The organism is Acidovorax sp., assembly GCF_046294525.1.
Classification (GTDB): Bacteria; Pseudomonadota; Gammaproteobacteria; order Burkholderiales; family Burkholderiaceae_C; genus Acidovorax.
This window is the reverse complement of record NZ_JBKBKQ010000009.1, coordinates 55,337-111,564: the sequence shown is the minus strand read 5'-3', so window position 1 is coordinate 111,564 and position 56,228 is coordinate 55,337. Positions and strand designations below refer to the sequence as shown.

50 protein-coding genes and 1 pseudogene (2 of these 51 running past the window's edge) are annotated in these 56,228 nt (G+C 66.0%); 31 read left to right on the top strand and 20 right to left on the bottom strand.

Going from position 1 to position 56,228, the window contains the following annotated elements:
- Positions 1–1,200: the 5' portion of a glycerate kinase gene (locus ACK4HJ_RS11010; RefSeq protein WP_409831103.1), read on the bottom strand. Its footprint begins 150 nt before the window's first position; the window shows 1,200 of its 1,350 coding nt (coding positions 1–1,200); the start codon lies at positions 1,198–1,200; its stop codon lies beyond the left edge, outside the window.
- A gap of 105 nt (positions 1,201–1,305) precedes the next feature.
- Here ACK4HJ_RS11010 and ACK4HJ_RS11005 point away from each other — a divergent pair, with 105 nt between their 5' ends.
- Complete coding sequence (locus tag ACK4HJ_RS11005) at positions 1,306–3,183, top strand: EAL domain-containing protein (protein ID WP_409831101.1); 1,878 nt, start codon at positions 1,306–1,308, stop codon at positions 3,181–3,183.
- 823 nt (positions 3,184–4,006) lie between these two features.
- Here the strand turns inward: ACK4HJ_RS11005 and ACK4HJ_RS11000 are convergent.
- Positions 4,007–5,248 carry a urate hydroxylase PuuD gene (locus tag ACK4HJ_RS11000; RefSeq protein ID WP_409831098.1) on the bottom strand — a complete coding sequence of 414 codons (1,242 nt, stop codon included), beginning with the start codon at positions 5,246–5,248 and terminating at the stop codon, positions 4,007–4,009.
- Between the two features lie 475 nt (positions 5,249–5,723).
- Positions 5,724–6,569: a xanthine dehydrogenase accessory protein XdhC gene (gene xdhC, locus ACK4HJ_RS10995; RefSeq protein ID WP_409831096.1), complete on the bottom strand. Its 846-nt coding sequence runs from the start codon at positions 6,567–6,569 to the stop codon at positions 5,724–5,726.
- Positions 6,570–6,714: 145 nt separating this feature from the next.
- Here xdhC and ACK4HJ_RS10990 point away from each other — a divergent pair, with 145 nt between their 5' ends.
- The gene (locus tag ACK4HJ_RS10990; protein WP_409831176.1) at positions 6,715–7,197 is read left to right on the top strand and encodes a hypothetical protein; all 483 of its coding nucleotides are present in this window, start codon (positions 6,715–6,717) and stop codon (positions 7,195–7,197) included.
- A gap of 159 nt (positions 7,198–7,356) precedes the next feature.
- Here ACK4HJ_RS10990 and uraH read toward each other — a convergent pair whose 3' ends face one another.
- Complete coding sequence (gene uraH, locus ACK4HJ_RS10985; RefSeq protein WP_409831093.1) at positions 7,357–7,707, bottom strand: hydroxyisourate hydrolase; 351 nt, start codon at positions 7,705–7,707, stop codon at positions 7,357–7,359.
- 107 nt (positions 7,708–7,814) lie between these two features.
- Between uraH and ACK4HJ_RS10980 the strand changes: the two genes are divergently transcribed.
- The 8 genes from ACK4HJ_RS10980 (at position 7,815) to ACK4HJ_RS10945 (ending at position 18,435) form a co-directional block, all read left to right on the top strand.
- Complete coding sequence (locus ACK4HJ_RS10980) at positions 7,815–8,483, top strand: GntR family transcriptional regulator (protein WP_409831090.1); 669 nt, start codon at positions 7,815–7,817, stop codon at positions 8,481–8,483.
- A gap of 13 nt (positions 8,484–8,496) precedes the next feature.
- Entirely contained in the window at positions 8,497–9,447 is a 951-nt protein-coding gene (puuE, locus tag ACK4HJ_RS10975; protein WP_409831088.1) for an allantoinase PuuE, read from the top strand.
- Between the two features lie 64 nt (positions 9,448–9,511).
- Positions 9,512–11,290 (top strand): 2-oxo-4-hydroxy-4-carboxy-5-ureidoimidazoline decarboxylase, encoded by a 1,779-nt coding sequence (gene uraD / locus ACK4HJ_RS10970; RefSeq protein WP_409831085.1) that lies wholly within the window; start codon positions 9,512–9,514, stop codon positions 11,288–11,290.
- Entirely contained in the window at positions 11,287–12,534 is a 1,248-nt protein-coding gene (locus tag ACK4HJ_RS10965) for a M20 family metallopeptidase (RefSeq protein WP_409831082.1), read from the top strand. Before uraD ends, ACK4HJ_RS10965 begins: the two co-directional genes overlap by 4 nt.
- A 357-nt stretch (positions 12,535–12,891) precedes the next feature.
- On the top strand, positions 12,892–15,207 hold the full coding sequence (locus ACK4HJ_RS10960) for an NADP-dependent malic enzyme (protein WP_409831080.1): 2,316 nt from the start codon (positions 12,892–12,894) through the stop codon (positions 15,205–15,207).
- Between the two features lie 462 nt (positions 15,208–15,669).
- Entirely contained in the window at positions 15,670–16,725 is a 1,056-nt protein-coding gene (locus ACK4HJ_RS10955; protein ID WP_409831077.1) for an ABC transporter substrate-binding protein, read from the top strand.
- A gap of 75 nt (positions 16,726–16,800) precedes the next feature.
- Complete coding sequence (locus tag ACK4HJ_RS10950; RefSeq protein WP_409831075.1) at positions 16,801–17,625, top strand: ABC transporter ATP-binding protein; 825 nt, start codon at positions 16,801–16,803, stop codon at positions 17,623–17,625.
- 42 nt (positions 17,626–17,667) lie between these two features.
- Positions 17,668–18,435 carry an ABC transporter permease gene (locus ACK4HJ_RS10945; RefSeq protein WP_409831072.1) on the top strand — a complete coding sequence of 256 codons (768 nt, stop codon included), beginning with the start codon at positions 17,668–17,670 and terminating at the stop codon, positions 18,433–18,435.
- 225 nt (positions 18,436–18,660) lie between these two features.
- Here the strand turns inward: ACK4HJ_RS10945 and ACK4HJ_RS10940 are convergent, their stop codons facing one another.
- The 3 genes from ACK4HJ_RS10940 to ACK4HJ_RS10930 all read right to left on the bottom strand — a co-directional run bounded on the left by ACK4HJ_RS10940 (position 18,661) and on the right by ACK4HJ_RS10930 (position 20,112).
- Positions 18,661–18,858 carry a hypothetical protein gene (locus ACK4HJ_RS10940; RefSeq protein ID WP_409831069.1) on the bottom strand — a complete coding sequence of 66 codons (198 nt, stop codon included), beginning with the start codon at positions 18,856–18,858 and terminating at the stop codon, positions 18,661–18,663.
- 115 nt (positions 18,859–18,973) lie between these two features.
- Positions 18,974–19,624: a hypothetical protein gene (locus tag ACK4HJ_RS10935; protein ID WP_409831067.1), complete on the bottom strand. Its 651-nt coding sequence runs from the start codon at positions 19,622–19,624 to the stop codon at positions 18,974–18,976.
- Positions 19,621–20,112 carry a hypothetical protein gene (locus tag ACK4HJ_RS10930; protein WP_409831065.1) on the bottom strand — a complete coding sequence of 164 codons (492 nt, stop codon included), beginning with the start codon at positions 20,110–20,112 and terminating at the stop codon, positions 19,621–19,623. The genes ACK4HJ_RS10935 and ACK4HJ_RS10930 overlap by 4 nt, the downstream gene beginning before the upstream one ends.
- A 246-nt stretch (positions 20,113–20,358) precedes the next feature.
- Here ACK4HJ_RS10930 and ACK4HJ_RS10925 point away from each other — a divergent pair, with 246 nt between their 5' ends.
- Together ACK4HJ_RS10925 and ACK4HJ_RS10920 are read left to right on the top strand one after the other, a co-directional pair.
- Positions 20,359–20,847 (top strand): nucleoside deaminase, encoded by a 489-nt coding sequence (locus ACK4HJ_RS10925; protein WP_409831062.1) that lies wholly within the window; start codon positions 20,359–20,361, stop codon positions 20,845–20,847.
- Between the two features lie 417 nt (positions 20,848–21,264).
- Complete coding sequence (locus ACK4HJ_RS10920; RefSeq protein ID WP_409831058.1) at positions 21,265–22,338, top strand: alpha/beta fold hydrolase; 1,074 nt, start codon at positions 21,265–21,267, stop codon at positions 22,336–22,338.
- Between the two features lie 66 nt (positions 22,339–22,404).
- On the opposite strand, the gene ACK4HJ_RS10915 is transcribed toward ACK4HJ_RS10920, so the two are convergent.
- Positions 22,405–23,349 carry an isopenicillin N synthase family dioxygenase gene (locus ACK4HJ_RS10915; RefSeq protein ID WP_409831173.1) on the bottom strand — a complete coding sequence of 315 codons (945 nt, stop codon included), beginning with the start codon at positions 23,347–23,349 and terminating at the stop codon, positions 22,405–22,407.
- A 739-nt stretch (positions 23,350–24,088) separates the two neighbouring features.
- Here ACK4HJ_RS10915 and ACK4HJ_RS10910 point away from each other — a divergent pair.
- The 15 genes from ACK4HJ_RS10910 to ACK4HJ_RS10840 all read left to right on the top strand — a co-directional run bounded on the left by ACK4HJ_RS10910 (position 24,089) and on the right by ACK4HJ_RS10840 (position 36,759).
- Positions 24,089–25,114 carry an ABC transporter substrate-binding protein gene (locus ACK4HJ_RS10910; RefSeq protein WP_409831172.1) on the top strand — a complete coding sequence of 342 codons (1,026 nt, stop codon included), beginning with the start codon at positions 24,089–24,091 and terminating at the stop codon, positions 25,112–25,114.
- Entirely contained in the window at positions 25,111–25,632 is a 522-nt protein-coding gene (locus ACK4HJ_RS10905; RefSeq protein ID WP_409831055.1) for a nucleoside deaminase, read from the top strand. Before ACK4HJ_RS10910 ends, ACK4HJ_RS10905 begins: the two co-directional genes overlap by 4 nt.
- A gap of 106 nt (positions 25,633–25,738) precedes the next feature.
- The gene (locus ACK4HJ_RS10900) at positions 25,739–26,269 is read left to right on the top strand and encodes a nucleoside deaminase (protein ID WP_409831052.1); all 531 of its coding nucleotides are present in this window, start codon (positions 25,739–25,741) and stop codon (positions 26,267–26,269) included.
- Between the two features lie 65 nt (positions 26,270–26,334).
- The gene (locus ACK4HJ_RS10895; RefSeq protein ID WP_409831050.1) at positions 26,335–26,991 is read left to right on the top strand and encodes a TetR family transcriptional regulator C-terminal domain-containing protein; all 657 of its coding nucleotides are present in this window, start codon (positions 26,335–26,337) and stop codon (positions 26,989–26,991) included.
- A 189-nt stretch (positions 26,992–27,180) separates the two neighbouring features.
- A complete protein-coding gene (locus tag ACK4HJ_RS10890; RefSeq protein WP_409831048.1) occupies positions 27,181–27,483 on the top strand; it encodes a 2Fe-2S iron-sulfur cluster-binding protein in 303 nt (100 codons plus the stop codon).
- A 36-nt stretch (positions 27,484–27,519) separates the two neighbouring features.
- On the top strand, positions 27,520–28,107 hold the full coding sequence (locus ACK4HJ_RS10885) for an NAD(P)H-dependent oxidoreductase (protein WP_044398955.1): 588 nt from the start codon (positions 27,520–27,522) through the stop codon (positions 28,105–28,107).
- 23 nt (positions 28,108–28,130) lie between these two features.
- On the top strand, positions 28,131–29,459 hold the full coding sequence (locus ACK4HJ_RS10880) for an amidohydrolase family protein (protein ID WP_409831045.1): 1,329 nt from the start codon (positions 28,131–28,133) through the stop codon (positions 29,457–29,459).
- Positions 29,456–29,932 carry a RidA family protein gene (locus ACK4HJ_RS10875; RefSeq protein ID WP_409831042.1) on the top strand — a complete coding sequence of 159 codons (477 nt, stop codon included), beginning with the start codon at positions 29,456–29,458 and terminating at the stop codon, positions 29,930–29,932. Before ACK4HJ_RS10880 ends, ACK4HJ_RS10875 begins: the two co-directional genes overlap by 4 nt.
- Before the next feature lie 31 nt (positions 29,933–29,963).
- Positions 29,964–30,827, top strand: coding sequence for a creatininase family protein (locus tag ACK4HJ_RS10870; RefSeq protein WP_409831041.1), 864 nt, complete (start codon positions 29,964–29,966; stop codon positions 30,825–30,827).
- A gap of 84 nt (positions 30,828–30,911) precedes the next feature.
- Positions 30,912–31,916, top strand: coding sequence for an ABC transporter substrate-binding protein (locus tag ACK4HJ_RS10865; protein WP_409831038.1), 1,005 nt, complete (start codon positions 30,912–30,914; stop codon positions 31,914–31,916).
- Between the two features lie 72 nt (positions 31,917–31,988).
- Positions 31,989–32,831, top strand: a complete 843-nt coding sequence (locus ACK4HJ_RS10860; protein WP_409831035.1) for an ABC transporter ATP-binding protein — start codon at positions 31,989–31,991, stop codon at positions 32,829–32,831.
- Positions 32,828–33,748 carry an ABC transporter permease gene (locus ACK4HJ_RS10855; RefSeq protein ID WP_409831033.1) on the top strand — a complete coding sequence of 307 codons (921 nt, stop codon included), beginning with the start codon at positions 32,828–32,830 and terminating at the stop codon, positions 33,746–33,748. The genes ACK4HJ_RS10860 and ACK4HJ_RS10855 overlap by 4 nt, the downstream gene beginning before the upstream one ends.
- A 224-nt stretch (positions 33,749–33,972) precedes the next feature.
- The gene (locus tag ACK4HJ_RS10850) at positions 33,973–35,370 is read left to right on the top strand and encodes an FAD-binding oxidoreductase (RefSeq protein ID WP_409831030.1); all 1,398 of its coding nucleotides are present in this window, start codon (positions 33,973–33,975) and stop codon (positions 35,368–35,370) included.
- 91 nt (positions 35,371–35,461) lie between these two features.
- Positions 35,462–36,298 carry an urease accessory protein UreD gene (locus ACK4HJ_RS10845; RefSeq protein ID WP_409831027.1) on the top strand — a complete coding sequence of 279 codons (837 nt, stop codon included), beginning with the start codon at positions 35,462–35,464 and terminating at the stop codon, positions 36,296–36,298.
- Between the two features lie 86 nt (positions 36,299–36,384).
- A complete protein-coding gene (locus ACK4HJ_RS10840) occupies positions 36,385–36,759 on the top strand; it encodes a YciI family protein (protein WP_409831026.1) in 375 nt (124 codons plus the stop codon).
- Between the two features lie 31 nt (positions 36,760–36,790).
- Here the strand turns inward: ACK4HJ_RS10840 and ACK4HJ_RS10835 are convergent, their stop codons facing one another.
- The 6 genes from ACK4HJ_RS10835 to ACK4HJ_RS10810 form a co-directional block, all read right to left on the bottom strand.
- Positions 36,791–37,309: a GAF domain-containing protein gene (locus tag ACK4HJ_RS10835; RefSeq protein ID WP_409831024.1), complete on the bottom strand. Its 519-nt coding sequence runs from the start codon at positions 37,307–37,309 to the stop codon at positions 36,791–36,793.
- Between the two features lie 140 nt (positions 37,310–37,449).
- Positions 37,450–39,627 carry an ATP-binding protein gene (locus tag ACK4HJ_RS10830; RefSeq protein WP_409831021.1) on the bottom strand — a complete coding sequence of 726 codons (2,178 nt, stop codon included), beginning with the start codon at positions 39,625–39,627 and terminating at the stop codon, positions 37,450–37,452.
- A gap of 151 nt (positions 39,628–39,778) precedes the next feature.
- On the bottom strand, positions 39,779–41,005 hold the full coding sequence (gene alaC, locus ACK4HJ_RS10825; protein ID WP_409831018.1) for an alanine transaminase: 1,227 nt from the start codon (positions 41,003–41,005) through the stop codon (positions 39,779–39,781).
- A 158-nt stretch (positions 41,006–41,163) separates the two neighbouring features.
- Positions 41,164–42,393, bottom strand: a complete 1,230-nt coding sequence (locus ACK4HJ_RS10820) for an MFS transporter (protein ID WP_409831170.1) — start codon at positions 42,391–42,393, stop codon at positions 41,164–41,166.
- Between the two features lie 254 nt (positions 42,394–42,647).
- Complete coding sequence (locus ACK4HJ_RS10815) at positions 42,648–43,730, bottom strand: adenylate/guanylate cyclase domain-containing protein (protein WP_409831015.1); 1,083 nt, start codon at positions 43,728–43,730, stop codon at positions 42,648–42,650.
- 309 nt (positions 43,731–44,039) lie between these two features.
- Positions 44,040–44,828 (bottom strand): metallophosphoesterase family protein, encoded by a 789-nt coding sequence (locus tag ACK4HJ_RS10810; protein ID WP_409831012.1) that lies wholly within the window; start codon positions 44,826–44,828, stop codon positions 44,040–44,042.
- A gap of 161 nt (positions 44,829–44,989) precedes the next feature.
- Here ACK4HJ_RS10810 and ACK4HJ_RS10805 point away from each other — a divergent pair, with 161 nt between their 5' ends.
- Positions 44,990–45,340, top strand: coding sequence for a DUF2694 family protein (locus tag ACK4HJ_RS10805; protein WP_409831169.1), 351 nt, complete (start codon positions 44,990–44,992; stop codon positions 45,338–45,340).
- A 212-nt stretch (positions 45,341–45,552) separates the two neighbouring features.
- Here ACK4HJ_RS10805 and ACK4HJ_RS10800 read toward each other — a convergent pair.
- Positions 45,553–45,963 (bottom strand): annotated as a pseudogene (locus ACK4HJ_RS10800) (diacylglycerol/lipid kinase family protein); the annotation flags it as partial.
- A gap of 352 nt (positions 45,964–46,315) precedes the next feature.
- Here ACK4HJ_RS10800 and ACK4HJ_RS10795 point away from each other — a divergent pair.
- Complete coding sequence (locus ACK4HJ_RS10795; RefSeq protein WP_409831009.1) at positions 46,316–47,188, top strand: phosphatase PAP2 family protein; 873 nt, start codon at positions 46,316–46,318, stop codon at positions 47,186–47,188.
- A gap of 5 nt (positions 47,189–47,193) precedes the next feature.
- Here the strand turns inward: ACK4HJ_RS10795 and urtE are convergent, their stop codons facing one another.
- From urtE to urtA, 5 genes are all read right to left on the bottom strand, one after another.
- Positions 47,194–47,886 (bottom strand): urea ABC transporter ATP-binding subunit UrtE, encoded by a 693-nt coding sequence (gene urtE / locus ACK4HJ_RS10790; protein WP_409831007.1) that lies wholly within the window; start codon positions 47,884–47,886, stop codon positions 47,194–47,196.
- Positions 47,887–48,350: 464 nt separating this feature from the next.
- Positions 48,351–49,226 carry an urea ABC transporter ATP-binding protein UrtD gene (gene urtD / locus ACK4HJ_RS10785; protein WP_409831004.1) on the bottom strand — a complete coding sequence of 292 codons (876 nt, stop codon included), beginning with the start codon at positions 49,224–49,226 and terminating at the stop codon, positions 48,351–48,353.
- Entirely contained in the window at positions 49,223–50,356 is a 1,134-nt protein-coding gene (urtC, locus tag ACK4HJ_RS10780; protein WP_409831002.1) for an urea ABC transporter permease subunit UrtC, read from the bottom strand. Before urtC ends, urtD begins: the two co-directional genes overlap by 4 nt.
- A gap of 17 nt (positions 50,357–50,373) precedes the next feature.
- Positions 50,374–51,954 carry an urea ABC transporter permease subunit UrtB gene (gene urtB, locus ACK4HJ_RS10775; RefSeq protein WP_409831000.1) on the bottom strand — a complete coding sequence of 527 codons (1,581 nt, stop codon included), beginning with the start codon at positions 51,952–51,954 and terminating at the stop codon, positions 50,374–50,376.
- A gap of 163 nt (positions 51,955–52,117) precedes the next feature.
- The gene (gene urtA / locus ACK4HJ_RS10770; RefSeq protein WP_409830998.1) at positions 52,118–53,389 is read right to left on the bottom strand and encodes an urea ABC transporter substrate-binding protein; all 1,272 of its coding nucleotides are present in this window, start codon (positions 53,387–53,389) and stop codon (positions 52,118–52,120) included.
- 349 nt (positions 53,390–53,738) lie between these two features.
- On the opposite strand from urtA, the gene ACK4HJ_RS10765 reads away from it, so the two are divergent.
- Both ACK4HJ_RS10765 and ACK4HJ_RS10760 read left to right on the top strand, forming a co-directional pair.
- Entirely contained in the window at positions 53,739–56,009 is a 2,271-nt protein-coding gene (locus ACK4HJ_RS10765; RefSeq protein WP_409830995.1) for a molybdopterin cofactor-binding domain-containing protein, read from the top strand.
- Positions 56,010–56,022: 13 nt separating this feature from the next.
- A protein-coding gene (locus ACK4HJ_RS10760) for a (2Fe-2S)-binding protein (protein ID WP_409830992.1) crosses the window boundary here: on the top strand, positions 56,023–56,228 show its 5' portion. Its footprint extends 247 nt past the window's final position; the window shows 206 of its 453 coding nt (coding positions 1–206); the start codon lies at positions 56,023–56,025; its stop codon lies beyond the right edge, outside the window.

Genomic DNA, 56,228 nt, shown 5'->3' with positions numbered 1-56,228 from the left:
CGTGTCGGGCGTGACGAAAGCGCCCGCGTTGTCCTCCACGCCGTCGATGCCGTCGGTGTCGGCCGCCAGCGCCCACACCTGCGCCTGGCCCTGCAGCGCCTGCGCCAGGCCCAGGCAAAACTCGCCCGCGCGGCCTCCGCGCCCGCGTGCGGCGCCCGGTGCGCGCGGGCGGACGGTGACGGTGGTCTCGCCACCCGACAGCACCATACACGGCCGTGCAAAAGGCTCGCCGCGCCGCGCCACCGCGCGGGCCAGCGCGGCGTGCACCTTGCCCACTTCGCGCGATTCGCCCTCGATCTCGTCGGACAGCACATGCACGGCCAGCCCCGCGCTGCGCGCTGCGTCGGCCGCAGCCTGCAGCGCCTGCCAGGGCGTGGCGATAAGGTGCACGGCATGGCCGGCAAACCGCGCATCACCGGGCTTGGGCGTCTCGGGCGTGCCCGCGGCCAGCGCGGCGCGCACGGCATCCGGCACCGCAATGCCATAACGGTCCAGAATCGCCAGCGCGTCGGCGCAGGTGGTGGCGTCGGGCACGGTGGGGCCGCTGGCGATGACCGAGGGGTCATCGCCCGGCACATCGCTGATGGTGAGCGTGACCACGCGGGCGGGCGCACACGCCGCCGCCAGCCGCCCGCCCTTGATGCGCGAGAGGTGCTTGCGCACGCAGTTCATCTCGCCGATGTGGGCGCCGCTTTCCAGCAGCGCGCGGTTGATCTGCTGCTTGTCTTCCAGTGTCAGCCCCTCGCCCGGCAGCGTGAGCAGCGACGACCCACCGCCCGAGATCAGGCACAGCACCAGGTCGTCAGGCGTGAGGCCCTGCGCCAGGTCCAGAATGCGCTGCGCGGCGGCCAGCCCGGCCGCGTCGGGCACCGGGTGTGCGGCCTCCACCACTTCGATGCGCTGGGGCAGGCCCGCAGGCCGCGGCGGCACATGCCCATAGCGCGTGACCACCAGACCCGACAAGGGCGCATCTGCCGGCCACAGCGCTTCCAGCGCCTGCGCCATGGCGCCGCCCGCCTTGCCCGCGCCCAGCACCAGCGTGCGGCCTGCGGGTGGCGACGGCAGCCACTGGCGCATGCCGTGCAGCGGCTGCGCGCTGCGCACGGCGGTGTCGAACAAGGCTTGTAGAAATTCGCGCGGCGCAGTGCGCGCATCGGGCAACGGGGCGGCGACCTGGGCTGTTGAAGGGTGTTGAGGCATGGCGCACATTGTGCCGCCGTGCCACGCACAGCAGCGCTGCGTGTAACCGGGCTGTCACACCTCGCCGCTATCTTTGGCGCCTTGCTCAGGGACCGACACCACGCCATGCACCACATCCAAGGGACCCGACGGGAGGCCATGCTGGCGCTGCTGTCGCCCGCCGTGCGCCATGGCACCGGCCCGCTGGCCCGGCTGATGCGCGAAGGCGGCCTGCACTGCGTGTTCCAGCCCCTGGCCGATTTGCGCGAAGGCAGCATCTACGCCCACGAGGCCCTGATCCGCGGGCCGCAGGGCAGCCCATATCACACCCCCGACGTGCTGCTGGACCTGGCCCGGCGCGAGCGCCTGCTGCTGGACTTTGAACTGCTGTGCGTATTTACCGCGCTGGAGCAATGGGGCCGCTGCGACGCTCCGGGCCGGTTGTTCGTCAACATCAGCGCCGACGCGCTGGTGCACGGCGTGGCCCTGCTGGGCACCCAGGCGCTGGGCCACACCGTGCGCGGCCTGGGGCTGAGCGCGCGCATGCTGGTGCTGGAGATCACCGAACACGAGCGTGTCACCGACATGCCCCAGCTGCGCGAGGCCATCAAGGCCGTGCACGCCTGCGGCGCGCGCCTGGCGCTCGACGACTTTGGGGATGGCCGGTCTAGCCTGCGGCTGTGGTCCGAGGTGAAGCCCGACTTCGTGAAGATCGACAAATACTTCATCCACGACATCAGCGACCACCCCGAGAACCTGCAGATGCTGCAGGCCATCAAGGGCATTGCCGACGTGTTCGGCACCACCTTGATCGCCGAAGGCATTGAAACCCGCGACGACCTGCGTGCCCTGCGCGACCTGGACATTCCCTTTGGCCAGGGCTGGCTGCTCGGCCGCCCCGCGCCGGCCCCGCGCGAACTGGTGGACGGCCCCGCGCTGGAGGTGATGCACGACCGCCGCGTGGCCGTGCTGCCCCACCTGGGGCAAACGGCGCGTCCCGGCATTCTGCGCAGCCTGCTGGTGGTGCAGGCGCCCACCGCATCGCCCGGCACCAGCAACGACGCCGTGGCCACGCTGTTCCACAAGAACCCCGGCCTGCACGCCCTGGCCGTGGTGGACGGCACGCGGCCTGTGGCGCTCATCAACCGCCAGCAGTTCATGAACCACTACGCCACGCTGTACTTCCGCGAGGTGCATGGCCGCAAGCCCTGCCTGGCGTTTGCCAACACGGCGCCCCGCGTGGTGGAGCTGGACTGCGATGTGGACCAGCTCGTGGGCATCCTCACCTCGCAGGACCAGCGGTATCTGAACGACGGCTACATCGTCACCGACAACGGCCGCTACCTGGGCCTGGGCACGGGCGACCAACTGGTGCGCGCCGTGACAGAAACCCGCATCGAAGCCGCACGCCACGCCAACCCGCTGACCTTTCTGCCCGGCAACATTCCCATCAGCCTGCACATGCAGCGCCTGCTGGACAACGGCAGCGAGTTTGTGGCCTGCTACGCCGACCTGAACAACTTCAAGCCCTTCAACGACCACTACGGCTACTGGCGCGGCGACCAGATGATCCGCCTGGTGGCCCGCCTGGCCACCGCACACTGCGACGCGCGGCGCGACTTTGTGGGCCATGTGGGTGGGGATGATTTCATGCTGATCTTTCAGAGCAGCAACTGGCTGCAGCGCTGCAAGAACATCGTGGATGAGTTTGCGCGCGAGGCGCTCATGCTGTTTGACGACGCAGCGCGCAAGGCCGGCGGTATTGAGGCCGAGGACCGGCATGGCGTGCGGCGGTTTTTTCCCTGCACCACACTGGCCGTTGGGGCTGTACGCATCGCGCCGGGGCGCTATCGACATGCGGAAGAGGTGGCAAACCTGGCGGCTGTGGCCAAGCACGAGGCCAAGCAGGCAGCGACCGGGGTGGTGCTGCATGGGGGGTTTACGGAATCGGGCCTGGGGGCGTTGGCGGCGGCGCGGGCGTTGCAGGATGTGTTGGCGGCGTAGGGTGGCGCGGAAGACGTAATTCCAGCTCGGTATTGGTGGGAAATGATTGATTCGGCGACAGGGTAGCTTTGGGCCCGGAGCCGATTGTGGCATCCATTACCATAAGCCGCCATTGGTCCAAGACCAGGAGGAAGCTGTGTTCATAACCGCGGAACCGGTACCAGCCGAAGCGCCAGTGTTTGACTCCCTGGAAAGAGCAGTCGTTTCCCCTGAGCTATACATTCTTCTGAGAGAAGATGTCCCCCGCAAAGCGTGGCTTGGAGAGGCCATAAAGGCTTGTGTCGATGCAGGGATTGACATGTCAATGGCCGAAATCCTTGACGAGGAATTGCGTAACGGGGATGGCGACTTATCAGCGGCAGTGCTGAAACTGTCGGGGCCACTTTCGAGCGAAGCGGTCTGCGCTTTACCTCAGGCCCTTCGGCGAAGACTTGGTGAAGGTATCAGTTTTCGGTTGGTGCGAGCTGCCCAGTGGTGCGAGGCCGCGATAACTACTGACGAGCTCGAACTCGAGTACTTCCTGTATGAGTTCTCCAGGCCAAGTTGCATGATTGCGAAAACGACGAGTTGCGTCAGACTGAGACACAGGCCCACAGGAATGCTCTGTCGAAGCACCGCGCACCAGAGACGAGCAATGAACTACCAGGAGGCTCTTCTTCTTCTGGCATCTCTTCTCAAAGGGGGCAAATAGGCCTAACCATTTGATCGAGGGGACAGCCGCCTGCTCCGCCTGTCGTATGCCTTTCATGTCAAGCATTGCCCGTCCCCTTTCAGCCCCATCCACCGGCTGCGCTTAGCACCCCGCCATTGCACCAGCCCACCCTTAAGGCCCCGTCCCCGCCCCCGCCTCAAACCACCGCTTCACCAACGCCCGCTCCGCATCCGTCATGCCCGTGGCGTTGTTCATGGGCATCAGCTTTTGCACCACCACCTGCTGGTAGATGGCTTGCGCATGCTGCTTCACCTGCTCAGGCGAGTCCACGCGCAGGTTTTTCATTTGCACCTGGGCGCCGTGGCACATGTAGCAGCGCTGCTCCAGCACGGGCTGCAGAGATTGGTAGTCATTTTGGCCCCCAGCGCTTGCTGGTAAAGCGCTGACAGCTCCTGTTTCAGGAGCAACCGCTGCTGCTGCCTGTGGCGCAGGGCGCATCCACACGATGGCGCCCAAGATGACTGCAATGCCCACCAGCGCATACGGCAGCGGATTGCCATTGCGGCCCAGCTTGTAGCCGTGGCGCATCACAAAGAACTGGCGGATGGCGGCGCCTGCAAACATCATCAGGATCAGCACCAGCCAGTTTTGCGGGTGGCTCCAGGTAAAGCTGTAGTGGTTGCTCAGCATGGCAAACAGCACGGGCAGCGTGAAATACGTGTTGTGCACGCTGCGCTGCTTGCCGCGTTTGCCGTGGATGGGGTCTACGGGCTGGCCCGCCTTGATCTGCGCGATGACGGTGCGCTGGCCGGGGATGATCCAGAAGAACACGTTGGCGCTCATGGCGGTGGCGATCATGGCGCCCACCAGCAAGAAGGCGGCGCGGCCCGCAAACCAGTGGCAAGCCAACCACGAGGCCACGCACACCAGCACAAAGACGAGGGCACCCACAATGGCGTCGCCGTTCTTTTTCTGGCCGAAGATGCGGCAGATGGCGTCGTACAGCAGCCAGAACACAACGAAGAACGCCAGCGCCACGATGATGGCGGTGGCGGGCGCCCAGTCCATCTTGGATTTGTCGATGAGGTAGGTGCTGGCGCTGTACAGGTACGACACGGTGAACAGCGCAAAGCCGCTGATCCAGGTGCTGTAGCTTTCCCAGAAGAACCAGTGCAGGTGTTTGGGCAACTGCGGGGGCGACACCGCGAACTTGACCGGGTGGTAGAACCCGCCGCCGTGCACGGCCCAGAGCTCGCCGCTGACGCCCTGCTTCTTTAAATCTTCGTCTTGCGGCGGCGTGAGGCTGCTGTCCAGAAAGACGAAGTAGAAGGACGAGCCGATCCAGGCGATGGCGGTGATGACGTGGACCCAGCGCAGCAGCAGGTTGGCCCAGTCGAGAAGGTAGCTTTCCATGAGTTCTCAACCTTGGCGGCGCGGGGCGCCGCAATTGAACGTGTTTGCGATCTGGCAGGGGTCGCGTTGGAGCGCAATCGGGACGAGTGGATGCTTCGGCTGCGCCGCATGGGCTCATGCCCATGCCAGCAGCCGGGGCGTTCAATCGCCCGATTTCGCTCCAACCCTTCGGGCAGTGGTCTTTGCGGGCGGTCTTTTGCGTGGCTGCGATATTGGATAGCTCTGCCATCCACTATCGCAGCGCCTAGCACTCCAACCCGCGAAGACCGCTGCGCGACCCCTGGGAGATCGCAAACACGTTCATACAACCTGCTCACCACTGCGGGCGCTCTGAGCAGAAATTTTGGTCGCGCACCTTGGCGGGACATGATCCGCCGGGCACCGCTGCGACCTGTGAAACCAAATTCAAACAGCGAAAAGTGTATGCAGGATTTGTTCCTGATTCCAGCCCAGGCTCTGCCGGAGCAGGCCGGATTTACCCGGAGCCCGGCGCCGCCGCCTCCAGCGTCATCAGCAGCTGCGCGGCCACGGCCACGGCGATCACTGCGGGCTCCTTGCCGGTGATGCCGGGCACGCCGATGGGGCAGGTGATGTGGTCCAGCTCAGCTTGTGCAAAACCCCGGCCGCGCAGCCGGCGCTGGAAGGTAGCCCACTTGGTGCGGCTGCCGATGAGACCGATGAAGGGCAGGTCGCCCTGCTCGCGCTGGCGGCGCAGGCAGGCCGCGACCACGTCCAAGTCCTCGGCGTGGCTGAAGCTCATGATCAGCACGCGGCTGCCAGGTGCCAGACCGGGCACGGCCTGCTGCACGGGATCGGAGTGCTCGCAGGCCACGCCGTCGGGTGCGGGCTGCGGGAACACCCCGTCGCGGCTGTCCAACCAAGTGAGCGCAAACGGCAGCGGCGCCAGCGCCCGCGCCAGCGCGTGCCCCACGTGCCCGCCGCCAAACAGCGCCACCGGGTGCTGGCGCGGCGCCAGGCGCTGGGCCAGGCCGGCGGCGGGGGCGCGGTCGGCTGCGGTAATGCATTCAAACCCCAGGTGCACCACGCCGCCGCAGCATTGTCCCAGCGTGGGGCCCAGGGCAAAGCGCAGCGACGCCTGGGGCCGCGCGGGGCCGGGCACGCCCGCTAGGCGGCGGCGCGCTTCGGCAATGGCCTGCAGCTCCAGGTGGCCGCCGCCGATGGTGCCCACGATGCGGCCGTCGGCCAACACGGCCATCCATGCGCCCGCTTCACGCGGGACCGAGCCTTCGGTAGACTCCACCCTCACGAGACAGGCGGGCGAGCGCTCCAGGGCGTCCCACAGTAAACGCAAATCAGTCACAAACTTTTTTCCATCCCATCGTTTGGCAGGCCCCGTGTGTAAGGAGGCCGCCAGAGCCCCTTCCTTCCTCCCAGCCATCATGTCGACTTCTGCCACCGAGCGCTCTTCCAGTACCCGCAGCCGCCACTGGCTGCTTGCAGGGCTCATGGCCGCGGTGGCGGCCCTGGTGGCAGCCTGCAAGTCCGCCCCCGAGCCCCCACCCCCCGTGCAGGACAGCCGCACCCCCAGCGCCGACCCAGCCGCAGGCGTGACCGGCCCGGTGCCCGCCAAGGTGGGCTCGGCCCGCACATCGGCCGCCAGCACCCCGCGCGCCTACCGCGAAGACGCCGCCACCCACCTGTATGGCCTGAACCGGGAGCGCGTCTTCAAGGGCAAGCTGCCGCCCATGCTATACGCGATCGGCGTGCTGGAGGTGGACATTGACCGCACAGGCAAGGTCACCCGCCTGCACTGGATGCGCGCCCCCAAGCATGCGCCCGAGGTGGTGGCCGAGATCGAACGCACGGTGCGCGCCGCAGCTCCCTTTCCGGTGCCGACCCGCATGGGCAAGGTCACCTACACCGATACGTGGCTGTGGGACAAGAGTGGGCAATTTCAACTGGATACGCTCACCGAAGGACAGCTGTAGGGGCTGGCACCGTGCACCCTCGCTGAATGTTCGGGTGCGCGCCAATCCATGCACTGGCGCTGCGCAGAGCCAGGGCCGCCGCGCAAGGGCCGCCCAGCCGCGCTGGCGGCGTCCCCCTTTGGGGGGAAGGCGCGAAAGCGACCCAAGGGGGGTTCACATCTATGACCCGCGATAAGTCGAGTAACTCCAGGGGCTCACCAGCAGCGGCACGTGGTAGTGCTGGTCGGCATGGGCAATGCCGAAGTCCAGGCTCACTTGGTTCAAAAAATTCGGCTCGGGCAGCTGCACGCCACGGGCTTTGAAGTAGCCGGCCACATCAAAGCGCAGGCGGTAGGTGCCGGTGCGCAGGCTGGCGTTGTCGAACAGCGGCTCGTCAGTGCGGCCGTCTCGGTTGAGCACCAGGCGCTTGATGAGGGTGGCGACGTCGCCGTGGGTGGAATATAGGGTGACTTCCATGCCCGCGGCGGGGCAGCCGTGCATGGTGTCCAGAACGTGGGTGCTGAGGCCCATGGCAATCTCCTGAAGGTGGGTGTGCGGCGCATCGGCAAGGATGCCCCGGCCGCATCGTGTAGACCAAAAGTGTATACACTTTTTGGCTTCCACCGTATGATGCCGCCATGGAATCCTCGTCCACCAGCGCGATTGTCGAAGCGCTGACCCGCGCCATCGTAGAACACCGCCTGCAGCCCGGCACCAAGCTGGCCGAGCAGAAGCTGGCGGACCACTTTGGCGTGTCGCGCACGCTGGTGCGGCAGGCGCTGTTCCAGCTGGCGCAAAACCGCCTCATCACGCTGGAGCCCGCGCGCGGCGCGTTTGTGGCCACGCCGTCGGCCGAAGAGGCCCGGCAGGTGTTCGCCGTGCGCCGCATGCTGGAAAGTGAAATGACCCGCGCCTTTGCGCGCCAGGTGACCCCCGCCAAAATCAAGGCCCTGCGGGCCCACGTGGCCGCCGAGAAAGCCGCCGTGGGCAGCCAGGACGCCAGCAGCCGCACCGAGCTGCTGGGCGACTTCCATGTGCGCATGGCCGAACTGATGGGCAACGAGGTGCTGGCGCAGATGCTGGGCGACCTGATCTCGCGCTGCGCCCTGATCACGCTGATGTACCAGTCCGCCAGCGCGGCCGAGCATTCGCACGAGGAGCACGCCGCCATCGTCGCCGCCCTGGCCGCGCGCGATGAGGTGCGCGCCGTGGCGCTGATGCAAAGCCACCTTGAACATGTGGAGGCCAGCCTGGCCTTTGACCGCAAGCGCCCCGCCAGCGACCTGGCGGCCGTGCTGGCCTCTTGAAACCAACGCCACCATGACCTACGACGCCACCGCCCCCTACCCCCGCGACCTGATCGGCTACGGCCCGAACCCGCCCCACGCGCAGTGGCCCGGCGGCGCCCGCATTGCCGTGCAGTTCGTGCTCAACTACGAGGAAGGCGGCGAAAACGCCGTGCTGCATGGTGATGCAGGCAGCGAGCAGTTCCTGTCGGAAATGTTCAACCCCGCCAGCTACCCCGAGCGGCATATGAGCATGGAGGGCATCTACGAATACGGCTCGCGCGCGGGCGTGTGGCGCATCCTGCGCGAGTTTGAAAAACGCAAGCTGCCGCTCACGGTGTTTGGCGTATCGACCGCGCTGCAGCGCCACCCCGAGCTGACCGCCGCCTTGGTGGAACTGGGTCACGAGATCGCCTGCCACGGGCTCAAGTGGATTCACTACCAGAACATTCCCGAGGACGTGGAGCGCGCCCACATGCGCGAGGCCATGGACATCATTGAACGCATGACCGGGCAGAGGGCGCTGGGCTGGTACACCGGCCGCGACAGCCCCAACACCCACCGCCTGGTGGCCGACTACGGCGGCTTTGCCTACGACAGCGACTACTACGGCGACGACCTGCCCTTCTGGATGAAGGTGAAGAAGACCGACGGCAGTGTGGTGCCCCAGCTCATCGTGCCTTACACGCTGGACTGCAATGACATGCGCTTTGCGCTGCCCCAGGGCTATTCGCACGCCGATCCGTTCTTCCAATACATGAAGGACACGTTTGATGCGCTGTATGCCGAAGGGGACCCCGCCGGAGACAACGCGCCCAAGATGATGAGCATCGGCATGCACTGCCGCCTGCTGGGGCGGCCCGGGCGCATCACGGCGATGCAGCGTTTTCTGGACCACATCGCGCAGCACGACAAGGTGTGGGTGGCGCGGCGCATCGACATCGCGCGCCACTGGGCGAAGCACCACCCAGCACCGGTTTTATAGATGAAATCGGCCTCTAGCGCTTATCCAATAAGCGCTGGCAGCTCACTTTTTTGAAGCAATCACCATGCCACTGACCCTGGAACAACTCAACGCCGCCAGCCCCGCCGATGCCCTGGCGCTGCTGGACGGGCTGTACGAACATTCCCCCTGGATTGCCGAGCAGGCCCTGGCGCAGCGGCCGTTCCGCTCTCTGGCCCACCTCAAGCACGCCTTGGCCCACGTGGTGCGCACGGCCGAGCTCGATGCCAAGCTCGCGCTGATCCGCGCCCACCCCGAGCTGGCGGGCAAGGCCATGGTGGCCAAGAGCCTCACGGCCGAATCCACCAACGAGCAGAGCAAGGCGGGCCTGACCCAATGCACGCCCGAGGAGTTCGACCGCATCCAGCAGCTCAACGCCGCGTACAACGAGCGCTTTGGCTTCCCCTTCATCCTGGCCGTGCGCGGGCCGCGTGGCACCGGCCTGTCCAAACGCGAGATCATCGATACCTTTGCCCGGCGGCTGGACAACCACCCCGAGTTCGAACTGGCCGAGGCGCTGCGCAACATCCACCGCATCGCCGAGATCCGCCTGGCCGACAAGTTTGCGGCCGAGCCCGTGCTGGGCAACGACGTGTGGGACTGGCACGAGAAGCTGGCCGAACACTCCGACCCCGGCTTCGCCGAAAAAGGCCAGCTCACCGTCACCTACCTCACCGACGCGCACCGCGCCTGCGCGCAGCGCATCAGCCACTGGATGCGCGACTGCGGCTTTGACAGCGTGGAGATCGACGCGGTGGGCAACGTGGTGGGGCGCTACCACGGCGCACAACCCACCGCCAAAACCCTGCTGACCGGCTCCCACTACGACACCGTGCGCAACGGCGGCAAGTACGACGGGCGCCTGGGCATCTTCGTGCCCATGGCCTGCGTGCGCAAGCTGCACCGTGCCGGCCGGCGCCTGCCGTTCGGCATCGAGGTGGTGGCTTTTGCCGAAGAAGAAGGCCAGCGCTACAAGGCCACCTTCCTGGGCTCCGGCGCGCTCATCGGCCACTTCAACCCCGCTTGGCTGGACCAAAAGGACGCCGACGGCGTGACCCTGCGCAAGGCCATGCAGCATGCAGGCCTGTGCATTGACGACATTGCCAAGCTGCAGCGCGACCCGGCGCAATATCTGGGCTTCATCGAGGTGCACATCGAGCAAGGCCCCGTGCTCAACGAACTGGACCTGCCCCTGGGCGTGGTCACCTCCATCAACGGCGGCGTGCGCTTTATCGCCGAGATGATTGGCACCGCCAGCCACGCCGGCACCACCCCCATGGACCGCCGCCGCGATGCGGCCGTGGCTGTGGCGGAGCTCGCGCTGTTCATCGAACAACGCGCGGCCAAGGACGGGGACTCGGTGGGCACCATCGGCCTGCTGAACGTGCCGGGCGGCTCCATCAACGTGGTGCCCGGCCGCTGCCAGTTCAGCCTGGATTTGCGCGCACCCACTGACGCGCAGCGCGACGCCCTGGTGCGCGATGTGCTGGACGAACTCGCCCGCATCGCCCAGCGGCGCGGCCTGCGCTACACGCTGGAAGAATCCATGCGCGCCGCCGCCGCTCCCAGCGCTCCCGCGCTGCAGCACCACTGGGAGCGCGCTGTCGACACGCTGGGTGTGCCCGTGTTCCGCATGCCCAGCGGCGCCGGGCACGACGCGATGAAGCTGCACGAAATCATGCCGCAGGCCATGCTGTTCACACGCGGCCAGAACTCCGGCATCAGCCACAACCCGCTGGAATCCACCACCAACCACGACATCCAGCTGACCATCGAGGCCTTCGCCCTGGTGCTGGAGCAGCTTGCCGAGGAACAACAGCCATGACCGCCCCCACACAGGTTTCTTCTTACGCCGCCCTGGACGCCTGGATCGACCAGCACTTTGATGAGGAAGTGCGCTTTCTGCAGGCCCTGGTGCGCGTGCCCACCGACACGCCCCCCGGCAATAACGCGCCCCATGCCGAGCGCACGGCCGAGCTGCTCAAAGACTTCGGCTACGAGGCCGAAAAGCACGCCGTGCCCGCTGCCGAGGTGCAGGCCTACGGCATGGAATCCATCACCAACCTCATCGTGCGCAGACCGTACGGCAACGGTGGCAGGACCATCGCCCTCAACGCCCATGGCGACGTGGTGCCACCCGGCGAAGGCTGGACGCACAACCCCTACGGCGCCGAGATCGTGGATGGAAAGATGTACGGCCGCGCCACGGCCGTGAGCAAGAGCGACTTTGCATCCTTCACCTTCGCCGTGCGCGCGCTCGAAGCCGTGGCCAAGCCCGCCCAGGGCGCGGTGGAACTGCACTTCACCTACGACGAAGAATTTGGCGGCGAGCTGGGCCCCGGCTGGCTGCTGAAGAACGGCCTGACCAAGCCCGACCTGATGATTGCGGCGGGCTTCAGCTACGAAGTGGTGACCGCCCACAACGGCTGCCTGCAGATGGAAGTGACCGTGCACGGCAAGATGGCCCACGCCGCCGTGCCCCACACGGGCGTGGATGCGCTACAGGGCGCGGTCCACATCCTGAACGCGCTGTACGCGCAGAACGATGAGTACAAGAAGGTCACGTCCAAGGTTGCGGGCATCAAGCACCCCTACCTGAACGTGGGCCGCATCGAAGGCGGCACCAACACCAACGTCGTGCCGGGCAAGGTGGTGTTCAAGCTCGACCGCCGCATGATCCCCGAGGAGAACCCGGCCGAAGTGGAAGCGTCCATCCGCCGCATCATTGAGCAGGCGGTGGGCGAGCGCGACGGAATCCGCGTGGAGATCAAGCGCCTGCTGCTGGCCAATGCGATGACGCCGCTGGCGGGCAATGCACCGCTGGTCGAAGCCATCCAGAAGCACGCCCAGGCCGTGATCGGCGAACCGGTGCCCGCGGTGGGAACGCCGCTGTACACCGACGTGCGCCTGTATGTGGAGCGCGGCATCCCCGGCGTGATCTACGGCGCGGGCCCGCGCACGGTGCTCGAATCCCACGCCAAGCGCGCGGACGAACGGCTGGAGTTGGAGGATTTGCGCCGGGCGACCAAGGTGGTGGCGCGCGCGCTGTGTGATCTGCTGAGCGCATAGACCACAGCCACCTCCGCAAACAGGCATCTCTTCGGATCGCACCGATACTCCCTCGCCCCTCTCGGGAGAGGGAGCCGCCCAACCGGCCGCTGCGGCAGACAAAAAGCGGCTATCCTCACCCCCCCACGCCACCGCGCAACCCTGGACCACCCGTCCCCCGGCGCCCCACCGCGACACCTTCGCGGCAGAGCGCGCCGCACGCGCGGCCCGCGCCCACCAGCGCCTTGGCCCGCTGCCCCACACCACCGATGGCTCCATGCGGGATAGGCATAAGTCAGCATGTGCGCTGGCCGTGCCATCGGGTACCCTTGTTTTGCATTCGCTCAGGATGGATGCGTTCCCCTTCAGGATTTCCGTATGACCCAGACCCTTTCCGCGGCCGAGCAGGCCCTGCGCGACGCTGCGCGCGAATACCACCGCAACCCTACGCGCGGCAAGATCGCCGTCACCCCGACCAAACCCCTTTCCAACCAGCGCGACCTGTCGCTGGCCTACTCGCCGGGCGTGGCCTACCCTTGCCTGGACATCCAGGCCGATCCGTCCAAGGCGTTCGACTACACCTCGCGCGGCAACCTGGTGGGCGTGATCACCAACGGCACGGCCGTGCTGGGCCTGGGCGACATTGGCCCACTGGCGGGCAAGCCGGTGATGGAAGGCAAGGGCTGCCTGTTCAAGAAATTTGCCGGTGTGGACGTGTTCGACATCGAGCTGGCCGAGCGCGACCCGGACAAGCTGGTCGAAATCATCGCTGCCATGGAGCCCACGCTGGGCGGCATCAACCTGGAAGACATCAAGGCGCCCGAGTGCTTCTACATCGAGCAGCAGCTGAGCGCGCGCATGAACATCCCCGTGTTCCATGACGACCAGCACGGCACGGCCATCATCTCCAGCGCCGCGCTGCTCAACGGCCTGGAGCTGGTGGGCAAGGACATCGGCGCGGTGAAGATCGCCGTCTCCGGCGCGGGCGCTGCGGCCATTGCCTGCGTGGACGTGATGGTGGGCCTGGGCGTGAAGCGCGAACACATCTACATGGTGGACTCCAAGGGCGTGATCTACGACGGCCGCCCCGGCGGGCTGGATGCCTCCAAGCAGCGCTACGCGCAAAAGACCGATGCGCGCACGCTGGCCGACGTGGTGAATGGCGCCGACGTGTTCCTGGGCTGCTCGGCCCCCGGTGTACTGACGGCCGATATGGTGAAGACCATGGCCGCCAAGCCCATCATCCTGGCGCTGGCCAACCCCGAGCCCGAGATCCGCCCCGAGCTGGCCAAGGCCATCCGCCCGGACTGCATCATCGCCACGGGCCGCTCGGACTACCCGAACCAGGTCAACAACGTCCTGTGCTTCCCCTACATCTTCCGCGGCGCCCTGGACTGCGGCGCGACCAAGATCACCGAGGCCATGAAGCTGGCCTGCGTGCGCCAGATTGCCGATCTGGCCAAGGCCGACATCAGCGAGGAAGTGGCCAGCGCCTATGCGGGCAAGGAGCTGACCTTCGGCCCCGACTACCTCATCCCCACACCGTTCGACTCGCGCTTGATCCTGAAGATCGCGCCTGCGGTGGCCAAGGCAGCGGCCGAATCGGGCGTGGCCACCCGCCCCATCACCGACATGGAGGCCTACAAGGAAACGCTGTCGCGCTTTGTGTACCAGACCGGCATGCTGATGCGCCCCGTGATCAACGCGGCCAAGACCCTGCCCGAAGGCAACAAGCGCGTGGCCTATGCCGATGGCGAGGACGAACGCGCTCTGCGCGCCGCGCAGATGGCAATTGACGACAAGATCGCCCACCCCATCCTCATCGGCCGCCCCGCCGTGATTGCGGCCCGCATCGAAAAAGCCGGCCTGCGCATGCGCCTGGACAAGGACGTGGAGGTGTGCAACCCCGAGGACGACCCGCGCTTTCGCCAGTACTGGGAGGCCTACCACCAGCTGATGATGCGCAATGGCGTGACGCCCGAGGTGGCCAAGGCCGCCGTGCGCCGCTCCAACACCCTCATTGCCTCGCTGATGGTGAAGCTGGGCGATGCCGACGCGATGATCTGCGGCCTGGTGGGCACGTATGAAACGCATCTGGAGCGCATTCACAACGTGCTGGGCCACGCACCAGGCGCCACCAACTACGCCGCCCTGAACGCGCTGATGACGGACCGCAACGGCACGCTGTTCATCGCCGACACCTACGTGAACGAAGACCCCACGGCCCAGCAGCTGGCCGACATCGCCTGGATGTCGGTGCAGGAGGTGCAACGTTTTGGCCTGCCGCCCAAGGTGGCGTTTCTGTCGCACTCCAGCTACGGTTCATCCAAGCGCGCATCGGCCCGCAAGATGCGCGAGGCGCGCGACCTGTTCGTGGCCGCCCACCCCGACATCGAGTGCGACGGCGAGCTGCACGGCGACGCGGCACTGGAGCCGGGCATCCGCAAGACCTACATGGCCGAGGCGGACGCTTCGCTCAGCGGGTCGGCCAACCTGCTGATCTGCCCCAACCTGGATGCTGCCAACATTCTGTATAACGTACTCAAGACCACCACCAGCGGCGGCGTGACGGTGGGCCCCGTGCTGATGGGCAGCGCCGCCACCGCCTACATCCTGACCCCTGCGGCCACCGTGCGCCGGGTGTTCAACATGACAGCGCTGGCGGTAGCCAGTGCCGCTGCACGCGCCTCTTGACCCACAGCGCTCGTATGAAGAAAGGCCCGGCAGGGCCTTTCTTTTTTATTCGGGCTCAGCGCACCGACACGTCCCCGCAGTCCCACCGTCGTTCAGGGTGGCGATCAGGCGATCCCTGCACGTTGGCACCTGTTGGGCGCGCCTGCGGCCTGAGCAGAACGGGAGGGCTGGACGCACCAGCCAGATGCAGAGCCGCCCCCGGGCCCACGGCGCCGCCCGCCCGCCCCTCCAGCTTTGCACCATTTCGGGAAAGCCTGTAGAACCGCATGCACCAAAGTGGCGAACAATAGGGCACACCCCCTCCCCGCCCCGGTGAAACCAGGCATCGTTTTTGCTGACTGGTCCACCAAGGCTTGGTGGCGAACCACGGGGCCGCTCTGGCGCTCCTGGGGTGCCGCCGCTCTTGCCTCGTTGTGCCACCGCTTTTTTTCTTCCTCGCCACCTTCTGACAGGAATCTATCCATGAACAAACGCACCCTCCTGCAAGCCGCCCTGGCGCTCGCTGCGGCCAGCACTTTCAGCACGGCCCAGGCCCAGGCCCAGGCCCAGGCCCAGGCCCAGGCCACCACGCCCATCAAGTTCCAGCTGGACTGGCGTTTCGAGGGCCCCTCCGCCCTGTTCCTGCAGCCCGTAGCCAAGGGCTACTTCAAGGCTGCCGGCCTGGACGTGACGGTGGACGCCGGCAACGGATCGGGCGGCGCCGTGCAGCGCGTGGCCTCGGGCACGTACGACATGGGGTTTGCCGACCTGGCTGCGGTGATGGAGTTTCACGCCAATAACCCCGACGCGCAGAACAAGCCCGTGGCGGTGATGATGGTCTACAACAACACGCCCGCCTCAGTCATGGCGCTCAAGAAGAGCGGCATCACCAAGCCCGCCGACCTGGCCGGCAGGAAGCTGGGCGCGCCGGTGTTTGACGCAGGCCGCCGCGCGTTCCCCATCTTCCAGAAAGCCAACAGCATTGGCGCCGTGACCTGGACGGCCATGGACCCGCCGCTGCGCGAAACCATGCTGGTGCGCGGTGACGTGGACGCCATCACCGGTTTCACCTTCACATCGCTGCTGAACCTGGAGGCCCGCGGTGCCAAGGCCGCCGACGTGGTGGTGCTGCCCTATGCCGACTTCGGCGTGAAGCTGTACGGCAACGTGATCATCGCCAGCCCCAAGATGATCAAGGAGAACCCGGCCGCCATCAAAGCCTTCCTGTCCGCCTTTGCCAAGGGCGCCAAGGAAGTCATGGCCAACCCCGCTGCTGCGATAGAACACGTCAAGGCCCGCGACGGCATCGTGAACGTGCCGCTGGAAACCCGCCGCCTGCAGCTGGCCATCGACACCGTCATCAACAGCCCCGACGCGCGCGCTGAAGGCTTTGGCAAGGCCGTGCCGGGTCGCCTGTCGCTGATGGCGTCGCAGGTGTCCGACGCCTTCAACACCAAGACGCGCGTGAACGCGGACGATGTATGGAACCCCAGCTTCTTGCCCAGCAATGCAGAGCTGAACGTTCTCCCGAAAAAGTAATTACTATAAAACTGATAGCTGCTAGCGCTTGACAGATAAGCGCTAGCAGCCTATTTCATCTAAAAATTGTCTTCCATGCAGGCTGCCGATTCCTATTTTGTGGACTTACGAGATGTCTGGCTCGCGTACAACGAAGAGCTGCTCGCCAAGAACCACTTCGCTGTCGAGGCCATCGACCTGCAGATCCGCCAAGGCGAGTTCATCGCCATAGTCGGCCCTTCGGGCTGCGGCAAGTCCACCTTCATGAAGCTGGCCACGGGCCTCAAGATGCCGTCCATGGGCAAGATCCTGATCGATGGGCAACCGGTGACCGGCCCGCTCAAGATCTCGGGCATGGCCTTCCAGGCGCCGTCGCTGCTGCCCTGGCGCACCACGGTGGACAACGTGCTGCTGCCACTGGAAATCGTGGAGCCCCACCGCAGCCAGTTCAAGGCCAGGCGCAAGGACTACGAAGCACGTGCCCGCGCCTTGCTGCAGAAGGTGGGCCTGGGCGGGTACGAGGACAAGTTCCCCTGGCAGCTGTCGGGCGGCATGCAGCAGCGCGCCAGCATCTGCCGCGCGCTCATCCACGAGCCCAAGATGCTGCTGCTGGACGAACCCTTCGGCGCGCTGGACGCCTTTACCCGCGAAGAGCTGTGGTGCATCCTGCGCGACCTGCAGGCCGAGCAGAAATTCAACGTCATCCTGGTCACGCACGACCTGCGCGAAAGCGTGTTTCTGGCCGACACCGTCTATGTGATGAGCAAGAGTCCCGGCCGCTTTGTGGTGAAGCGCGACATCGAGCTGCCCCGCCCGCGCGACCTGGAGATCACCTACACCAAGGAGTTCACCGACATCGTGCACGAGCTGCGCGGACACATCGGCGCCATGCGCAAGAGCGGCGCGCCCATCCAGCAGTAAGCAACCACGCAACCAAGCACGCAACACCTTCCCTCAGACACCATGCACAAGAAAACCGTGGAACGCTGGTCGCCCTGGATACTGCTGGCGGCCACCATCCTGCTGTGGCAGATCATCTGCTCGGCCTTCAACGTCTCGGAGTTCATCTTCCCCAGCCCCTGGGCCATCGGCACGCAACTGGTGGAGTTTGGCGGCGTCATCGCCGGCCACGCCTGGCGCACCTTCTGGGTGACCATGGCCGGATTTGGCATCGCCATCGTGGTGGGCGTGCTGCTGGGCTTCCTCATTGGCAGCTCGCGTCTGGCCTATGCGGCCGTGTATCCGCTGATGACCGCCTTCAACGCGCTGCCCAAGGCCGCCTTCGTGCCCATTCTGGTGGTGTGGTTCGGCATCGGCGTGGGCCCCGCCATCCTCACGGCCTTTCTCATCAGCTTCTTCCCGATCATGGTCAACATCGCCACCGGCCTGGCCACGCTGGAACCCGAGTTGGAAGACGTGCTGCGCGTGCTGGGCGCCAAGCGCTGGGACGTGCTGACCAAGGTGGGCCTGCCGCGCTCCATGCCGTACTTCTACGGCTCGCTCAAGGTGGCGATCACCCTGGCGTTTGTGGGCACCACGGTGTCAGAGATGACGGCTGCCAACGAAGGCATTGGCTACCTGTTGATCAGCGCCGGCTCGTCGATGCAGATGGGTCTGGCCTTTGCGGGACTGATGGTGGTGGGCGCCATGGCCATGGCCATGTACGAGCTGTTCAGTTGGGTGGAAAAGCGCACCACGGGGTGGGCGCACCGGGGGTCGCAAGGGGAATAGGAACAGGAGTGGGCCGATGACGCGATCCATGGTGCACCGCGTCTCGGCCTCCTCTTGAAGGAGCGCAAAACACCGTTGGTGCGCTCTGCTACCGCTGCGCGTATGCGGGACGGAGTGCGCTCACCGCCTTCTCGATTCCCTCCCTCGCTGCGGGCCGGTCAATGACTTCACCGCAACGCAACAGGGGAAGCGGCTTTCCTTTCTGAGGCTGTGACTCACCGCGAATCACGGCCATATCTCCGAGTGCGTTTCACGCTTGATCTGCGCCGCGATTCCTTTCAGCCGTTCCACGTCGCCACGCATGCGCTGCACGATCACCGATGCCCATGCATCGCCCTGGTCCTTCAAATGCGCATCCGACTGGCCCGAGAGGCAAGCTGCGATAGCGTAGCTTTCGATATCTCTCAGGACAGGGGTTCGCACCGTGTCACCGTCTCTCTTTGCGCCGCACAGCCGACGAGGATGACTACGGCAAAAGCAAGAAGCACCCGCACCCGCCACATCCAGATTTCGCCAAACGCTTTTTCTCAATGGGCGATCAACGATGCGGACGCGCACCCGTAGGAAAACGATTCGGCGAAGGAAACCCCCCATCCGACTCCCACAACCCAGCCTGCGATCGCACGTAAACGCTCCATTCCTGGCGCGCAGGCACATAGCGGCTAAAACGGGTGATGAAACGGCCATCCACCCAGTCGCTGCGGACCGCGAGGAGCTGGTCCCTGCCACCCACCCGCAATTTTTTCCACGCCGCCTTGCCCGTCAGTGGCAAAAGGATGGGCCCAGTCCGGCCATTGGCTGCCTTGGCCTGGACGGGCTGCAGGCGGTTGCCGCGCAGCGCAAAAGGCCGTGTCAGCGGCCCGTTGTAAGTGCCTGCCTCTGCAGTGAGGTCCACGGTGACAAGTACCGTGGGATGGGGGGCCCCTTGGAGCACCGCTGCATCCAGCCGTGCCAGCGGCGCTTCCAGGGGAACTGTCTCCAGCACCTCGCCGCCGCAGTCGCGCAACTGCAGTACCGCAGGCGCCGCAGCGATGGTTTCGCCAGTGGCCCACAGGCGGTCCCGTTCGGCGGGCGCCAGTTGCTCGTCCAGTACGAGCTGGATTTTTTTGCAGCCCACTGACACCTCGATCTGCGCACGTGCCACAGAGCAAGCCAGTGCGATGAGCGCCAGGCACCACCCGCGCGTCATGACCGCCGCACCTCAATGCCTGCGATGACGCCTTCGCTCACCGCTACGGCCGGCATCAAGACGTTGATCTGCGAGTTCACGTCCTTGTCCAGGTCCACGCCAGCCCGCTCCAGGTCGCGCAGGTAGCGTTCGGTGTCGTTCTCGCTCGGGGGCGTGAGTTTGGAGATCGCGTCGCGCACCTTCATGCTTCCGTATCGGTTGATGTAGAGCGCCCTCTGGGCTGCATGGCCGTCCTCCATGGTGGAGAACACGGCAAACACGCCTACGGCGCCCGTGACATTGCCGATTTTGAGGGACGAGTCGCGCAGGTTGCCAGGATTGTTGGCGCGCCATGCGAGCGAGCCGCCGACCTTGACTGTGGTGGCGTAAGCAATGAATCTGCGCCATTGCGCGGGCGTCCTTGCAGCTGCCTGATTGACGGCGGCAATGGTGCTTTGGCTCAGTTCACCGCCTGCGACGATGGTGCCGGGAATGACAGGTTTGACCATGGGACAGGAAAATGGGGCATGCGGCCCCGGGAAGGGAGGCCGCAGTGTAGGCAGCGTGAGAGACAGGCGTTTGAGACTTTGTGCAACAGTCGCGACAGCCGGTTGCGCGGTGTGCGGAATGGAGCTTGCTTTTGGTCGAGCGTCTGCTGGTTCAGCGCCGTGTGTTGACCGCTTAACTGCGACCCTCTCTGCGCCGATGCCGCACTGTCGGCCACTCCGCCAAATCGCCATATCGTTTGTCCACCTATGCCTGACGCCCCCGCCTTGTCCCCAGACCAGATTACCCTGCATTTGCGCCGCGCCAACACCGTGGCGCAACGGGCCAAACACATGGGCCGCCACCCGTTTGGCGCGCTGCTGGTGGCGCCCGATGGCGACACGGTGCTGGCCGAGCAGGGCAACATCGACACCGTGAACCATGCCGAGAGCACGCTTGCGCGCACGGCGGCAGCGAACTATCCCGGAGCCTATCTGGCGCAGTGCACGCTGGTCACAACCTTCGAGCCCTGCGCGATGTGTGCAGGCACCATCTACTGGGCGGGCATTGGCCGCGTGGTGTACGGCGCGGACGAAAAGGCCTTGCGCGCCTTGACCGGCAACCACCCCGAGAACCCGACGCTGGATCTGCCCTGCCGCACCGTGTTTACAGCCGGGCAGCGCACCACTGACGTGGTGGGCCCGGTGGCGGAGCTGGAAGAGGAGCTCACTGCCCCCCACCGGGGCTTTTGGCGCTGAGCCGGCCGGGCATGCCGCGGTGACACGCTGCGGCCCAGGCCTAGTCCACTGAATCCGAGAAATCGGCGGTGCGCCGGGGCCGCGCTATGCGCCTAGATTGCGGCCTTGCCAGACCCTCACGCACCGCCGACTTCTCGGATTCAGTGGACTGGATGCGCACGACGCTCTACAGCGCTTACCTCGACATCGGGCACCGGTGGAAACGCTGACATATTTTCCCAGAGGGTCGCACGCGCCCGAGCGGACCTGTGCGTGGCGAAGGCGCGGACACGCACGCGCCCGCTTTTCCCCGTCACACTTCCAGAGAATCACACTTCCACAGATCGAGAAATAGCGCCGAGGTGGGGGTGGCACTGGTTGCGGGGTGCACCACCGTGGCCGGGCGCGGCTGAAAGAACACACACAAGGAGACAACCCATGACCCTTTCTGCTTCGGGCAAAGCGTTCGACCCCGTGCTGCGGGGTGTGCTGCCCAAGGGCCCAGCCTCCCTCGCAGACTACCCAGCCCCCAAGCACGGCGAATGGGTTGTCAAAGACTTCCGCTTTCACACCGGCCAGGTGCTTCCTGAACTGAGGCTTGCCTACACCACGGTTGGTGATCCCACGGGGGTGCCGGTGCTGGTGCTGCATGGCACCAATGGTTCGGCCGAGAGCATGCTCACCCCCGGTTTTGCGGGCGCACTGTTCGGCCCCGGCCAGCCTCTGGACGCGCGCAGGCATTTCATCGTGCTGCCGGATGCGATTGGCACAGGGCGGTCCAGCAAGCCCTCGGATGGTCTGCGCACCGCCTTCCCCACCTACAACTACGACGACATGGTGGCTACGCAGTACAGGCTGCTTACCGAACACCTGGGGCTGCGCCACCTGCGCGCCATCATCGGCTACTCCATGGGCGGGATGCACGCATGGCTCTGGGCACAGCGCCACCCGGATTCCATGGACATCGCCGTGCCCATGGCTGCGCTGCCCGCACCGATGTCGGGCCGCAACTGGATGATGCGCCGCCTGCTGATCGAGGCGATCCGCCAAGACCCGGAATGGCAGGGTGGCAACTACACGCGCCAACCCCGCATCCTGCAGCTCGCTTCGGTGTTCTTTGGCACAGGCACGAACGGCGGCCACCAAGGTTTGCAAAAGTTGGCGCCCACGCGCGCGGCGGCCGACGCGCTGCTGGACCATCGATTGAACACCCCGTTCGAAGGCGATGCCAACGACCACATCTACCAGTGGGAGGCGTCGCGCGACTACGACCCTGAACCCGGGCTGGAACGCATCACTGCGCGCGTGCTAGCCATCAACTCGGCCGACGACGAACGCAACCCACCCGAGTTGGGTGTGCTGGAACGCGCACTGGCCCGCATCGCGCACGCACACGCACACGCGTACGTGATCCCGGCCAGCGCCGACACCACCGGCCACAGCACGGTGTGCCAGGCGCACTTCTACCAAGACCGGCTGGTCCAGCTGCTGTCCACCGCACCGCGCCGATGAAGCAACAATTGCTACACATTTGATAGCTACTAGCGCTTTATGGATAAGCGCCAGAGGCCATTTTCATCAATATTTATTGGAGAAGTTCGCACTGATGCGCTGGCGCAGGTATTCGGCGCCGGTGATGGGCGGGTACTTTTTGGCGGGGCCTTCGATAACCGCGTCTTCATTGGCCTGGCAAAAGAAGGCCAGGCTGTAGCGCGCGCCCTGGTATTCGTGCGGCAAGGGGTTGCGCACGCGGTGGAAGTTGCTGGGCAGCAGATCGTCGCTCCAGCGCATGAGCATGTCGCCGATGTTGCAGGTGATGACGCCTTCGGCCGGCTCCACGCTGGTCCATAGGCGGCCCTCAGCCTCCTTGCCCGGCAGCACCTGCAGGCCGCCCTGGCCAGGGCGCTGGAACAGCAGCGTCAGGCAGTCGAAGTCGGTGTGGGCACCGGCGCGCCACAGGCCCAATTCGTCCTTGAGCGCAGGGTCCACCGCAAAGTAATGCAGCATGCGCAGCGTGCTCTGGTAGGTGGGCAGCTCGGGGTTGTGGGCGCGGGTGAAGAAGTTCGCGTCAAAGCCCAGCTTGTAGGCAAAGCACGACAGCAGGCGCATGCCCATCTCCCAGCACTGGCGCTCAAAAGCCAGCGTGGCGGCCTGAAAACCCGGCAGCTCGGCCTCGGTAGGCCACAGGCCCGCCATGCGCGGGCGGGTGACCTGGTAGGACTCCTTCTGGTCTGGCGTGCGGGTGGAGGGGCGGATCTGCGCCTTGTGCTCCCAGCCCGCGTTGCGCGACAGGGGCCACTGGGCCTTGGTGTCTTTGGGTTGGTCGAAAAAGGCCTCGGCGCGCGCAAAGGCGGCACGGATGTCGTCGATGGGAATGCCGTGGTTCTTCACCTGGAAGAAGCCGATATCGACGGAGGCGCTCCACAACTGCTCGGCGATCTCGTGCTTGCGCGCTTCGAAGTTGGAGATGTCGATACAGCGCACTTCTCGCGTGGAGGTCTCGCCGTCCATCGCGCTGCCCATGCGCGATTCTTTTTCCAGCTCGCCCAGCACATCCGGGGCGACGGTGGGTTCATAGACGGGGGACGCCGTGGATGTGGCGGGGATAGCGATGCTCTGCATGGTGTGTTTTCCTTGAAGGATCAATGGCAAACAAGGCACACGGCAGGCCGCAAAGGGTAGCGAAGCAGCGGCACCACGCCATGTGGTCTTGAAGGGAACGATGGCAACGACCCGCAGACTGCGCAGGCCCTCCAAAGAAAGGCACACGCGCCGCACACAGGCCGCCACCGGCTTCAAGAGCAATGACCCGCCAGCTGTTTTGCGCAATGCATGGGGCTGGGCTGAACGCTTCTACTCTTGGCGAGGTAGCAAGCAAACGGCGGGCCAGCAGGCAATCACAGGGCCCGCGCGCGTTGCGGCCCACGACATCACCAAACCGGGGCACGGCCGCACCATGGCAGCGCAGCCGCGCCGCACTGCAGCGTGGGCCAGCCCGGTCAGCGGCCCTTGCACACTGGTCGGACTGCCGCCTTGCGCCAAGGCAACGCCAGCGCAACCAACGCCGCCTACGGCACGCGCCGCAGCGTTTTAGCCACGCCGGGCACGCATCCTGCATCAGCCCTTGCCGAGTAGAAGCGTTCAGCGCTGCCGCCCATGCGAGATGGTGGCGCCCGGAAATTGCTCAGTTCGACCCGGTCCTGCGGCGGCACACGCCTGCGGGCCCGGTGCTATCCACCGAATCTGGGCCTTCACCATGCTGATGCAACGCCGCCGCTTTCTCACCACCACCCTCGCCTCCGCCATCGCCGCCACGCTGGGCGCGCCTGCCGTGCACGCGCAGGGTGCGCTCATCCCGCTCAAGTTCACGCTGGACTTTCGCGTGACAAGCCAGACCTCGCCCTTCTTCCTGGCGCAGGCCAAGGGGTACTACAAGGACGAAGGCCTGGACGTGAGCATCGACGTGGGCGCAGGCTCGGTCGCATCGATCACGCGCGTGGCCAGCGGCGCGTATGACCTGGGCCTGGGCGACATCAGCTCGCTCGCTGAGTTCCACGCACAGAACGCCGACACGCCGGTGCAGGCCATCTACCAGTACTACAACCGCGCGCCGTTTGTCATCATCGGCCGCAGGGACCGGGGCATCACCACTGACTTCTCATCGCTCAAGGACAAAAAGGTGGCGGCGGCGGCGGTGGAATCCACCCGCCGCAGCTGGCCCATGGTGGCCCGTGCACTCAAGACAACGCCCGAGCTGTTCAGCTGGGTGACCACCGATTTCAGCGCACGCGACAACGTAGTAGTGCGCGGTGATGTCGATGCCGCTACCTACTTCCACGACTCGGCCGTGTCACTGTTTGCACGCGTTCCGCCCAAAGACTTGGCGGTACTCGAATACAGCAAAGCCGGCCTGCACCTGTACGGCAACGCCATCCTGGCCGGCAAGCTGCTGCAGGAAAAGCCCGAGGCGGCCAAGGCCTTCCTGCGCGCAAGCAACCGCGCGCTGCGCGAGACGCTGGCCAACCCCGAGTCAGCGTTTGCCGCCATCAAGGCACGTGAGGCCATTCTGAACATGGACGTGGAGCGCGAGCGCTGGAGCATTACGCGCCAGTACCTGCAAACAGCCGAATCGCAAGCCGTGGGATTGGGCGGCGTACAGCCTGCCGTGCTGGCGCACCAGATCGACGAGGTGCACACCGTGTTCAACCTGGCGCGCAAGCCCGCGCCGGAGCGCGTGTTCAACCCCGCCTTCCTGCCCGCGCTGGCCGACCGCAAGGTGGTGGCATGAACCGCACGGCATATCAGGACCTGCTGCCGCAAGAAGCCGCGCTGGGCGAACCCGACGGCAAGTACTTGCGCCAGGCCATTGCCCTGGCTGACAAGGCCCGCGCGCGCGGGAACCGGCCTTTTGGCGCCTTGATCGTTGGGGCCGACGGCAGCGTGCTGGCCGAGGCCTGGAACGCCACCGGCGAAAACGGCGACTGCACAGCACACGCCGAGACTTCGGCCGTTCGGTTGGCCAGCCCCGCGCACAGCCGCGAGACCCTGGCTGGCGCCACGCTGTACTCGTCGGCCGAACCCTGCGTGATGTGCGCGGGCGCCATTTACTGGTCCAACATCGGGCGCGTGGTCTACGGCATCGATGCGGTGCGCCTGCGCGTGTTCCGCGGCGAGCGGCTGGACCAGCGCGACGCCGAGCTGTCTTGCCGCGATGTGTTCAACAGCTCGCCCCACCGCATCGAGTGCTTGGGGCCCGCGCTGATCGAGGAGTCGTCCACCTCACACCAGGGGGCATGGAAAACATGAGGATGCGTGCATGCCGAAAGGCATGCATACATGTCACACATTGTTCATGGCATGCCAAATGCATAGCGGTGGCGACAGCAACCAATCACCTTGACGGAGACACTCCATGCATGCCCTGCTGGCCGCCGTGCCACATCACCCGTTCGACGAGCCAGCCGACCTCGACGACACCGATGGCACCTACCTGCGCAAGGCCATCGCCTGGTCGTGCACGGCACGTGCACGCGGCAACCGGCCCTTCGGCGCGGTCGTGGTCGGCGCCGATGGAGAGGTGCTGGCCGAGGCCTATTGCAATGCCACTGAAACGGGCGACTGCACTGGCCACGCCGAGACCAATGCGGTGCGCCAGCTCAGCCCGCGCGTGGGCCGCAATGCCCTGGCCAAGGCCACGCTGTATTCGTCGGCCGAGCCCTGCGTGATGTGTGCGGGCGCCATCTTCTGGTCGGGCATTGGGCGCGTGGTGTTCGGCATTGATGCCGAGCGCCTGCGCGTATTCCGGGGCGAGCGGGCCGAGCAGCGCGATGCCGAACTGTCGTGCCGCGACGTGTTTGCCGCCTCCCCCCACGCCATCGAGTGCATCGGCCCGGCGCTGGTCGAAGAAGCCAGCGCGCCCCATATCGGGTTCTGGAAAGTCTGATCCATTCCCGCGCGGGCAGAATCTGCAGCGCACACTCTGCACTCCCCGTGCCTCGCACCAAAGCCATGACCGAATTCGAAGCCGAAGCCGCCTCCGGCGCGCTGCTCAGCCGCGCCAAACAGGGGCGCGAACGCATCCTGGGCGCCATCCGTGAAGCGGCCATTGCCGAGTTCAGCCGCCATGGGTTCAAAGGGGCATCCACCAAGGCCATTGCCGAGCGAGCCGGCCTGACCAAGCCCCAGCTGCACTACTACATCAGCAGCAAGGAAGAGCTGTACGAAGAACTGCTGTACTCGGTGCTCAACGGCTGGTCGGGTGCTTTCATCTTTGATGCCAACAGCAACGACCCCAAGACGGTGCTGAGCAACTACGTGCGCAAGAAGCTCGACTACGCGCTGGACAACCCGGGGCTGTCGCGCATCTTCACCACCGAGGTGCTGGGCGGTGGGCGCAACCTGGGCAAATACTGGCCCGTGGCCGTCAAGTCCACCCAGCAGAAGGTGGACCTCATCAACCGCTGGATTGCCGAAGGCCGCATGCGCGCCGTCAACCCCACGCTGCTGCTCATGCAGATCTGGGGCATGACGCAGCACTACGCCGACTACGGCGTGCAGGTGCACATCATGCTGGGCCTGGCGCCCGACGAGCCCATCGACCGCGAGCCCATCGTGCGCGAACTCACCAGCTTTGTGCTGCTGGGCTGCGGCCTCGCACCAGCCTAAAGCCCCATGCCCATTTCTGGGCATGGTCTGCGCACCAAAGGGCCTGAGGGGCGCGATGCGCACCAGCACGCGGCGCAAATCCGTCGCGATAAGGCCGCGTTGATCCACCACAAAGACGTTTGACCGCTTTTTGTGGCTGGCACAGCCTTTGCAATAGTTTGACCAATCGATCAAATCACATGGTCAAAAATGCAGACAGCCCCTGACACCGCCAGCGCCACCCGCACAGAACACACGTTCGAGCTGATCCTGCAGCGCAGCCAGATGCGCTTGCCCGTTGGCCCCGGCGAGAGCATGGCCGACGTGTTGCAGCTCGCTGGCGTGCCGCTGGAAACCCTGTGCGAGCAGGGCGTGTGCGGCACCTGCGTGACCCGCTGGCTGGACGGCGAGCCCGACCACCGCGACAGCTGCCTGAGCGCCGCAGAGCAAGCCACCCACGTCGCCGTGTGCTGCGCACGCAGCCACAGCACCACGCTAACGCTGGATCTCTAGGCTCCGCCCATCCCTCCCACCCGAAGGACACCCGCCATGCGCATCCTCGTGATCTATTGCCACCCGGTAGAGACCAGCTACAACGCCGCCCTGCACACCGAGGTGGTGCAGCAATTGCGCGGTGCGGGCCATGAGGTGGACGACTGCGACCTGTACGCCGAGGGCTTTAACCCCGTGATGACCCGCGAGGAGCGCCTGGGCTACCACGAGGTACCCAGCAACCAGTTGCCCGTGCAGGGCTATGTGGACCGCTTGCTCTGGGCCGAGGCGGTGGTGTTCTGCTTTCCCACCTGGTGCTTTGGCATGCCGGCGATGCTCAAGGGATTTTTCGACCGCGTGCTCATGCCCGGCGTGGCCTTTGACATCAGCGACCCGCACAACGTCAAGCCGTCCCTCACACACATCAAGCGCATCTCTGCCGTGGTCACCTACGGCCGCCCCCGCTGGACGGCCCTGTTCATGGGCGACCCGCCACGCAAGTCCATCACCCGCTACATGCGCCTGCTCACCGGTGGCAAGGCGCGGGTGGACTACCACGCCTACTACCACATGAACGTGGCCACACCACCCCGGCTGGCGGCCTTCAAGGCCCGCGTGGGCCAGGCCATGGCGCGCTTTGCATAAAACCAATTTCTAAGGGCCACGGCATGCACGCATCCAGCACCCCCGACCACATCCTGCGCGCCCGGCTGCCGCGCTGGCTGCTGCCCGCCGCGTGGCCGCAGCAGGGCCACCAGCCCGCACTGGCCGATTTGCACCTGGCCCAGGGCCGCATCGTGCAGGTGCTGCCCCATGGCACCCAGCCAGCGCCCCACGGCACGGTGTGGGACGTGGCAGGCGCGCTGGTGCTGCCCGGCCTGGTGGATGCACACACCCACCTGGACAAGGCCTTCACCCTGCCCCGCATGGGCGTGGTCAAGCCCGGCCTGCTGGGCGCCATCGAGGCCATGATGGTGGACCGCCAGGGCTGGACCGAAGCCGACATCCACGCCCGCGCCAGCCGCGCTCTGCAATGGGCCTACGACGCGGGCACCGTGCACCTGCGCAGCCACTGCGACTGGTGGGAGCCCGACGCACAGCCACTGGCCTGGAACGTGTTGCGCGCACTGGCGCACGACTGGGCCGACCGCATCACGCTGGAGCGCGTAAGCCTGATCCCCTTGCACCTGTATACGGACCGCAGCGCCGCCCTGCGACTGGCCGCCACCGTGGCCGCCAGCGGCCCGGGCGCATTGCTGGGCGGGTTTGTGCATTCCACCAACTGGGACCCGCAGGCGCTGCGCCACCTGTTGGAAGCCGCACAACACCACGGGCTGAACGTGGACCTGCACGTGGACGAAGAACTGCACCCCGGCGCCCAAGGCTTGGCGACCACGGCCGCACTGCTCAAGGAGCTGCGCTTTGAAGGCCATGTGGTCTGCGGGCACACGTGCGCGCTGGCGGCACAGGACGAGGCCACCGCCCTCGCCACGCTCGACGCCGTCGCGCAAAGCCCCATCACCCTGGTCACGCTGCCCATCACCAACCTGCTGCTGCAGGACGCCACCACCGGCCGCACGCCGCGCCAGCGTGGCCTGACGCTGGTGAAGGAGGCCCGTGCACGCGGCATCCCGGTGCTGGTGGCCAGCGACAACGTGCAAGACCCGTTCTGCCCTGTGGGCAGCTTCGACCCGCTGGAGGCCTTGGCCACGGGCGTGCTGGCGGCGCAGCTGGAGGCACCCTTTGACCAATGGAGCGAATCCCTGTGCCGCACCGACTGGCTGCGCTCCGGCAGCACTGGCCCCACCGCGCTGCCGCTGCAGCCCGGTGCGGTGGCTGACCTGCTGGTCTTCACCCAGGCCGACCACTGGGGCTTTCCATCGCGCACACAAGGCGCGCAGGGCCGCGTGGTGCTGCGCCAGGGCCGCGTCGCCAGCGGCCACGCACCAGCCGCCTGGCATGTGCCCACCACCCAAACCGCAAGGAGCCTCGCATGAGCCCCGCATCCGCAATCGCACCGGCGCCCGGCATCGCCCAGCCCCTGGCCCGCTACGCCGCATGGCGCCGCGCAGGCGACTTCATCTACCTGAGCGGGATCATCGCCGTGGACCCTGCAGCCAGCCGCATCGTGCGCGGCTATGCCGACATCCCCGACGAGGCCGCCACGCTGATTGGCCGCACCGGCGAATTCAGCAGCGACATCAAGGAGGGCCCCATCCTCGCGCAGAGCTGGTATGTGCTCGACCGCATCCGCCAGACCATCGAGGCCACAGGCGGCCAGATGTCCGACGTGTTCAAGCTGGTGCAGTACTTCAAGAACCTGGACCACTTCCCACAGTACAGCCGCGTGCGCAAGCTGTTCTTCCCCGGCGAGCCCCCCGCATCCACCGTAGTGGAAGTGAGCGGCATGTTGCCCACGCCCGACATCCTGATCGAGGTCGAAGCCACGGCCTATCTGTCACAGCGCTGATCCACCCCCGACACCTTCACGAAAGTCCTTCATGCTGCACGGCTACAACCCGCCCCACCGCTACCTGCCCTACCTGAGCTGGACCGAGATCGCCGACCTGCCAGACAAGGAAAACACCGTCATCGTGCTGCCCACCGGCGCCACCGAGCAGCATGGCCCGCACCTGCCCTGTGCGGTGGACACGGTGATCAGCGCGGGCGTGGTGGGCCACGCGCTGGCGCGCCTGCCGGCCGAGGTGCCTGCGTTCGCGATGGCGCCGATCACCTACGGCAAGTCCGAAGAACACCTGCACTTCCCCGGCACTGTCACGCTGAGCGGCGAGACCCTGCTGGCCACCATGAACGAGGTGGGCGAGTCGGTATACCGCGCGGGGTTTCGTAAGCTGCTGTTCGTCAACGGCCACGGCGGACAGCCACAGGTGATGGAGATGTGCGCCCGCGAGCAGCGCCTGCGCCATGGCGACTTCATTGTGGTGCCCAGCTTCACCTGGCGTGTGCCACATGTGGCGGGCAAGTACCTGTCCGACACCGAAAAGAAACTGGCCATGCACGCAGGCCACGCCGAGACCGCACTGATGCTGGCCCTGGCCCCCGACACCGTGCACATGGAGCGCGCGGTGGTCAACTACCCGCCCGTATTTGATTCGCCCCTGCTCTCGCCCGACGGCCGCCCCGCCTGCGCCTGGAGTGCCCGCGACTTCGGCCCCAGCGGAATCATTGGCGACCCGCTGCCCGCCACGGCCGAGCAGGGCCACGCCATCCTCGAATCGCTGGCCGTGAGCTGGGCCGCTGCCATCACCGAACTGCACAAGCTGCAGTGGGCACCGCGCGTTGAGCCCACCTGGGGCCGCGCCCAACACACCGGCCACATCGAGCACCCGTCCGCGCTGGCCTGAAACCTGCGAACGCCACCACCAATCCTTTTCGCGTTCCCTTCGTTGTCCCTTCGTTCCACCTCCACCCCCTACCGGAGTACCACCATGATGAAGATCGCCTCCCGCCTTTCCAAAATTGGTGCAGCCGCGCTGCTCGCTGTTGGTGCCGTCGGCACCATGTCGAGCACTGCCCACGCGCAAGAGAAGTTCACCTACATGACCAACTGGTACGCGCAGGCCGAGCATGGCGGCTTCTACCAGGCGGTGGCCACGGGCCTGTACAAAAAATACGGGCTGGACGTGACCATCAAGATGGGCGGACCGCAGGTCAACATCGTGCAGATGATGGCCGCTGGCCAGGCCGAATGCGTGATGGGATCGAGCGACCTGCAGATGATCCAGATGCGTGAAGGCGGCGTGCCCGTGGTCAACGTGGCCGCGGTGTTCCAGAAGGACCCGCAGGTGCTCATCGCGCACGAGGACGTGAAGAAGTTCGAAGACCTCAAGGGCAAGACCATCCTGATCGCATCGTCTGCCCAGCGCGGTTACTGGCCCTGGCTCAAGGCCAAGTACGGCTTCACCGATTCGCAGACCCGCCCCTACACCTTCAACATCCAGCCCTTCGTCGCCGACAAGAACAGCGCCCAGCAGGGCTACCTGACCTCCGAGCCGTTTGCGATTGCGAAGGCGGGTGTCAAGGCCAACACGCTGATGTTCAGCGACCAGGGCTACCCCGCCTACGCCACCACCATCTCGTGCATGGAAAAGACGGTGAAGGACCGCAGCGCCGCCGTAGCCTCGTTCGTGAAGGCGTCGATGGAAGGCTGGAAGAGCTACCTGGCCGACCCGGCCCCCGCCAACGCGCTCATCAAGAAAGACAACCCCAACATGACCGACGAGCAGCTCGCCTACAGCGTGGCCAAGCTCAAGGAGATGGGCATGGCGACCGGGGGCGACGCAGCCACCATGGGCATCGGCATCATGACCGACGCGCGCGCCAAGGCCAGCTACGACTTCCTGGTGGACGCCAAGCTCATCGACCCCGCCAAGGTCAAGCTGACCGAGACCTACACCACCGCCTTCGTCAAAGACCTCAAGGTTCTGCCCTGAGCCCTGACAGCCCTGAAACAGCGGCCGGTGCGCAGCCCTCCCACGCCCGGCCGCATCCATCGAAAGGCGACCATGACATCCCCCGCTGAATCTCCACCGCTGGCACACGCCCAGGCACCGGTGCACCATTCCACGCCCGCCGTGGAGGTGCTCTCCGCCGAAAAAACCTACCCCAACGGCACGCAGGCCCTTCTGCCGGTGGACCTGACCATTGAGGAAGGCGAATTCGTCACCCTGCTCGGCCCCTCGGGCTGCGGCAAGAGCACGCTGCTGAAAATGGTGGCGGGCCTGCTGGAGCCCACCGACGGCCGCCTGCACCTGTGGCACAAGCCCGTGGCGCAGTTGGACGAAAGCGGCAAGAAGATGGCGTTTGTCTTTCAGTCACCCACGCTCATGCCCTGGGCCAGTGTGCAGACCAATGTGCGCCTGCCGCTGGACCTTGCGGGTGTGCCACGTGCCGAGGCCGATGCGCGCGTGACCGAAGCGCTGGCGCTGGTGGGTTTGTCCAAATTTGCCAACGCCCTGCCCCGCGCGCTGTCGGGCGGCATGCAGATGCGGGTATCGATTGCGCGTGGCCTGGTCACCCAGCCCGACCTGCTGCTGATGGACGAGCCCTTTGGCGCACTGGACGAGATCACGCGCCACAAGCTGGACGCCGACTTGCTGGATCTGTGGCGCAAGAAGAAGCTCACCGTGATCTTCGTGACGCACTCGATCCACGAGGCGGTGTTCCTTTCCAGCCGCGTGGTCATGATGGCCGCGCGCCCCGGCCGCGTGGTCGAAGAGTTCCGCATCGACGCGCCCTACCCCCGCACGGCCGACTTCATGGTGTCGCCCGAATTCAGCCGCTACGCCAAACTGCTGCAGGACAGCCTGCTGCGCGCCAGCGTGGACACCGAGGAGACCGTGGCATGAGCACCCCCTTCCCTTCCGCACCGATGGCGTCGCCCGTGGTCACCGCCCACCCCGCAGCCGCTCCACGCTCAGCGCCTGCACCCGTCGCTGCCAAACCTGCTGCCAAGGCCACACCCAAACGCCCGCCGCTCATGGCCCAACCCCGCGTGCAGCGCGTGGTCTACCCCGTGCTGGTCGGTCTGGTGCTGATTGCGCTGTGGCAGGGGCTGGTCACGGCCATGGAGCTGCCACCCTACCTGGTGCCATCGCCCATCCTGATGATGAAGACGCTGTTCACCGACTGGGCCGCCCTGGGCGGCTCGCTGTGGGTCACCGTCAAGATCACGGTGCTGGCCTTTGTGGTAGCCACCGTGGCGGGCGTGCTGATCTCGTTCCTGTTTGTGCAGAGCAAACGCATCGAGACCGCACTGTTCCCCTACGCCGTGCTGCTGCAGGTCACGCCCATCGTGGCCGTGGCGCCGCTCATCATCATCTGGGTGAAGGACCCGACGGCCTCGATGGTGATCTGCGCCGCACTGGTCGCCCTGTTCCCCATCATCAGCAACACCACGCTGGGCCTGCGCAGTGTGGAGCCTGATCTGCAAAGCTACTTCCAGCTCAACCGCGCCACGCGGCTGCAGACGCTGCTGCGCCTGCGCATACCGAGTGCGCTGCCCTACTTCTTTGGCGGGCTGCGCATCTCCAGCGGCCTGGCGCTCATCGGCGCTGTGGTGGCGGAGTTTGTGGCGGGCACCGGGGGCCAGGGTGCGGGGCTGGCGTACCAGATCCTGCAGGCGGGCTTTCAGCTCAACATCCCGCGCATGTTTGCTGCGCTGCTGCTGATCTCGCTCACCGGTGTCGCGCTCTTCGTGCTGATGGCGTGGCTGACGCGCATCGCTCTGGGTGGCTGGCACGCCAGCGAAAACAGCATGGACTAACCCCCTGAGCCGCTGCGCGTCTTCCCCCAGGGGGACGCCGCCCCTGCGGCGGGGCGGCCCTTGCACGGCGGCACTGGTAGGGACCGCGCATTCGACGCCTTGGGGTGGCGCGTGACGCTTTGAACCACCAAGCCATCCTTCCACGACTACCGCCCTGCTCGATCACGCGCGGCAAGGGCTTCCTTTTGCCCCAAACGGCCACCAACGGCCAAGGAGATACCGACATGACCACCACCGCCCAACAACTGCCCGACCTACTGCCCGACCTGGACTGGATTGCCGACCCGCTGCGCGTGGGCCGCCTCTCGCAGGACTTTGCCTGGTTCAGCCCCGTGCTCAAGCGCGACCTGACGGGCAAGCGCGGCGACATCGCCGTGCGCCCGCGCACCGAAGCAGAAATCCGCCAGGTGGTGGCCGCCTGCGCCAGCGCGGGCATCCCCATCACCGTGCGCGGCAGCGGCACCGGCAACTACGGCCAGAGCACACCGCTGCACGGCGGCGTGATCCTGGACCTGTCGGGCTACAACGCCTTTGGCTGGGTGCGCGGCGGTGTGGGCCGCGCGCAGTCGGGCATCCGGCTGGCGGACTTTGATGCGCAGGCCAAGCCCCACGGGCAAGAGCTGCGCTGGTTGCCCAGCACCTACCGCAGCGCCACGCTGGGCGGGCTGTTTGGCGGCGGCTTTGGCGGTGCGGGCTCCATCAACCACGGCCCGCTGGCCGCGCCCGGCAATGTGCTGGCCGTGCGCGCCATGACGGTGGAGCCCGAGCCGCAAGTCATCGAACTGCGCGGCCCCGAGGCCATGCTGCTGCACCACACCTACGGCACCAACGGCATCGTGCTGGAGCTGGAAGTGGCCCTGACCCCCGCCGTGGCATGGACCGAATGCATCGCCACCTTCGAGCAGTTTGACGCCGCACTGGAGTTTGCCGACCGCTTTGGCAGCGCACCCGGGCTGGAGAAAAAGGAGGTGTGTTTTGTAGCCGCCCCCATCCCGCAGTACTTCACCAGCCTGGCCGAGCACCTGCCCGCCGACCAGCACGCGGTGCTGCTGCTGGTGGCCCCGCACTCAGAAGCCGGCATGCGCGACATGGTGGCGCAGCACAGCGGCCAGGTCACCTACCGCAAGACGGCCGACGAAGTGGCCAGCAGCCACAAGACGCTGCTCGAATACACCTGGAACCACACCACCCTGCATGCCCTCAAGGTGGACAAGGGCCTGACCTACATCCAGAGCGGCTTCAACCCCATGCACCGCCTCAAGCAGGTGAAGGCGCTGGAGGCCGCGCTGAAAGGCGAGGTGATGATGCATCTGGAATTCTTGCGCACCAAGGAAGGCGCCTTCAACTGCAGCGGCCTGCAGATCATCCGCTACACCACCGAAGAGCGCCTGAACCAGATCATGCAGATCTACCGCGACCACGGCGTGCAGATCAACAACCCGCACGTGTACATCGTGGAAGACGGCAAGCAGAACAACCTGGACCCGGCCGTGGTGGGCATGAAGCGCCGCTTCGACCCGCAAGGGCTGCTCAACCCCGGCAAGCTGCGCAGCTGGTACACGGCAGAACCGACATCCCCCGTGGAGGCGCCTGCGCAGACACCCGTACGCCAAACAGCGTAGAGGAAACGGGTGGCGTGCACCCACCCGTAGGCCTCTAACGCTTGCCTGCAGGGCATAATCAGCTACTCATTTCGTAGCAGACCATCACCCCATGCCTTGGCACGCCCGCCTTCAGCTCGACTACACGGCAGAGCACAACGCCCGCACCGTCGCCCGCTACGAGCACAACGGGCCGCTGCGCATCCTGCAAAGCCTGTACCCCGAGGGCGACGCCATCTGCCACAACGTGCTGGTGCACCCGCCCGGCGGCCTGGTGGGCGGCGACACGCTGGACATCACCACCACCGTGGGCCCCGGCGCCCACGGCCTGGTCACCACGCCCGGCGCTACGCGCTTTTACCGCTCCACCGGCCCGCTGGCGCTGCAGCGCAGCCACCTCACCCTGGCTGAAGGCGCACGCCTGGAATGGCTGCCGCTGGAGGCCCTGTGCTACAGCGCCTGCCACGCTGAAAACCACCTCACGCTGAACCTCGCCCCCGGCGCCGAATGCATCGCCTGGGACGTGACGGCGCTGGGCCTGCCGCACGCGGGCCAGCCGTTTGAACAAGGCCGCTTCACCCAGCACCTGGAAGTGCCCGGCCTGTGGCTGGAGCGCGGCGTGATCGACGCCGCCGATGACCGCCTGCTGAGCAGCCCCTTGGGTTTAGCGGGCCACCGCTGCACGGCCAGCATGTTCTTTGCCGCAGGCGCGCCGCTAGACCGCACCCGCCGCGACGCGGCCCTGGACGCGGCCCGCGCAGTGATGGATCAGCACCCCCAGGTCAAAGCCACCGCAGGCGCCACCAGCCCCAACGACCGCATGGTGGTGGTGCGCGTGCTGGCGCCGCAGGTGGAGCCTGCGATGAAACTGCTCAAGGCGGTGCGGGTGGCTTGGCGGGCGGTGCTGTGGGATTTGCAGGGGGTGGCGCCCAGAATCTGGGCGATGTAGGCCGGACCTCTCAAAATATTGCGCGTCCATGTCGATCGGCAGCCCTCTGATTCGTCGTACATACATCCCAACCTGGAGCGCCGCGCATGAAATACCTGGGCCTCGCCTACTACAGCCCCGATCAATTTGCCGCCATGCCACCCGGCGATGTCCTGGCCCTGGTGAGCCAATGCCAGCCGCTGGACGAAAAGATGCGCGCCACCGGGAAGGTGAGGGTGTCTGCATCGTTGGGCGAGCAGCACAGCTGGGTCACGCTGCGCCCGCAAGGCGGCACGCCGCGCATCAGCGACGGGCCTTACACCGAGTCGAAGGAGGTGGTGGGTGGCCTGTTCATCATCGAGGCGGACACGCGCGAGGAAGCGATTCGCATCGCGTCCCTGCATCCGGCTGCTCAGCTAGGGGAAGAAGGCGGGTGGGCCGTGCAACTCATCCCCATGGACACTGTTTACACGGCGCTTTGAGAACGGTGCCGCATCGGGCAGCAGCGTTCACTCAAGCTCCCGGCACACCGTGGGGCGAGAGCTTTTCTGCCAGCAAATTCGCGGTGTAGCGCAGGCGCTCGATATCGGCATCCGCCTGCACGCCGCGACTGAAGCAGCACAAGGTGCCATAGACCCGCCCATTGGCCAAGCGCACCGGCGTGCTGAGGTGGGTGCCAATGGGGAAACCGGGATCGGGGGCTTTGCCGGAGGCGACATAGGGGGCCGCGTTGTCGATTTTTTCCGGGAGTCGGCCTTCCACCACACGCTGGCACCAACTCTCTTCGAGCGGATCGGACATTCCGGGCGCCAGCGGAGAGAAGTCTGCAGTGCTGTCCACCGCCTGGATCAAGCGGCGGCCGTCCACGAACTGCGAGACAAACGCTACGTCCATGCCCAGGCGCTTGCGCAGCAGCTGAAGCACGGCGGGCACCACAGGCGGCAGCGCGTCGTCCGAGGAGTCGCTGGCGGCCACCAGCAGCTCGGTGATGGTGAGATCGAGGTCGTCGGGGTTGTAGTCCAGGAGATGCATACCAACCAGTCTAAACCGTGACCCTACAGACGAGGGGCAACAGACATGTAGTTTCGGTATCGAATCGCACAGGCGCTGCACGGGCGCCGTCCGCGGCGCGGCGGCGCACCAACCCACCTCCGCAAAATCCCCCAACCCGCCTACTCGTTACCGTGACCGCTGCCCGCGACCTTCACCAGCGCTGAATACAGCATCTGCGGCGTGCAGGGCTTTGGCAGCACCTCAAACCCCAGGCGGGTTATGTTCTCCAGCTGCTCGGCGTAACCCGTCATCAGCAGCAACCGCTGGCTGGGCCATGCCTGGCGGACATGCTTTGCCAGCGCAACACCATCCATTGCACCGGGCATCACTACATCGGACAGGACCAGGTCGGGGCGCGCACCCTGGTCCAGCAGCTGCCGCGCCTTGTCAGCCCGGTCCGCCCGGGTGACACGGCAGCCCAGCGATTCGAGGATGGGCACCACGGAGGCGGCCACCTCGTCGTTGTCTTCAACCAGAAGCACACTCAGGTTCAGCGGCTCCAGCACGGGCGCGGGGCCGGGCTCGGCGGTCACGGGCAGGTGCTCCGCACGGGGGAAGTAGAGGCTGACGCAGGTACCCGCCCCCAAAGTGCTCGATATCCGGGCGTGCCCTCCCATCCGTTCACACATGCCATACACCTGACTCAGGCCCAGCCCTGTGCCTTCGCCCACAGCCTTTGTGGTGAAGAACGGCTCGAAGACCTTGCTCAGCAGCTCCGGCGCAATACCGGAGCCGGTGTCGCGTACCTCGATCACGACCATGTTCGTGGCGCCCTGCGGGCACTCGTCGTCCCTTGCGTTGCGTGCGCGGATCGCCAGAGTGCCCCCCGTAGGCATGGCATCGCGCGCATTGATGCTCAGGTTGAGCAGGGACAGTTCCAGCTCGGCCACATCCAGCACCACCGGCGCGGTGTCGGGGTCCACCTGCACGGTCAGCTGCACCTTGCTGCCCAGCACTGGCGTGACCAAGTCCTTCATGGGCGGTAGCTTGTCCTGAAGCGCCACGTGCTCCGCCACCAACGGCTGGCGCCGCGAGAAGGCCAGCAGCTGCCGCGTAAGGTTGGTGGCCGACTTCACCGCACGCGATATCGATTCGATCTGTTTAGTACCCAGGTCGGGCGCAGCGCGCTTGAGCAGGAACAGGTTGTTGGTAATCACCATCAGCGCGTTGTTGAAATCGTGCGCCACGCCGCCGGTCAGCCGCCCCAGAGCTTCCAGCTTCTGCGCCTGCAGCAGCGCCTCTTCGGCGCGGTGGCGGGTTTCCGTCTCTTTCTCCAGCCGCTCCATCGTCAGCAGCGCCGTGCGTGCGTTGCGCAGCGCGATCGTGGCGGTCAAAAACAGCGCGGCCACGGGCAGCGCAGCCATGGCGAAAAGAACGGCCAACTCCCGCAGCACCTCGTCGCGAAGTGCAGTAAGGCTCCAGCCGGCAGCAATGTAGAGCGGGTAGCTGCCCACCTTGCGGTAAGCGATGTAGCTGTCCTTGCCGGTAATGGCCGATATGCCATGCAACTGTGCCGAGTCGTCCCCATGTCGCAGTTGCTGCATCACCGCGCCATAGGGCAACAGCTGGTCGCCGCCTTCCGGCAGGTTGGGCCAGCGGGTGTAGATCTCTCCACCTTGCCCGAAAAGGCTGATGGTGAGCTCCGGGTCACCTGCCACGATGTCGCCGAAATAGTTGTTGAAGTACGAAGCCAGCAGGCTGACGTTGATCACACCGCCAAACTGGCCTTGGTGGTCCTCAAAATCGATGCTCAGGTTCATCACCCGTTCGTTCGACGTTCGGGTCACGATGGGCTTGGACAGATGTGTCGCACGGAGACCTTCGCGGTGCACGCGAAAGTATTCGCCATCCGACAAATCCACCACGGGAAACGGCAGCAGGCGGCTGCTGGCGACGGTTCTGCCATGCGCGTCCAGTATCAGGATGGACTGGATCTGCGGCTGGTCGATGGTGAGCGCACGCAGGGCTTCGTGCAATGTGCCCTCCATGTTGCGCAGATCGCGCGGATCTTTGCCGTTGACCAGGGGCAGCGCCTTGGCCTGCAAAGCCACCGAGGCTGCAATCACCTTGGTGGTGTGCTCATGGGCCACCCGTTGAGAACGGTTGACACGCGCTTCGATGTCATCCTGCGCCGAGAGATACCGCCCCACACCAAAGACCAGGTAGATGAACAGCGGGACCGCGATGCTGAGCAGCGCCAGCAGGCGCAGCCACCGCACCGACGCTTTGGCTTGGCGCGGGGAGTTGGGGTCTTCGCGCAGCGACAGCCGCTGAGGCAGCTGGCTAGGCACTGGCATGGGACGAGAGGACGTGGACTGCGCAGAGGAAGGGCATGACGTGCGAGTATGTCCGAACACTGCACCACCACGCATCAGCCTTGTCCCTACTTCACGGCAGGACCGGGCCTGGCCCGCCGCACGGCGCTGTCTCCCGGCGGCTTCATCCGACTCAGTCAGCCGCTGGCGCCACCGACTTCAGCAAGCCATCGGTCTTGAACATCGCGCGGATCCCCCGCACAGCCTGCCGAATCCGCGCCTCGTTCTCGATCAGTGCAAAGCGTACGTATTCATCTCCCTGGTCGCCAAACCCGATGCCCGGCGACACACACACCTTGGCCTTATCGAGCAACTGCCGTGCAAACTCCAGCGAACCCAGCGCGCGATACGGCTCGGGGATGCGGGCCCAGATGTACATGCTGGCCTTGGGGCAATCCACGGCCCAGCCGGCTTCCGTCAGGCCCTTGTAGAGCACGTCGCGGCGGCGTTGGTACTGGGCGGCGATGTCTTTCACGCACTGCTGGTCGCCCTCCAGCGCAGCGATGGCCGCGACCTGCAGGGGCGTGAAGGTGCCGTAGTCGTGGTAGCTTTTGATGCGGGCCAGCGCAGCCACCAGGTCGGGGTTGCCCACCATGAAGCCCACGCGCCAGCCGGCCATGTTGTAGCTTTTGCTCAGGGTGAAAAACTCCACAGCCACGTCCTTGGCGCCGGGCACTTCCATGATGCTGGGGGCGCGGTAGCCGTCGTACACGATGTCGGCGTAGGCCAGGTCGTGCACCACCAGGATGTCGTGCTTTTTGGCCAGGGCGATCACGCGCTCGAAGAAGCCCAGGTCCACGCACTGCGCCGTGGGGTTGCTGGGGAAGCCGAAGATCATCATCTTTGGCTTGGGGTAGCTGCCGCGGATGGCCTTTTCCAACTCGGCAAAAAAGTCCACATCGGGTGCCACGGGCACGCTGCGGATGTCGGCGCCGGCAATCACCGCGCCGTAGATGTGGATGGGGTAGCTCGGGTCGGGCACCAGCACGGTGTCGCCCCTATCCAGCGTGGCCAGCATGAGGTGGGCCAGGCCCTCCTTGGAGCCGATGGTGACGATGGCCTCGGTGTCGGGGTTGATGTCCACCGCGTAGCGGTCTTTGTACCAGTGGCTGATGGCGCGGCGCAGGCGGGGGATGCCCTTGCTGGCGCTGTAGCCGTGGGTGTCGGGCCGCTGGGCCACTTCGGTGAGCTTGGCGACGATGTGCGGCGGCGTGGCCCCGTCGGGGTTGCCCATGCTCATGTCGATGATGTCTTCGCCCCGGCGGCGGGCAGCGAGTTTGAGCTCGGCCGTGATGTTGAAGACGTAGGGAGGGAGGCGATCAATGCGCGCAAAACGGCGCTTGCCCTGAGATGCAGACATGCGGTGTGACTTTCACGTAAGCGCCCGGAACCGTCCGAGCGACGTGGCTGGCAGAAAGGCCGGCCCGCAGGCAATGTAACGCACAACATAGCGCCAGCTAGCCACATTACGCGCAGCTGTCGCACCGCCGCTACGCTGCGGCCGAGCCGCGGGCCTGGCTATGCCGCGACAGAGGCGCGTGCCGCCGTGCCCTTCTCGCTGCTCCACGACCACGCAAAAATGGCCACACCACCCAGGCCCAGCACCACACCCACCCAGCCGGTGGAGGTCCAGCCCATGCCTGCCGAAATCGCCACGCCGCCCAGCCACGCACCGAGCGCGTTGGCGGCATTGAAGGCCGAGTGGTTGAGGGCGGCAGCCAGGGTCTGCGCGTCGCCCGCCACGTCCATCAGGCGGATCTGCAGCGCGGGGCCAATGGCCACCACGGTGCCCAAGAGGAACGTCGCCAGCGCGGCGCTGGCGGGGTGGTGTGCGGCGGGCACAAACAGCGCCATGACCACGATGGACCACAGCAGCACCTTGCCGATGGCGGGCATGAGCGCCTTGTCGGCCATGCGCGAGCCCACCAGGTTGCCCGCCACCATGCCCAGGCCAAACAGCGACAGCACAAAGGGCATGAGCACGGGTGGCATGCCGGCCACCTCCAGCAAGGTGGGCTTGATGTAGCTGAACACCGCAAACATGCCGCCAAAGCCGATGGCACCGATGCCCAATGTGAACCACACCTGCTTGCGCGCCAGCGCGCCCAGTTCACGCAGCGGGCTCGCACCGTGCGATGCGGGCATGGCGGGCACCCACAGGCGCACCATGACGACGGCGGCCACGGCAATGAGCCCCACAAACACAAAGGCCGCACGCCAGCCAAACGCCTCGCCCAGCGCGGCGGCAATGGGCACACCCACCAGCGTGGCAGTGGTCAGCCCCAGCATGACCCAGCCCACGGCGCGTGCGCGGCGGCCGGGGGGCGCCAATGCAGCCGCCACCAGCGCGGCCACACCAAAGTAGGTGCCGTGCGGCAAGCCGGTGAACAGGCGCATGGCCGTGAGCAAGCCGTAGCCCGGCGCCAGTGCCGACGCGAAATTGCCCAGCGCGTACACGGCCATCAGCGCCATGAGCAGCGCGCGCCGCCCCCAGTGGGCGCACAGCACGGCAAGCACGGGCGCGCCCACCACCACACCCAACGCATAGGCGCTGATGACATGGCCCGCCTGCGGAATGCTCACACCGATGTCGCGCGCCACCTCGGGCAACAGGCCCATGATGACGAACTCGCCTGTGCCGATGGAGAAGCCGCCCACCCCCAGGGCCAGCACGGCGCGCACCAGGGTGCGGTCATCGGTGGGGGCGGTGGCGGATGGGGCGAGCGGAGAGGTGTGGGGCGCGGTCATGGCGGGGCGGCGACCACCGGTGCGTGCGACCCGCGGGTGGCGGCGCCGCCCGGCGTACAGGCTGGGGATGGCAGTATGAAACGGAGTTACGGGGGTAAACCCGAATTTGGTAACCATACCACGCACCTCCGCGCCCCGCAGGCGCGGGGGCTTCAGCGGTAATGCAAACGCGGGTGAGGCGGCCAGGGACTCGGTAAGGTAGCCGTGTGAACGGCTCCGAACCGGCGTCGCAAGCGGCAGCGGTCAGGCCCCGCTCAGTGCGCCACCAGCAGCTGCACGAACATCTGCACCTTGGCGTGGCATTCGGCGCTGATGGAGGTGAACTCCAGCCCGGCCACCCACTCGTCGCCTTCCTGCTTCAGGGTGATGACGCGTGCATACACATCAGCCACGCGGTAGTCCACCAGCGGCAGCTCAAACTCCAATTTGATCTCGCTGTGGGGTTCCAGCGGCTCGATCAGCTCCACCAGCAGGCCGTGGTAGCCGATGTCGCGGATGGCGCCGTGCACGATGTGGGGCACCACGATCTTGTGCTGCGTGCGCTGGCAAAGGCAAGGCAGGCGCGCGTCCACGCGGTGGCTGCGGCGGAACTCCTGGCGCGGCACCTTGAGTTTTTGCGAGGGGATGGCGATCAGCTCGCGCAGGCTGACGGGCTGCGTGCGGCCCTTGACGTAGACCTGCATCGGCGCGGACGCCGACACCAGGCCCCAGCAGCGCTGGTAGGTGGTGTCGCTGATGAGCACCTGGCCGCGCAGGCTCAGCGCCTCGATGCGCGATGCCAGGTTCACCGCTTCACCGATCACCGTGTATTCGGAATACACATCCGAGCCAAAGCGCCCCGCCATCACCGTGCCCGTGTTCACGCCGATGCCCAGAAAGACCTCGGGCAGGCGCTCGCTCAGGTGCGCCAGGTTCAGATCGCGCATGGCGATCTGCATCTCCACGGCGCAGAGCAGCGCACGATCCACATCGTCATCGCGCGCCACGGGCGCGCCGAAGAGCACCATGATCGAGTCGCCCATGAACTTGTCGATGGTGCCCTGGTACTTGAACACCACCTCCGACAATCGGGCCAGGCAGCGGTTGAGCGCCGCGATGACGACCGAAGCCGGCTGTGAGCCCGACAGTGCGGTGAAGCCGCGCAGGTCCGCCAGCAAAATGGTCACCTCGCGCGGCGCCACGTCCCGGGCCGTGTCGGCCGAGCCGTCGGGGCTCTCCATGCCATGCAGGATGTTGGCCATCTCGGCTTGCGCTGCCTCGGACAGGGGCGCACCGGTTTCGCGCTCGATCAACGCCTGCAGGCGGCGCACGGCATCGTGGTGAAATTCTTTGTGCATGGAGACAAGGGCGGTGGGGGCGGTAGGTTCTGTACCGCAGGCAGGGCCCGCAGGCTGACACCCAGAATAGGCGGCGCCCACCGGCCGGTCAACCGGTGAAAACCACCCCGGCGCGCCGCAGCCACACCCCCTGTGCCGAATGACCGGGGTCGCAGGTGAAGCACTTGCCTCACATCACTGCGCCCCCGAAGGGGCAGCCAAAAAATTTGAATGTTTTTGGCCTCTAGCGCTTATCCATAAATCGCAAGAAGCTATCAAAAATATAGCATCAAGATAGGCATATACGCTGGTGCGTTGCCCTCCCCTACGTCACCCGGTCACCACCCGGTGCACACACACAAACTCCCCCTGTACATCGTCAAAATCCCAGCGCGCCGCGTACCGGGCCTCGCCGCCCAGGGCCGCGCCCGATGCCTCGGTACCCAGCACCACCACGCTGTTGGGGCTGCCATGCCGCAGCCGGTGCGACACCGCCGTGCCCGCACTGCTGGCCCACAGGCCGGGCAGCGGCTGCAGCAGGCGGGGCTGGTGCACATGGCCGGACAGCAGCATCTGCGCACCGGCAATGCGCCAGCGCTCCACCGCTTCATCTGCACGGTGCGGGCGGTGCTCGCGGTCGTTTGCATCGCGCGCCACCAACGGGTGGTGACTGGCGACAATGCGCCATGCCGTGGGCGGCGCACGCGCCAGCAGCATGGCCACGTGCTCAATCTGGGCGGACGACAGGCTGCCGCGCTCATGCCGCCAGGCGCGCGTGGTGTTGACGCCCACCACATAGAACGCGCCCACGTGCCGCACGGGCTCCTGGTCCATGCCGAACTGTTCGGAGAAGCGCTCGTACGCGCGGCCCCAGCGCATCCACCACGCAAACAGCGGCAGGTCGTGGTTGCCCGCCAGCACCAGCGTGCTGCGCGCATGCAGGCCCTGCACAAAGCGCGCGGCCTGTTCAAACTGCTGGGCCGTGGCGCGCTGGGTCAGGTCGCCCGAGACCACCGCCATCGTCACGCCCAGCCGCTGCGCCAGCCGCTGCACGGCCGCGCAGACCACGGGTTCATGCGCGCCAAAGTGCAAGTCGGACAGGTGCATCAAGACGGTCATGGGGCGGTAGAGGCCTTTCGCGTTTGCGGCGGAGGGAGAGATAAATTTGACCGTACGGCTATGCCGGCAACAGCCCGCCGGCACGCACCGACGCGGGCGCGGCCTCCTCGACAGCCTCGGCAGCGGCTGCTGCCTGCGGCGCGTCGTCCCGCACCAGCTGGCTGGGCGCCACCAGCCACAGCGGGCGGTCGCTAAGGCGGAAATGCAGGGGCGGCGCCATCCACTCGCGCTCGCCGTCGAAGGCCACCTTGACCTGGGGCGGACGCCAGCTGGCCGGCGCCACGGTGAGTTCCGAACACGCAGCGCTCAGCACCGCGCTGTTCTTGGCCAGCTGCCCCGTGGCCGCATGCCACACGGTACGGGCCACGGCCCAGCGCCCCTGGGGCTTGAGCATGACCACCGCCAGTTGGCCGCCGTCGGCCACCGCATCGGCCTGGGGCAGGCCTACCCGGTCCAGCTGCAAGGGGTTGTTGCCCACAAACAAGGTGGTGACCTGGTGCTCTTCTTCATGAAGCACCTGTGCGCCGCGGTGGGTCTTCATCGTCACGCGCCAGCGGCGGCCTGCTGCGGGGCGCAGCAGGCTCCACACGGCTGACGCCACGGCCACCCAGCGCGACCTTCCAAACCGGCGCGAAGCCATCTCGCGCTCGGCCAGCAGCTTGGGGTACAGGCCCACACTGGCGTTGACCACAAACATGCGCCGGTTCACAAACCCCACCTGCACCGGCCGCATGTCGCCGTCGCGCAACGCTTGCAACAGGTCGAGCACCGCGGTCTCGGTGTCCAGCGCCAGGCCGTGTTCGCGGCTGAAATAGTTGAACGTGCCCATGGGCACAACACCCACCGGCACACCCGCCAGCAGCGCGGCCGAGGCGACCGCGTTGATGGTTCCGTCGCCCCCTGCCGCCACCACCAGCCCGCCATCATTCCGTGCAGCCTCTACCGCCGCGCGAGCCAGGTACACGATGTCGGTCCGCTGGTGGGGCACATGCCACACCACGTCGTGCTCCTGCAGGGCGGGGACGCCTTCCAGCTTGGCACGCAGCAGGTCCAGGTCAGCGCCGGGACGCTTGGGCACCACCAGGTGGATGGGTCCATGCGGACGGGGGGGCGGGGTGTGTTCTGCAGGGTTCATAGGCGAGGTGCGAGGACTGAATGGACGGCTGTGCCACAACTCCCAAGGGAGGGACCGCCTAGCCGACGGGTCACGCCCACAGGCACAAATAGACGCTACAAATATTACGCACCACGCGCGCCACCCCACAGCCAGCAGCGGCGCCCTGCGCCTGTGGGAGCAGGCCGACACAGTACGTACCACACCACCGCCATACACCCGCAAGGCGCAGGGTTGCGCGGAACTCCGCTACAACCGCAGGCTCCCTTTAGCGTTTATGCGTTCGCAGCGCGCACTTTGTCCGTGCTTCGTCATCGCAGCCCAACGTGCCAACAGGCGCGCATTTTTCACACGTAAGTTCCTTTTTCTTTCCATGACCGAACCCGCCGACACTCCGTTGAACCTGCAGCACCTGGGCGCCCAACTCGCGCACCACCCCATGGGTGTGTGGCTGGTGGGCCTGGTGGTCGCGGCACTGACCGGCGCGTTGGCGCTGGCCGGGCTGCGCGCGGTGCGGCGGCACAGCCCGCCGCTGCGCCAGTGGCTGCCGCAGGAGCATCTGCATTGGCTGGTGGTGGCTGCCATGGCCGCTAGCGCCTTCGCGCTGGTGCTGGCCGGCGCCACGCTGGCCGATCTGGCCGAAAGCGGCCGCCCCGGGGGCGGGTGGGGCGCGCTGGACGACGCCATGGCCCAGGGCCTGCGCGAACATGCGGGCATGGCCGTGCTGCAGTGGTTTGCGGCGCTCACGCACTTGGGAGATTCGTGGGCCCTGGCCGCCGTCACTGTGCTTGTGGCTGCGGGCCTGTGGCTGCGCCAGCACCGGCTGCTGGCGACCGCGTGGCTGGTGGCCATGGCGGGCAATGGCGCACTGACCAAGGTGTTGAAGAATGTGTTTGAGCGCGTACGTCCCGAACACGCCCACGGTATTGCCGAGGCCAGCGGCTACAGCTTTCCCAGCGGGCACAGCAGCGCATCGATGGTGGCGTACGCCATGCTGGCCTACCTGGCCACGCGGCTGCTGCCGCGCGCATGGCACCTACCCGCCGCTGTGCTGGCGGGTGCGCTGATCTTCACCACCGGTTGGAGCCGCGTGGTGCTGCACGTGCACTACGTGAGCGACGTGCTGGCCGGCTGGCTGCTGGGCGGCACCTGGATGGTGTGCACGGTGCTGATCATGGAGAGTGTTTCGCGCTGGCGGCGCCCGGCGCTAGCGACCTCTGTCAGCCCCGCTGCGCAGCAGCGGTAAAGCCGTCAGATCGCCACGAGGTTGCGAATGCCCTTGGCCTCCATCTCGCTGCCAGGGCCGCGCGCAATGACTTCGCCGCGCTCCATCACCAGGTACTCGTCCGCCAGCTCCTGTGCAAAGTCGTAGTACTGCTCGCACAACAGAATCGCCATCTCGCCCTTGTCGGCCAACATGCGGATCACGCGGCCGATGTCTTTGATGATGCTGGGCTGGATGCCTTCGGTGGGTTCGTCCAGGATCAGCAAACGCGGTCCGGGCGCCAGTGCACGTGCAATAGCAAGTTGCTGCTGCTGCCCGCCCGACAGGTCGCCGCCCCGGCGCTTGAGCATTTGCTTGAGCACGGGGAACAGGTCGTAAAGGTGCGGCGGCACTGGCGTGGAGCCACTTTTGTAGGCCAGGCCCATGCGCAGGTTTTCTTCCACGGTGAGGCGGCCGAAGATTTCGCGGCCCTGGGGGACGAAGCCGATGCCTGCTCTTGCCCGGTCGTAAGGGGTTGCCTTGTCGATGGGTTTGCCGTCAAAGCTGATGCTGCCGCTTTTGATGGGGACCAGGCCCATGAGGCTTTTGAGCAGCGTGGTTTTGCCGACGCCGTTGCGGCCTAGGAGGACGGTGACTTTGCCGGGTTGGGCGGTGAGGCTCACGTCGCGCAGGATGTGGGAGCCGCCGTAGTACTGATTGATGTTTTGGACGGTGAGCATGGTGGTTTTTTGATTGTTTTTGGCCTCTAGCGCTTATTCAGCAAGCGCTAGCAGCTATGTTTTTAGTAGTGATTGCACTGCTAGGCCGTTCGGTCTGGGCTTGTGGAAGCCATGGAATCGCTCCAAACCGTTCGGGTTGTCTTGAGCTTGTCGAGGGGTCGTAGCGGGGGCGCTTGGGCTCGGTCGCTGATTTGGACGGCGTGCCTTGTTTAACGGCGGAGGCCGGGGTGTGCGCCCGGCGGCGCAGTAACTTTCTTTTGCTTCGCCAAAAGAAAGTGAGTCGCCTGCCGGGGCGACAACCCGGCTCCCGACCTCAGCCCAAGCACGCTCTCCAAACCAGCACGCCCAAGCTTCGCCAGACTCAGCCCGAACGGCTCCAAAGTAGTGCCCAGGCTTCGACAAGCTCAGCCCGAACGGATGAATTTCAGCGGCAAGCTCACAGAGCAGAGAGCGAGCAACAAACATCACCGCCCCAAATAAACCTCAATCACCCGCTCATCCGCCTGCACCTGGTCCAGCGTGCCCTCAGCCAACACAGACCCATCACACAACACCGTGACCTTCTCCGAAATCGTGCGGATGAACCCCATGTCATGCTCGACCACCATCAGCGAATGCTTGCCCTTGAGCGTCAAAAACAACTCCGCAGTCCGCGCCGTCTCGTCATCCGTCATCCCCGCCACCGGCTCGTCCAGCAACAACAGCTTCGGGTCCTGCATCAGCAGCATGCCAATCTCCAGCCACTGCTTCTGCCCATGGCTCAGATTGCCCGCCTGCCGCGTCACCCCATCGGCCAGATGAATCGTGTGCAGCACCTCGGCCAAGCGGTCCGACTGCGCGGAATCGAGGCGAAAAAACATGCTCGACTTCACCCCCTTGTGGGTCTTGAGCGCCAGCTCCAGGTTTTCAAACACCGTGAGCTGCTCAAACACCGTGGGCTTCTGGAACTTGCGGCCGATGCCCAGGCTGGCAATCTCGGGCTCGTTGTGGCGCAGCAGGTCAATCGTGGAGCCGAAGAACACCGTGCCTTTGTCCGGCCGGGTCTTGCCGGTGATGATGTCCATCATCGTGGTCTTGCCCGCACCATTGGGGCCGATGATGCAGCGCAGCTCGCCAGGGGCGATGTCCAGGCTCAGGCCGTTGATGGCCTTGAAGCCGTCAAAGCTCACATGCACGTCTTCCAGGTACAGGATGCGGCCGTGGGTCACGTCCACTTCGCCGGGCACGGCGATGCGCGAAAAACCTGCAGCCCGTCCGCCGGATTCTGTCTGGCCTAGTACAGCGGGCGCCAGCGTCTTGTGCAAACGCCGCGCGCCTTCTTCCATCAGGTCGGGCGTCATCGCGCAGCTCCCTTTGTCTTGTCTTTGATCTTCTTCACCAATCCCACCACGCCGTTGGGCAAAAACAGCGTGACGGCGATGAACAGCGCACCGAGGAAGTAAAGCCAGAACTCCGGCGCCGTGACCGTGAGCCAGCTCTTGGCACCGTTGACGATGAACGCGCCCACGATGGGCCCGATCAGCGTGGCGCGTCCGCCCACCGCAGCCCACACTGCGATTTCGATGGAGTTGGCCGCGCTCATCTCGCCGGGGTTGATGATGCCGACCTGGGGCACATACAACGCGCCCGCCACGCCACACATCATGGCGCTGATGGTCCAGATGGTGAGCTTGTAGGGCAGCGGCGAATAGCCCGAGAACATGACGCGGCTCTCGGCATCGCGCACGGCCTGTAGGACGCGGCCAAACTTGCTGCGCACCAGCCAGCGCGCCAGCAGGAAGAAGCCCAGCAGTGCCAGCCCGGTCAACACAAACAGCGTCATGCGCATGTTCTGCGTGGCAATGGGCATACCCAAAATGCGCTTGAAATCGGTAAATCCGTTGTTGCCCCCAAAGCCCGTCTCGTTGCGGAAGAACAGCAGCATGGCCGCATACGTCATGGCCTGGGTGATGATGGAGAAGTACACGCCCTTGATGCGCGAGCGGAAGGCAAAGTAGCCAAACACAAACGCAATCACGCCGGGCACCGCCACGATCAGGATCAGCGTGGCGATGAAGCTGTCAGACAGCGCCCAATGCCAGGGCAGCTCCTTCCAGTCCAGGAACACCATGAAGTCGGGCAAGTCGCTCTTGTAGTTGCCGTCGCGGCCAATCTGGCGCATGAGGTACATGCCCATCACGTAGCCGCCCAGCGCAAAGAACAGGCCGTGGCCCAGGCTCAGGATGCCGGTGTAGCCCCAGATCAGGTCCATGGCCAGCGCGCAGATGGCGTAGCACATGATCTTGCCGAGCAGCGCCACGGCATAGTCCGACAGGTGGAACATGCTGCCCGCAGGCACCCACAGGTTGAGCACGGGGGCCACGGCGCACACCACGATGAGCGCCACGATGAAGGCCGACCAGCCGCCGCGCGTGAGCAGCGGTGCGGGTGCAGGCAGTTCGATGGAGGAGGAAGTAGGCGTAGTCGTCATGTTCTGTCTCGATCCGCTCAATCAGCGGTACGCCCCTTGACCGCAAAAATGCCCTGCGGCCGCTTCTGGATGAAGATGATGATGAACACCAGCACGGCAATTTTGGCCAGCACGGCGCCCGTCCAGCCTTCCAGGAACTTGTTGAGAATGCCCAGGCCGAGCGCTGCATACACGGTGCCGGCCAGCTGGCCCACGCCGCCCAGCACCACCACCATGAACGAGTCCACGATGTAGCCCTGACCCAGGTCGGGCCCCACGTTGCCCACCTGGCTGAGGGCGCAGCCCGCGAGGCCCGCGATGCCAGAGCCCAGCGCAAAGGCGTATGTGTCCACACGGGCGGTGTTCACGCCCATGCAGGAGGCGATGGGGCGGTTCTGCGTGACGCCGCGCACGAACAGTCCCAGGCGCGTGCGGCTGATGAGAAAAGCCACGGCGCAGAGCACCGCCAGCGCAAAGCCCACAATGATGAGCCGGTTCCACGGCAGCTGCAGGTTTTCCATGAGCTGCACGCCGCCGCTCATCCACGACGGGTTTTCCACGCCCACGTTCTGCGCGCCGAACACGGTGCGCACCAGCTGCTGCAGCATGAGGCTGATGCCCCAGGTAGCCAGCAGGGTTTCCAGCGGGCGGCCGTACAGGAAGCGGATCACGCCGCGCTCCAGCACCGCGCCCATGAGCGCCGACGCCAGGAAGGCGGCCGGCACCGCAGCGACCAGGTACCAGTCAAACGCGCCAGGAAAGTAGCGCTGGAACACGCCCTGCATCACGTACGTGGCGTAGGCGCCGATCATCATCAGCTCGCCGTGGGCCATGTTGATCACGCCCATGAGGCCGTAAGTGATGGCCAGGCCCAGCGCCACCAGCAACAGGATGGAGCCCAGGCTGATGCCCGAGAACATGGCGGCCAGGCGCTCGCCCCATTGCAGCCGTTCCTCCACGCTCTTGAGGGCGGTCTGCAAGGCTGCCTTGACTTTGGGGTCTTCCTCCACACGCAGTTGCTCGTTCAGCACGGTGCGCGTGGCGGGGTTGGCGCTGGCGGCCAGGTGCTGCGCGGCGTCTAGGCGCTTGGAAGCATCGCTGCTGCTGATGAGGATGCGCGCGCGGATGGTGTCCAGGCGCGCCTTGAGGCCTGCGTCCTGCTCGGCGGCCAGCGCCTTTTCAATCAGTGGCAGGCGGGCCTCGTCAGTCTCGCCGCGCAGGGCATCGATGGCCGTGCGGCGCTCGGCGATGTCGGCGGACATGAGCTGCAGCGAAGCCAGCGCGGTGTCGAACTCGCCGCGCATGCGGTTGTTGTTGACGATGTCTTCCGCATCGTCGGGCACGGTCACCTCGGCGCCGGTCACGGGATCAGTGCCCTTGTCGTCCTTGATGACGATGGTCTTGTCACCGGCGATCTTCACCGCGTCTTCCGCCATGGCACGTATGAAAGCCACGGTGGCCTCGTCGGGCGTGGCGATGGCGGCCTGCAGCGCGGCGATCCGGTCATCGGTATCGCCCGCCGCCATGGCCAGCGCGGATTCGGCCGTGAGCGCATGCGCCTGCACGGCTGCGCACAGCAGCAGGCAGGCAAACAGGCGGGATAGAAAAAAGGAAGGCATGGCGGAGCTGTGTGAGAAAGCAGTGGGCCGCAGAAATCGCGCGGTGCAAGGACCAGGGCCGCCGCGCAAGGGCCGCCCCGCCGCGCTGGCGGCGTCCCCCCTCCCGAATCGCGCAGCGATTCGAGAGAGGGGGTGAAGGCGCGCAAGCGCCTCAGGGGGGTGCTCAGAGCTTCGACTTGCCGTCCGGCTCATCCTTCTTCTTGTCGTTGCCTTCGATGTACGGGCTCCAGGGCTTGGCCTTCACCGGGCCAGGCGTCTTCCACACCACGTTGAACTGGCCGTCAGCCTTGATCTCGCCGATGAACACGCTCTTGTGCAGGTGGTGGTTCTTCTCGTCCATCTTGCTAACGATGCCCGACGGTGCCTTGAAGGTCTGGCCGGCCATGGCGGCGATCACCTTGTCCACGTCGGTGCTCTTGGCCTTCTCGACGGCCTGCTTCCACATGTTCACGCCGATGTAGGTGGCTTCCATCGGGTCGTTGGTGAGCGGCTTGTCCTTGTGGCCGGCAATGTTCTTGGCCTTGGCGTAGTCGCTCCACTTCTTGATGAAGGCGGTGTTTTCCGGGCTCTTGATGGACTGGAAGTAGTTCCAGGCGGCCAGGTGGCCCACCAGCGGCTTGGTGTCCACGCCGCGCAGTTCTTCTTCACCCACGCTGAACGCCACCACCGGCACGTCCTTGGCCTTCAGGCCGGCGTTGCCCAGTTCCTTGTAGAAAGGCACGTTGGAGTCGCCGTTGATGGTGGACACCACGGCCGTCTTGCCGCCCTGGCTGAACTTCTTGATGTCGGCCACGATGGTCTGGTAGTCAGAGTGGCCGAACGGGGTGTACTTCTCGTCGATATCGGAATCCTTCACGCCCTTGCTCTTGAGGTAAGCGCGCAGGATCTTGTTTGTGGTGCGGGGGTACACGTAGTCGGTGCCCAGCAGTACCCAGCGCTTGGCGCCACCGCCGTCCTTGCTCATCAGGTAGTCCACCGCAGGGATGGCCTGCTGGTTGGGCGCGGCGCCGGTGTAGAACACGTTCTTGGACAGCTCTTCGCCTTCGTACTGCACGGGGTAGAACAGCAGGCCGTTCATTTCTTCCACCACGGGCAGCACCGACTTGCGCGACACGCTGGTCCAGCAGCCGAAGATGACCGAGACCTTGTCCTGGCCCAGCAGCTGCTTGGTTTTTTCGGCGAACAGGGGCCAGTTGGAGGCCGGGTCCACCACCACGGGTTCGAGCTTCTTGCCCAGCACGCCGCCCTTGGCATTGATCTCGTCGATCGCCATGAGCACGGTGTCTTTCAGCACGGTCTCGGAGATGGCCATGGTGCCCGACAGGCTGTGCAGGATGCCGACCTTGATGGTTTCCTGGGCATGGGCTGGCAATGCAGACAGGCCAGCGAGCGTAGCGACGGCCGCAAGGGCCTTGAGGGAATAACGACGTTGCATGTGTGCTTCTCCGGTAGGTAAGGATTCAAACCGCCTCGCCCTGGGCCCCCGGTGAACTCCGGTGGGCTGTGTAGTGCGATGGAATGGATTCTGGAGAGCGGGGTGTGCTTGGGAAATACGCCGGGTGGCGTATGTGGGGCCGGCGCGTGCGTGGCGATGCGGCGCCGGCGCAACGCATGTGTCGGGTAGGCGAAACGCTATGCATTGAGTAGCTGCCAGCGCTTGATGGATAAGCGCTAGAGGCCAAAAACACTCAAAATCTCTAGCCCACAAAGCGGTGGCAAAAGTCCCAAAGTTTTACGATGGTCAGCCTCCGCACTCCCCCGCTCACGCCAAAAAGGATGAACCCATGGTGAAACGACGCACAGTGCTCCTCGGCGGCGCCGCAACAGCAGGTGCGCTGGTCATTGGCTGGGGCGTGATGCCGCCGCGCCAGCGCTTGCACCCGGCCAACCCGCTGCCCGCCGCGCCAGGCCATGCCGCGCTGAACGGCTGGGTCAAGGTGGGCACCGACAACACCGTGACGGTGATGATGGCCAAGTCCGAAATGGGCCAGGGCGCGCACACGGGCCTGGCCGCCATCCTGGCCGAAGAGCTGGACGCCGACTGGGCGCAGGTGCGGCTGGAGATGACGCCCATTGACGACATCTACAACAACCTGGCCACGGTGGTGGACGGCCTGCCCTTTCACCCCGACAACGATGGATCGATGAAAGCCGTGGCCGGCTGGCTGACGGCCAAGACGATGCGCGAGGTGGGTGTGATGATGACGGGCGGCTCCAGCAGCATCAAGGACCTGTGGCTGCCCATGCGCGAGGCTGGCGCCCATGCGCGCGCCATGCTGATCCGCGCTGCCGCTGCGCAGTGGGGCGTGCAGGCCACGGAATGCACGGCCAACGCAGGCTGGGTGGAACACACCGCAGGGCAGCGCGCCGCCTTTGGCGAACTGGCCGCCCTGGCCGCGCAGCAGCCCATGCCGGGCAAGGTCACGCTCAAGGAGCCCGCGCAGTTCAAGCTGATCGGCAAGCCACTGACGCGCATCGAGGCGCCGTCCAAACTCGACGGCACCGCCGTGTTTGGCATCGACGCCAACCCGCCCGGCCTGCTGCACGCCAGCCTGGTGATGTGCCCCACGCGCGGTGGCAAGGTGGCCCGCTTTGACGCGGCCGCCGCCCAGAAGCTGCCCGGCGTGAAGCACGTAGTGGAAGTGGCGCCCTACCACGGCGGCACGGGCGGCGTGGCGGTGATTGCCGACACGCCCTGGCACGCCAAAAAGGCCGCCGCCGCAGTCACCGTGGAATGGGACCACGGCCCCGCCGCCACCTTGTCGAGCGACACCGTGATGGCGCGCCTGGCGCAGGCGCTGGACGAAGCCAAAGGCTTTGGCTACCACAGCACAGGCGATGTGGACGTGGCCATGCAGAGCGCGGCCAGCACCATCACCGCCGACTACCGCGCCCCCTACCTGGCCCACGCCGCGCTGGAGCCGATCAACTGCACGGTGCAATTCAAGGACGGTGCCGCCACGGTGTGGACATCCACCCAGGTGCCGGGCCTGGCGCGCCGCGCGGCGGCCAAGGCGCTGGATATTGACGACGAGAAAGTGACCGTGCACCAGCTGCTGCTGGGTGGCGGCTTTGGCCGCAGGCTGGAGGCCGACTACGTGGCCCAGGCCGCCGCCATTGCCAAGGTAGCCGGTGGCGCACCCGTGCAAACCCTGTGGAGCCGCGAGCAGGACACGCAGCACGACTTCTACCGCCCAGCCTGCATGGCCCGCTTCAAGGCCGGGTTTGATGCACAAGGCCAACTGGTGGCATGGCACAACGTGTCGGTGGGCCAGGCCATCGTGCCGCAGGTGCTGGTGCGCACCTTTGGCCTCGCAGGCGCGGGGCCGGACAAGACCACGTCCGAAGGCGCGTTCGACCAGCCCTACGAATGGCCCCATGCGCGCATTGCGCACGAGATCGTCGACCTGCCACTGCCGGTGGGCTTCTGGCGCTCGGTCGGGCACTCGCACCAGGCATTCTTCAAAGAGAGTTTTGTGGACGAGGCGGCACACGCCGCCAAGACGGACCCGGTGGCGTTTCGCGCCGCACTGCTGCAAAAGCACCCGCGCCATCTCAAGGTGCTGCAAAAGGCTGCCGAGCTGGCCGGCTGGGGCCAGCCCCTGCCGCCCGATGCATCAGGGGTGCAGCGCGCGCGCGGCGTGGCACTCCACCAGTCGTTCGGCTCCATCGTCGCCCAGGTGGCCGAGGTGTCGGTGGGCGCCGACAAGGCCATCCGCGTGCACCGCGTGGTGTGCGTGATTGACTGCGGCGCGGCCATCAACCCCAACCTGATCGCGCAGCAGATGGAAAGCGGCGTGGTGTTTGGCCTCACGGCCGCGCTGTACGGCGAGATCACCCTGAAGGACGGGCAGGTGCAGCAGAGCAATTTTCACGACGTGCCACTGCTGCGCATGGCCGACTCCCCGCGTGTGGAGACGCACATCATCGACAGCGCCGAGCCGCCCGAAGGCGTGGGTGAGCCCGGCGTACCGCCAATTGCGCCGGCCGTGGCGAATGCGCTGTTTGCCCTGACCGGCCAGCGCCTGCGCGCCCTGCCCCTGAAACTCGCCTGACTGGATTGAAACCATGCCCACCACCCTGCGCATCAACGGTAAAGCCATTTCCGTCAACGCCGAACCCGACACCCCGCTGCTGTGGGTGCTGCGCGGCGAACTGCACATGAATGGCACCAAGTTTGGCTGCGGCATGGCGCTGTGCGGCGCCTGCACCGTACACCTGAACGGCGAGCCCGTGCGCGCCTGCATGACGCCCCTGGCGGCCGTGGGCGATGC

Bases quoted from the DNA above. Each gene is read 5' to 3' on its own strand.
- ACK4HJ_RS11005 (WP_409831101.1), top strand. From the start codon at position 1,306: ATGCACCACATCCAAGGGACCCGACGGGAGGCCATGCTGGCGCTGCTG.
- ACK4HJ_RS11000 (WP_409831098.1), bottom strand. From the start codon at position 5,248: ATGGAAAGCTACCTTCTCGACTGGGCCAACCTGCTGCTGCGCTGGGTC.
- ACK4HJ_RS10990 (WP_409831176.1), top strand. From the start codon at position 6,715: ATGGCCGCGGTGGCGGCCCTGGTGGCAGCCTGCAAGTCCGCCCCCGAG.
- uraH (WP_409831093.1), bottom strand. From the start codon at position 7,707: ATGGGCCTCAGCACCCACGTTCTGGACACCATGCACGGCTGCCCCGCC.
- ACK4HJ_RS10980 (WP_409831090.1), top strand. From the start codon at position 7,815: ATGGAATCCTCGTCCACCAGCGCGATTGTCGAAGCGCTGACCCGCGCC.
- puuE (WP_409831088.1), top strand. From the start codon at position 8,497: ATGACCTACGACGCCACCGCCCCCTACCCCCGCGACCTGATCGGCTAC.
- uraD (WP_409831085.1), top strand. From the start codon at position 9,512: ATGCCACTGACCCTGGAACAACTCAACGCCGCCAGCCCCGCCGATGCC.
- ACK4HJ_RS10965 (WP_409831082.1), top strand. From the start codon at position 11,287: ATGACCGCCCCCACACAGGTTTCTTCTTACGCCGCCCTGGACGCCTGG.
- ACK4HJ_RS10960 (WP_409831080.1), top strand. From the start codon at position 12,892: ATGACCCAGACCCTTTCCGCGGCCGAGCAGGCCCTGCGCGACGCTGCG.
- ACK4HJ_RS10955 (WP_409831077.1), top strand. From the start codon at position 15,670: ATGAACAAACGCACCCTCCTGCAAGCCGCCCTGGCGCTCGCTGCGGCC.
- ACK4HJ_RS10950 (WP_409831075.1), top strand. From the start codon at position 16,801: ATGCAGGCTGCCGATTCCTATTTTGTGGACTTACGAGATGTCTGGCTC.
- ACK4HJ_RS10945 (WP_409831072.1), top strand. From the start codon at position 17,668: ATGCACAAGAAAACCGTGGAACGCTGGTCGCCCTGGATACTGCTGGCG.
- ACK4HJ_RS10935 (WP_409831067.1), bottom strand. From the start codon at position 19,624: ATGACGCGCGGGTGGTGCCTGGCGCTCATCGCACTGGCTTGCTCTGTG.
- ACK4HJ_RS10930 (WP_409831065.1), bottom strand. From the start codon at position 20,112: ATGGTCAAACCTGTCATTCCCGGCACCATCGTCGCAGGCGGTGAACTG.
- ACK4HJ_RS10925 (WP_409831062.1), top strand. From the start codon at position 20,359: ATGCCTGACGCCCCCGCCTTGTCCCCAGACCAGATTACCCTGCATTTG.
- ACK4HJ_RS10920 (WP_409831058.1), top strand. From the start codon at position 21,265: ATGACCCTTTCTGCTTCGGGCAAAGCGTTCGACCCCGTGCTGCGGGGT.
- ACK4HJ_RS10915 (WP_409831173.1), bottom strand. From the start codon at position 23,349: ATGGGCAGCGCGATGGACGGCGAGACCTCCACGCGAGAAGTGCGCTGT.
- ACK4HJ_RS10910 (WP_409831172.1), top strand. From the start codon at position 24,089: ATGCAACGCCGCCGCTTTCTCACCACCACCCTCGCCTCCGCCATCGCC.
- ACK4HJ_RS10905 (WP_409831055.1), top strand. From the start codon at position 25,111: ATGAACCGCACGGCATATCAGGACCTGCTGCCGCAAGAAGCCGCGCTG.
- ACK4HJ_RS10900 (WP_409831052.1), top strand. From the start codon at position 25,739: ATGCATGCCCTGCTGGCCGCCGTGCCACATCACCCGTTCGACGAGCCA.
- ACK4HJ_RS10895 (WP_409831050.1), top strand. From the start codon at position 26,335: ATGACCGAATTCGAAGCCGAAGCCGCCTCCGGCGCGCTGCTCAGCCGC.
- ACK4HJ_RS10890 (WP_409831048.1), top strand. From the start codon at position 27,181: ATGCAGACAGCCCCTGACACCGCCAGCGCCACCCGCACAGAACACACG.
- ACK4HJ_RS10885 (WP_044398955.1), top strand. From the start codon at position 27,520: ATGCGCATCCTCGTGATCTATTGCCACCCGGTAGAGACCAGCTACAAC.
- ACK4HJ_RS10880 (WP_409831045.1), top strand. From the start codon at position 28,131: ATGCACGCATCCAGCACCCCCGACCACATCCTGCGCGCCCGGCTGCCG.
- ACK4HJ_RS10875 (WP_409831042.1), top strand. From the start codon at position 29,456: ATGAGCCCCGCATCCGCAATCGCACCGGCGCCCGGCATCGCCCAGCCC.
- ACK4HJ_RS10870 (WP_409831041.1), top strand. From the start codon at position 29,964: ATGCTGCACGGCTACAACCCGCCCCACCGCTACCTGCCCTACCTGAGC.
- ACK4HJ_RS10865 (WP_409831038.1), top strand. From the start codon at position 30,912: ATGATGAAGATCGCCTCCCGCCTTTCCAAAATTGGTGCAGCCGCGCTG.
- ACK4HJ_RS10860 (WP_409831035.1), top strand. From the start codon at position 31,989: ATGACATCCCCCGCTGAATCTCCACCGCTGGCACACGCCCAGGCACCG.
- ACK4HJ_RS10855 (WP_409831033.1), top strand. From the start codon at position 32,828: ATGAGCACCCCCTTCCCTTCCGCACCGATGGCGTCGCCCGTGGTCACC.
- ACK4HJ_RS10850 (WP_409831030.1), top strand. From the start codon at position 33,973: ATGACCACCACCGCCCAACAACTGCCCGACCTACTGCCCGACCTGGAC.
- ACK4HJ_RS10845 (WP_409831027.1), top strand. From the start codon at position 35,462: ATGCCTTGGCACGCCCGCCTTCAGCTCGACTACACGGCAGAGCACAAC.
- ACK4HJ_RS10840 (WP_409831026.1), top strand. From the start codon at position 36,385: ATGAAATACCTGGGCCTCGCCTACTACAGCCCCGATCAATTTGCCGCC.
- ACK4HJ_RS10835 (WP_409831024.1), bottom strand. From the start codon at position 37,309: ATGCATCTCCTGGACTACAACCCCGACGACCTCGATCTCACCATCACC.
- ACK4HJ_RS10830 (WP_409831021.1), bottom strand. From the start codon at position 39,627: ATGCCAGTGCCTAGCCAGCTGCCTCAGCGGCTGTCGCTGCGCGAAGAC.
- alaC (WP_409831018.1), bottom strand. From the start codon at position 41,005: ATGTCTGCATCTCAGGGCAAGCGCCGTTTTGCGCGCATTGATCGCCTC.
- ACK4HJ_RS10820 (WP_409831170.1), bottom strand. From the start codon at position 42,393: ATGACCGCGCCCCACACCTCTCCGCTCGCCCCATCCGCCACCGCCCCC.
- ACK4HJ_RS10815 (WP_409831015.1), bottom strand. From the start codon at position 43,730: ATGCACAAAGAATTTCACCACGATGCCGTGCGCCGCCTGCAGGCGTTG.
- ACK4HJ_RS10810 (WP_409831012.1), bottom strand. From the start codon at position 44,828: ATGACCGTCTTGATGCACCTGTCCGACTTGCACTTTGGCGCGCATGAA.
- ACK4HJ_RS10795 (WP_409831009.1), top strand. From the start codon at position 46,316: ATGACCGAACCCGCCGACACTCCGTTGAACCTGCAGCACCTGGGCGCC.
- urtE (WP_409831007.1), bottom strand. From the start codon at position 47,886: ATGCTCACCGTCCAAAACATCAATCAGTACTACGGCGGCTCCCACATC.
- urtD (WP_409831004.1), bottom strand. From the start codon at position 49,226: ATGACGCCCGACCTGATGGAAGAAGGCGCGCGGCGTTTGCACAAGACG.
- urtC (WP_409831002.1), bottom strand. From the start codon at position 50,356: ATGACGACTACGCCTACTTCCTCCTCCATCGAACTGCCTGCACCCGCA.
- urtB (WP_409831000.1), bottom strand. From the start codon at position 51,954: ATGCCTTCCTTTTTTCTATCCCGCCTGTTTGCCTGCCTGCTGCTGTGC.
- urtA (WP_409830998.1), bottom strand. From the start codon at position 53,389: ATGCAACGTCGTTATTCCCTCAAGGCCCTTGCGGCCGTCGCTACGCTC.
- ACK4HJ_RS10765 (WP_409830995.1), top strand. From the start codon at position 53,739: ATGGTGAAACGACGCACAGTGCTCCTCGGCGGCGCCGCAACAGCAGGT.